Origin of the sequence: Bacteroides sp. NSJ-48 (assembly GCF_014287405.1) — a bacterium.
In the GTDB taxonomy this organism is placed as follows: Bacteria; Bacteroidota; Bacteroidia; order Bacteroidales; family Bacteroidaceae; genus Bacteroides; species Bacteroides stercoris.
Window position 1 is genome coordinate 56864 of the sequence record NZ_JACOOD010000011.1, and the last position, 57671, is coordinate 114534.

At 44.3% G+C, this 57671-nt stretch carries 51 protein-coding genes, 1 tRNA gene and 2 pseudogenes (2 of these 54 running past the window's edge); 30 read left to right on the forward strand and 24 right to left on the reverse strand.

All coding sequences use genetic code 11. The features are described 5' to 3' along the window. From H8S52_RS07285 to H8S52_RS07300, 4 genes are all read right to left on the reverse strand, one after another. On the reverse strand, positions 1 to 2181 hold the 5' portion of the coding sequence (locus tag H8S52_RS07285; protein ID WP_186909547.1) for a DEAD/DEAH box helicase. It extends 264 nt beyond the left edge of the window; the window shows 2181 of its 2445 coding nt (coding positions 1-2181); the start codon lies at positions 2179 to 2181; its stop codon lies off the left edge, out of view. A gap of 123 nt (positions 2182 to 2304) precedes the next feature. Next, complete coding sequence (locus H8S52_RS07290) at positions 2305 to 2526, reverse strand: DUF2795 domain-containing protein (protein ID WP_002558131.1); 222 nt, start codon at positions 2524 to 2526, stop codon at positions 2305 to 2307. Between the two features lie 71 nt (positions 2527 to 2597). After that, positions 2598 to 3161 carry a cob(I)yrinic acid a,c-diamide adenosyltransferase gene (locus H8S52_RS07295; protein ID WP_117984915.1) on the reverse strand — a complete coding sequence of 188 codons (564 nt, stop codon included), beginning with the start codon at positions 3159 to 3161 and terminating at the stop codon, positions 2598 to 2600. 35 nt (positions 3162 to 3196) lie between these two features. Continuing rightward, the gene (locus H8S52_RS07300; RefSeq protein ID WP_186909548.1) at positions 3197 to 3829 is read right to left on the reverse strand and encodes a hypothetical protein; all 633 of its coding nucleotides are present in this window, start codon (positions 3827 to 3829) and stop codon (positions 3197 to 3199) included. 80 nt (positions 3830 to 3909) lie between these two features. Here H8S52_RS07300 and H8S52_RS07305 point away from each other — a divergent pair, with 80 nt between their 5' ends. Continuing rightward, positions 3910 to 4074, forward strand: coding sequence for a hypothetical protein (locus H8S52_RS07305; RefSeq protein ID WP_255470011.1), 165 nt, complete (start codon positions 3910 to 3912; stop codon positions 4072 to 4074). Between the two features lie 109 nt (positions 4075 to 4183). On the opposite strand, the gene H8S52_RS07310 is transcribed toward H8S52_RS07305, so the two are convergent. Next, a complete protein-coding gene (locus H8S52_RS07310) occupies positions 4184 to 4528 on the reverse strand; it encodes a helix-turn-helix domain-containing protein (RefSeq protein WP_186909560.1) in 345 nt (114 codons plus the stop codon). Between the two features lie 216 nt (positions 4529 to 4744). Here H8S52_RS07310 and H8S52_RS07315 point away from each other — a divergent pair, with 216 nt between their 5' ends. Continuing rightward, positions 4745 to 5194 (forward strand): cupin domain-containing protein, encoded by a 450-nt coding sequence (locus H8S52_RS07315; RefSeq protein WP_186909549.1) that lies wholly within the window; start codon positions 4745 to 4747, stop codon positions 5192 to 5194. A 198-nt stretch (positions 5195 to 5392) separates the two neighbouring features. Here H8S52_RS07315 and H8S52_RS07320 read toward each other — a convergent pair whose 3' ends face one another. Beyond that, on the reverse strand, positions 5393 to 6202 hold the full coding sequence (locus H8S52_RS07320) for a Fic family protein (RefSeq protein WP_118939997.1): 810 nt from the start codon (positions 6200 to 6202) through the stop codon (positions 5393 to 5395). Positions 6203 to 6648: 446 nt separating this feature from the next. On the opposite strand from H8S52_RS07320, the gene H8S52_RS07325 reads away from it, so the two are divergent. Both H8S52_RS07325 and H8S52_RS07330 read left to right on the forward strand, forming a co-directional pair. Then, positions 6649 to 7872, forward strand: a complete 1224-nt coding sequence (locus tag H8S52_RS07325; RefSeq protein ID WP_186909550.1) for a site-specific integrase — start codon at positions 6649 to 6651, stop codon at positions 7870 to 7872. A gap of 25 nt (positions 7873 to 7897) precedes the next feature. Beyond that, positions 7898 to 9016 (forward strand): YhcG family protein, encoded by a 1119-nt coding sequence (locus tag H8S52_RS07330; protein ID WP_117984901.1) that lies wholly within the window; start codon positions 7898 to 7900, stop codon positions 9014 to 9016. A 214-nt stretch (positions 9017 to 9230) separates the two neighbouring features. Here the strand turns inward: H8S52_RS07330 and H8S52_RS07335 are convergent, their stop codons facing one another. Further along, positions 9231 to 9677: a MarR family winged helix-turn-helix transcriptional regulator gene (locus tag H8S52_RS07335; protein WP_117984898.1), complete on the reverse strand. Its 447-nt coding sequence runs from the start codon at positions 9675 to 9677 to the stop codon at positions 9231 to 9233. 99 nt (positions 9678 to 9776) lie between these two features. Here H8S52_RS07335 and H8S52_RS07340 point away from each other — a divergent pair, with 99 nt between their 5' ends. Further along, complete coding sequence (locus H8S52_RS07340; protein WP_034542334.1) at positions 9777 to 10493, forward strand: DUF169 domain-containing protein; 717 nt, start codon at positions 9777 to 9779, stop codon at positions 10491 to 10493. A gap of 155 nt (positions 10494 to 10648) precedes the next feature. On the opposite strand, the pseudogene H8S52_RS07350 reads toward H8S52_RS07340, so the two are convergent. Continuing rightward, a pseudogene (locus H8S52_RS07350) lies at positions 10649 to 10909 on the reverse strand (hypothetical protein); the annotation flags it as partial. Positions 10910 to 11245: 336 nt separating this feature from the next. On the opposite strand from H8S52_RS07350, the gene H8S52_RS07355 reads away from it, so the two are divergent. From H8S52_RS07355 to H8S52_RS07380, 6 genes are all read left to right on the forward strand, one after another. After that, positions 11246 to 12580, forward strand: coding sequence for a site-specific integrase (locus tag H8S52_RS07355; RefSeq protein ID WP_117682176.1), 1335 nt, complete (start codon positions 11246 to 11248; stop codon positions 12578 to 12580). Positions 12581 to 12587: 7 nt separating this feature from the next. Beyond that, entirely contained in the window at positions 12588 to 13529 is a 942-nt protein-coding gene (locus H8S52_RS07360; RefSeq protein ID WP_165859001.1) for a DUF6043 family protein, read from the forward strand. Positions 13530 to 13698: 169 nt separating this feature from the next. Then, positions 13699 to 14013: an AlpA family transcriptional regulator gene (locus H8S52_RS07365; RefSeq protein WP_004291341.1), complete on the forward strand. Its 315-nt coding sequence runs from the start codon at positions 13699 to 13701 to the stop codon at positions 14011 to 14013. A 4-nt stretch (positions 14014 to 14017) separates the two neighbouring features. Beyond that, positions 14018 to 15208 (forward strand): primase-helicase family protein, encoded by a 1191-nt coding sequence (locus H8S52_RS07370; protein WP_004291344.1) that lies wholly within the window; start codon positions 14018 to 14020, stop codon positions 15206 to 15208. Between the two features lie 232 nt (positions 15209 to 15440). Next, positions 15441 to 16397 carry a toprim domain-containing protein gene (locus H8S52_RS07375; RefSeq protein ID WP_117682177.1) on the forward strand — a complete coding sequence of 319 codons (957 nt, stop codon included), beginning with the start codon at positions 15441 to 15443 and terminating at the stop codon, positions 16395 to 16397. 210 nt (positions 16398 to 16607) lie between these two features. Beyond that, positions 16608 to 18011, forward strand: a complete 1404-nt coding sequence (locus tag H8S52_RS07380; protein ID WP_117682178.1) for a mobilization protein — start codon at positions 16608 to 16610, stop codon at positions 18009 to 18011. Positions 18012 to 18331: 320 nt separating this feature from the next. Here H8S52_RS07380 and H8S52_RS19945 read toward each other — a convergent pair whose 3' ends face one another. Then, positions 18332 to 19168 (reverse strand): hypothetical protein, encoded by an 837-nt coding sequence (locus tag H8S52_RS19945; protein WP_233519591.1) that lies wholly within the window; start codon positions 19166 to 19168, stop codon positions 18332 to 18334. A gap of 187 nt (positions 19169 to 19355) precedes the next feature. Here H8S52_RS19945 and H8S52_RS07390 point away from each other — a divergent pair, with 187 nt between their 5' ends. Continuing rightward, on the forward strand, positions 19356 to 20018 hold the full coding sequence (locus tag H8S52_RS07390; protein WP_117682179.1) for an Abi family protein: 663 nt from the start codon (positions 19356 to 19358) through the stop codon (positions 20016 to 20018). Between the two features lie 112 nt (positions 20019 to 20130). Here H8S52_RS07390 and H8S52_RS07395 read toward each other — a convergent pair. After that, a tRNA-Leu gene (locus H8S52_RS07395) sits at positions 20131 to 20214 on the reverse strand. A 156-nt stretch (positions 20215 to 20370) separates the two neighbouring features. Between H8S52_RS07395 and H8S52_RS07400 the strand changes: the two genes are divergently transcribed. Continuing rightward, positions 20371 to 21456 (forward strand): mannose-1-phosphate guanylyltransferase, encoded by a 1086-nt coding sequence (locus H8S52_RS07400; protein WP_016660816.1) that lies wholly within the window; start codon positions 20371 to 20373, stop codon positions 21454 to 21456. Positions 21457 to 21547: 91 nt separating this feature from the next. On the opposite strand, the gene H8S52_RS07405 is transcribed toward H8S52_RS07400, so the two are convergent. The 3 genes from H8S52_RS07405 to H8S52_RS07415 all read right to left on the reverse strand — a co-directional run bounded on the left by H8S52_RS07405 (position 21548) and on the right by H8S52_RS07415 (position 23799). Beyond that, positions 21548 to 21940, reverse strand: a complete 393-nt coding sequence (locus H8S52_RS07405; protein WP_117908083.1) for an HIT family protein — start codon at positions 21938 to 21940, stop codon at positions 21548 to 21550. Positions 21941 to 21991: 51 nt separating this feature from the next. Continuing rightward, entirely contained in the window at positions 21992 to 22456 is a 465-nt protein-coding gene (gene greA / locus H8S52_RS07410; RefSeq protein ID WP_005655299.1) for a transcription elongation factor GreA, read from the reverse strand. 191 nt (positions 22457 to 22647) lie between these two features. Continuing rightward, positions 22648 to 23799 (reverse strand): DUF4369 domain-containing protein, encoded by a 1152-nt coding sequence (locus tag H8S52_RS07415; protein ID WP_016660820.1) that lies wholly within the window; start codon positions 23797 to 23799, stop codon positions 22648 to 22650. 200 nt (positions 23800 to 23999) lie between these two features. Between H8S52_RS07415 and pnp the strand changes: the two genes are divergently transcribed. The 5 genes from pnp (at position 24000) to H8S52_RS07440 (ending at position 33195) form a co-directional block, all read left to right on the forward strand. Continuing rightward, entirely contained in the window at positions 24000 to 26150 is a 2151-nt protein-coding gene (gene pnp, locus H8S52_RS07420) for a polyribonucleotide nucleotidyltransferase (RefSeq protein WP_005655301.1), read from the forward strand. A 168-nt stretch (positions 26151 to 26318) separates the two neighbouring features. Next, positions 26319 to 26879 (forward strand): RNA polymerase sigma-70 factor, encoded by a 561-nt coding sequence (locus H8S52_RS07425; protein ID WP_016660821.1) that lies wholly within the window; start codon positions 26319 to 26321, stop codon positions 26877 to 26879. 121 nt (positions 26880 to 27000) lie between these two features. Then, on the forward strand, positions 27001 to 27933 hold the full coding sequence (locus tag H8S52_RS07430) for a FecR family protein (RefSeq protein ID WP_186909561.1): 933 nt from the start codon (positions 27001 to 27003) through the stop codon (positions 27931 to 27933). A gap of 185 nt (positions 27934 to 28118) precedes the next feature. Continuing rightward, positions 28119 to 31556: a TonB-dependent receptor gene (locus H8S52_RS07435; RefSeq protein WP_118939996.1), complete on the forward strand. Its 3438-nt coding sequence runs from the start codon at positions 28119 to 28121 to the stop codon at positions 31554 to 31556. A gap of 13 nt (positions 31557 to 31569) precedes the next feature. Beyond that, the gene (locus H8S52_RS07440) at positions 31570 to 33195 is read left to right on the forward strand and encodes a SusD/RagB family nutrient-binding outer membrane lipoprotein (RefSeq protein ID WP_118939995.1); all 1626 of its coding nucleotides are present in this window, start codon (positions 31570 to 31572) and stop codon (positions 33193 to 33195) included. 411 nt (positions 33196 to 33606) lie between these two features. On the opposite strand, the gene buk is transcribed toward H8S52_RS07440, so the two are convergent. After that, positions 33607 to 34668 (reverse strand): butyrate kinase, encoded by a 1062-nt coding sequence (buk, locus tag H8S52_RS07445; protein WP_117984887.1) that lies wholly within the window; start codon positions 34666 to 34668, stop codon positions 33607 to 33609. 15 nt (positions 34669 to 34683) lie between these two features. Continuing rightward, complete coding sequence (locus H8S52_RS07450) at positions 34684 to 35640, reverse strand: phosphate acyltransferase (protein WP_005655313.1); 957 nt, start codon at positions 35638 to 35640, stop codon at positions 34684 to 34686. Positions 35641 to 35995: 355 nt separating this feature from the next. On the opposite strand from H8S52_RS07450, the gene H8S52_RS07455 reads away from it, so the two are divergent. From H8S52_RS07455 to H8S52_RS07465, 3 genes are read left to right on the forward strand one after another with little or no spacing between them, the layout of a single operon-like run. Then, positions 35996 to 36934, forward strand: a complete 939-nt coding sequence (locus H8S52_RS07455) for an LD-carboxypeptidase (protein ID WP_186909551.1) — start codon at positions 35996 to 35998, stop codon at positions 36932 to 36934. After that, the gene (locus H8S52_RS07460) at positions 36931 to 37929 is read left to right on the forward strand and encodes a M28 family peptidase (protein ID WP_186909552.1); all 999 of its coding nucleotides are present in this window, start codon (positions 36931 to 36933) and stop codon (positions 37927 to 37929) included. Before H8S52_RS07455 ends, H8S52_RS07460 begins: the two co-directional genes overlap by 4 nt. Positions 37930 to 37949: 20 nt before the next feature. Further along, positions 37950 to 38378: a SufE family protein gene (locus H8S52_RS07465; protein WP_117907546.1), complete on the forward strand. Its 429-nt coding sequence runs from the start codon at positions 37950 to 37952 to the stop codon at positions 38376 to 38378. 108 nt (positions 38379 to 38486) lie between these two features. Here the strand turns inward: H8S52_RS07465 and H8S52_RS07470 are convergent, their stop codons facing one another. The 6 genes from H8S52_RS07470 to H8S52_RS07495 all read right to left on the reverse strand — a co-directional run bounded on the left by H8S52_RS07470 (position 38487) and on the right by H8S52_RS07495 (position 44772). Continuing rightward, the gene (locus H8S52_RS07470) at positions 38487 to 38699 is read right to left on the reverse strand and encodes a helix-turn-helix transcriptional regulator (RefSeq protein ID WP_005655323.1); all 213 of its coding nucleotides are present in this window, start codon (positions 38697 to 38699) and stop codon (positions 38487 to 38489) included. Positions 38700 to 38720: 21 nt separating this feature from the next. Further along, positions 38721 to 39389, reverse strand: coding sequence for a DUF2975 domain-containing protein (locus H8S52_RS07475; RefSeq protein ID WP_186909553.1), 669 nt, complete (start codon positions 39387 to 39389; stop codon positions 38721 to 38723). After that, positions 39386 to 40171 (reverse strand): CPBP family intramembrane glutamic endopeptidase, encoded by a 786-nt coding sequence (locus H8S52_RS07480; protein WP_186909554.1) that lies wholly within the window; start codon positions 40169 to 40171, stop codon positions 39386 to 39388. Before H8S52_RS07480 ends, H8S52_RS07475 begins: the two co-directional genes overlap by 4 nt. A gap of 352 nt (positions 40172 to 40523) precedes the next feature. Continuing rightward, a complete protein-coding gene (locus tag H8S52_RS07485) occupies positions 40524 to 41444 on the reverse strand; it encodes a bifunctional riboflavin kinase/FAD synthetase (protein WP_186909562.1) in 921 nt (306 codons plus the stop codon). A 21-nt stretch (positions 41445 to 41465) separates the two neighbouring features. Continuing rightward, entirely contained in the window at positions 41466 to 42083 is a 618-nt protein-coding gene (locus tag H8S52_RS07490) for an HAD family phosphatase (RefSeq protein WP_186909555.1), read from the reverse strand. Between the two features lie 4 nt (positions 42084 to 42087). Further along, positions 42088 to 44772, reverse strand: a complete 2685-nt coding sequence (locus tag H8S52_RS07495) for a calcium-translocating P-type ATPase, PMCA-type (protein WP_186909556.1) — start codon at positions 44770 to 44772, stop codon at positions 42088 to 42090. 242 nt (positions 44773 to 45014) lie between these two features. Between H8S52_RS07495 and rd the strand changes: the two genes are divergently transcribed. Beyond that, the gene (rd, locus tag H8S52_RS07500) at positions 45015 to 45176 is read left to right on the forward strand and encodes a rubredoxin (RefSeq protein WP_005655332.1); all 162 of its coding nucleotides are present in this window, start codon (positions 45015 to 45017) and stop codon (positions 45174 to 45176) included. On the opposite strand, the gene H8S52_RS07505 is transcribed toward rd, so the two are convergent. Further along, entirely contained in the window at positions 45173 to 46870 is a 1698-nt protein-coding gene (locus tag H8S52_RS07505; protein WP_005655333.1) for a Na/Pi cotransporter family protein, read from the reverse strand. The two genes, rd and H8S52_RS07505, sit on opposite strands and share 4 nt — an antisense overlap. Positions 46871 to 46953: 83 nt before the next feature. Here H8S52_RS07505 and H8S52_RS07510 point away from each other — a divergent pair, with 83 nt between their 5' ends. Both H8S52_RS07510 and H8S52_RS07515 read left to right on the forward strand, forming a co-directional pair. Continuing rightward, a complete protein-coding gene (locus H8S52_RS07510; protein ID WP_005655334.1) occupies positions 46954 to 48627 on the forward strand; it encodes a nucleoside kinase in 1674 nt (557 codons plus the stop codon). A 171-nt stretch (positions 48628 to 48798) separates the two neighbouring features. Next, entirely contained in the window at positions 48799 to 50304 is a 1506-nt protein-coding gene (locus H8S52_RS07515) for a HAMP domain-containing sensor histidine kinase (protein ID WP_186909557.1), read from the forward strand. A gap of 85 nt (positions 50305 to 50389) precedes the next feature. On the opposite strand, the gene H8S52_RS07520 is transcribed toward H8S52_RS07515, so the two are convergent. Then, positions 50390 to 51763, reverse strand: a complete 1374-nt coding sequence (locus H8S52_RS07520; protein WP_186909563.1) for an aminopeptidase P family protein — start codon at positions 51761 to 51763, stop codon at positions 50390 to 50392. A 225-nt stretch (positions 51764 to 51988) separates the two neighbouring features. Between H8S52_RS07520 and rpoN the strand changes: the two genes are divergently transcribed. The 5 genes from rpoN to H8S52_RS07545 all read left to right on the forward strand — a co-directional run bounded on the left by rpoN (position 51989) and on the right by H8S52_RS07545 (position 57167). Beyond that, positions 51989 to 53479, forward strand: coding sequence for an RNA polymerase factor sigma-54 (rpoN, locus tag H8S52_RS07525; protein WP_186909558.1), 1491 nt, complete (start codon positions 51989 to 51991; stop codon positions 53477 to 53479). 51 nt (positions 53480 to 53530) lie between these two features. Beyond that, positions 53531 to 54208: a hypothetical protein gene (locus H8S52_RS07530; protein ID WP_186909559.1), complete on the forward strand. Its 678-nt coding sequence runs from the start codon at positions 53531 to 53533 to the stop codon at positions 54206 to 54208. 32 nt (positions 54209 to 54240) lie between these two features. After that, the gene (gene gcvH, locus H8S52_RS07535) at positions 54241 to 54621 is read left to right on the forward strand and encodes a glycine cleavage system protein GcvH (RefSeq protein ID WP_005655342.1); all 381 of its coding nucleotides are present in this window, start codon (positions 54241 to 54243) and stop codon (positions 54619 to 54621) included. Between the two features lie 135 nt (positions 54622 to 54756). Next, positions 54757 to 55266: a 5-(carboxyamino)imidazole ribonucleotide mutase gene (gene purE / locus H8S52_RS07540; RefSeq protein ID WP_005655343.1), complete on the forward strand. Its 510-nt coding sequence runs from the start codon at positions 54757 to 54759 to the stop codon at positions 55264 to 55266. A 41-nt stretch (positions 55267 to 55307) separates the two neighbouring features. Beyond that, positions 55308 to 57167 carry a 4-hydroxy-3-methylbut-2-en-1-yl diphosphate synthase gene (locus H8S52_RS07545; RefSeq protein ID WP_016660838.1) on the forward strand — a complete coding sequence of 620 codons (1860 nt, stop codon included), beginning with the start codon at positions 55308 to 55310 and terminating at the stop codon, positions 57165 to 57167. Positions 57168 to 57290: 123 nt separating this feature from the next. Here H8S52_RS07545 and H8S52_RS07550 read toward each other — a convergent pair whose 3' ends face one another. Continuing rightward, on the reverse strand, positions 57291 to 57434 hold the full coding sequence (locus tag H8S52_RS07550; RefSeq protein WP_186909564.1) for a hypothetical protein: 144 nt from the start codon (positions 57432 to 57434) through the stop codon (positions 57291 to 57293). A 134-nt stretch (positions 57435 to 57568) separates the two neighbouring features. Between H8S52_RS07550 and H8S52_RS07555 the strand changes: the two are divergent. Next, positions 57569 to 57671, forward strand: a pseudogene (locus tag H8S52_RS07555) (DDE transposase); its annotated part runs 190 nt beyond the window's last position; the annotation flags it as partial.

Genomic DNA, 57671 nt, shown 5'->3' on the forward strand with positions numbered 1-57671 from the left:
GCTGAACGACAGGCAATCGAGCATGGAAAGAAGGTTGAGCAACATATTCAAATCGGAGAACGGAGTGCAATAGAACTGCAAGCGGTCGCCCCTGTTGCCTGCGATACGCTGGGCGAACAGCTTCTGATAACGGGACAGAAGCAGGTCGAAACCTTTGGTGACGGTAAACGAGAGTTCGTTCGAGTCTTTCTTCTTGACGCTGCTGATGTAACTTACGCTGCGCCCCTCCTCGGTGCGGCTTTCCAGCAACGAACCGATGAAACGTTTGGCCGACGGCACATCCATGCCGTGCTCGGCAAACACCGCACGCAACTCCTCTTCATCGAAACGGCCTTTCGACTTCAGCAAAGCTGTTTTCAGCATCGATACCAGGCTCTTGAACAAAGCATCCATGCGCTGGCGGATAACCGTTGCATCCTCTTTCAGCAACACCTCGTGCTTGCCCACCGAAACAGCACGTGAACCTTCCCACAACATGCCGCTGTTCAGTTTCTGCTTGAACTCCCTGTATCCCAACTCCGGAAAACGCTCTTCCCAAAGAGTGTCCAAACGGGCACGGTAGACTCCCTCTTCACCGTCCACCCCGGTAAGGTAGGCATGGAATTCGCGCGCAAAGGCATCGCCCGTCTTGTCCTGGATGTAACCCTCTGTCAACAGATTTTGCGGACTCACCTCCAGCAGACGTGTGCCGTAGCGTTGCTCCAAATCATCCTCCAGCCACAGCAGGGCCGTTTTGATAAGCTGCCCCAGCTCGGCCTCGTACTCCAGCTTATTCTTGGTACGCGGCAGCTTCACCACGAACTCAAAGTCGGATAGGGAAACAAGTATCTCTTCCTTCTTCCCTTTCATCCGATATACCTCCATGAGTTTCTTCAGGATAAGTTCCAGTTGGTCCTGCCCGATGTTGCCGGTCTGGTGCAGACGCTTCATGTAATAAAAGTCGCGTTCGTGATAATCGGTGGCGGCAATACCCTGCACATCCGCATCACGGGCGGCACGGCCTATTTCCTGAATGTAATCGACAAACGTGCTGGAAGGCGCCACGTGGTAAACACGGTCGATGTCGCTGATGTCCACTCCCATGCCGAAAGCTTTTGTAGCAACAATCATCCGCTTCGTGCCCTCTTTAAAGTCCCTGACGATGGCAGCCTTCTGCGCCTTGTCCTTCTTGCCGTAGTAGGAGGCCACCAGACGCCAGTCGGCAGGAGCCACCCAGGTCTTGATACGCATATCTATGCCACCGGCAAAAGGATAGTAAAGCAGTGCCTTATGCCCGTCGAGAAACTCTTCCACACGCCCGGATATGACGCGTTGCTTGCCTTTGTCATAAGTTTCTCCCTCTTCCAACGTGAGCCGGCGGATGTCAAAACCGATGTTCTTGCGCCTGACCGTACCTACATAAAGTATGCAAGGCTCCATTTGCAGGGAGCGGATGGTATCAAATACCATATCGTTGCCGCCTTTGGGGTTCCACACGGCAGTGGCGGTCAGGGCAAACAGGGGGAACGAATAACCGAGGTTCTGCTTCAATGCGCCCAAATAACGCCCCAGAAACCAATAGTCCACGCGGAACTCTTTGCCCCAGGTGGTTACCGTATGCGCCTCATCGACAACAACCATACCGATGCGGCGGTTGCCGATAAAATGTCTGATGTCGTAGGAGAGCAATAGCTCCGGCGAAAGATAGAACAAGTCGATTTCCCCCTCACGCACCGCCCGGTACACTTCCATCTTCTGCTCCGGCGAAAGGTCGGAAGACGCATATGCCACACGTTCATACCCTACGTCCTGCAAGCCTTCCACCTGGTCCACTATCAGCGCTTTCAAAGGAGAGACAACGATAGTTAGCAGGTTATATTCTTTCCCCAGATAGATGGCGGGAAGTTGGAATAAGAGAGACTTTCCCGCACCGGTCGGAGCAGTCAGCAGGATATTGTCGGGCTGTTCGCCGCCTTTGTACGCCTTTTCCGCTTCCCGGATTACATTTTCAACCAGTTGTCCCTGAGAGATACAGAGAGTATCCCTGTTTTTAAACAAATCATCGTAAATTTCGAGATTGCGGAACCCGTCGTAACCATAGGTCTCTTTCAGCAGTTCCGTTACACTTTGCCGGCACTCCCCGGGCAAGTGGCGTTCTTTCAATACGGGCAAGCGGTGTGCCTCTCCTGTTTGTGTCATCATTAATATAATGGGGGATTAAAAAGAAAAAAAGATAGTATCCCGGCCATAGTAAAGGCCTTCGTACTACCTCTTTCTATAATTTGTATATCCGTAAGCCGACGGATGAAATTCAATCAAAGCGCATCAATACTCCTCTTCGTTGAAGAAGAAATCTTCTTTGCTGGGATAATCAGGCCAAATATCTTCAATACTTTCATAAATCTCGCCTTCATCTTCCATTTCCTGCAGGTTCTCAATAACCTCAAGCGGAGCACCCGAACGCATGGCATAATCAATCAATTCGTCCTTAGTTGCCGGCCAAGGGGCATCTTCCAATTTAGATGCCAATTCCAATGTCCAATACATAGTTTCTAAGTATTAAAATTGTGAGTAGTAATTCCTTTCTTTATTTTTCGGCAAAAGTATAACAAAATATTTCACTTGCAACTATTATTCCAAAATATTTCTTCTTTTTTCTCGTCTTGGTTCATTTTACGCGAAAGAACGAACAAATAGTCAGATAGACGGTTTACATAGGCCAACAGCTCGGAAGAGATGTCCGTCTGTTCCGCCAAAGCAAGAATGCGACGTTCGGTACGGCGGCAAACGGTACGGCAGATATGACAAACGGCAGCTCCGCGACTCCCGCCCGGAAGAATAAAAGCTGAGAGAGGGGGAAGCTTGTCGTCCAGCCGGTCTATCTCGCGCTCTATCGCCTCCACCTGTTCCGGGGTGATGATACTCGCCTCCTTCAGCCGTGTCTTTTCACGATCCGTAGCAAGGTAAGAACCTATTGCAAACAATCTGTCCTGGACTTGCTGCAGGAACTGCCTGTCGGGCTCATCGGAAAGGAAAGTAATCAGAAACCCCAGATTGGAATTCAGTTCGTCCACCGTACCGTAGGCTTCGAGGCGGATGTGGGTTTTAGGAACACGCGTGCCTCCTACAAGGGAAGTGGTTCCTTTATCTCCGGTCTTTGTATATACAAGGCTTTTCTTCATAATGGTCTTTTTTCCTTTGAAACGCCTAAAGGTAATCAAAAGTTGATAATATAGTCTTGTTTTATCCTGGTTTTATCAAAGAAAATAATGCCGAGATCGTAAAGGTCGAAAGTGATGCCTGCCTTTTCGTGCCGACTGATACGCTTCCAAACGGCACGCATCCGGGAAGTATAACGGATACCTTCGATTACAAAGACGGACGTTTGCGCAGTGCGGTCGGCACAGATACGGAACACCTCTTCCACAAACTCCGGACGGCGGTAATCGTGCAGGTATAAAAAGTCGACAGACGCGCCACTCTCCAGAAACAGGTCGGACAGGTCGGCGGCAGCAGTGTAGTCCGCCCCCTCCTTCGCAGCTTTCAGATATAAGGAAGAGGCAGCCTGTATGCCTGCATCCACAATCGTAGCCGGCTGTGCATAATTTACCAGCCGGAACAGAAGCCGTTTCACCTTTAAGGACTCGTACCCCCATGCCCGGTCTTTCTGCGGCGTAAGCCTCTTCTGCTCGGAAGCCAGCTCCTTATACTTATAATAAGGAGTAGTTTCATAGATAACGTGCGTTATCAGGTTGAAGGCGAAAGGCGAGTGCACCCCGTAACCGCAACGGTGGCGGAATCGGTACAGCCAGATAAAAGGGCGCTTTAGCGCAAGTAACATACGGTTCATCACAAGTTAATTCTTTATTGTGTTGCAAAAATACGGAAAAACCGGAATTCCAACTGACAATCATTCTTAAAAACGGTAATGTGAAGAGCTTCAGGCAAGTATTGAGCTGCCCGCTCAATGCCAATGCCGAGCTGACATTAACGTTAAGTCCGGATGATATTTTCTCTGAAGAATCTTCCGGCGACTTTACCGTCGATGACTGGAACGAGAAAAACGAGAATATTGATATGCCGATAATAGAGTAGCCGAATGACATAAAGAGTCTTTCCGTACCGAACAGAGCCGCCGGTGTTACCATGAAATAACCTTTTGCCGTTCCGTTTCTTAACAACAATCCTATTCTATATATTCATTCTATGACAAGCTCTCGAACTTTTTTCTGTGCTCCATGATTGACTGCATATTATTTTGCGCCCATTCGGTTAACGATATAATGATAGGGACAAGGCTTTTTCCTGTTGCTGTCAACTCATACTCCACTCTTATCGGAACTTCCGGAAAAACGGTTCGTTTTACCAGTCCGTCAGCTTCCAATATCTGTAGCGTATTAGACAACACTTTGGTTGATATATCAGGAATTTGCCTCGCCAATTGATTGAAACGGGTTGAACCATTCTCATCCAGAATGACAACAACTAACAATGCCCACTTATTACCAAAACGTGCAACGACATTCCGAATAGGGCAAATCTCAATGATAGATTTTTTTTTCTTCTTTTTTCGTCATGACAATCTATTGTTTTTCTGCATAAGTAACCTCCGGGTAACTTTGATACATATTTGTAACTTCTTGTATTGCAAATAATTGATTCATATATTTACAGTATCAAAAAGAAAGTAATCATCCAATGCAAAGTTAGTTAATTTACGATACGTAATCAATAGAAGTAAGTATAAACATCAAAATTAAAAGCTATGAAACAGATTGAAAAAACAGCATCAGCGGCAAACTTCACTGCTATCAACTTGGGCAAGTTAAATGAATTAGGAGATTACCTGTTGGAACTTGCTCCTGAAATAAAAATTCCGGGAAAAGTATTTGGCGGGGCTGCACTTCAAGCCACAGGAAGCGAATTTTCATTCCAGTTATTCCAACCGGGAACAGAAACCGATTTTCTTCACACTCACAAAACACATGAAGAACTTTATTTCTTCCTTAGTGGAAACGGAGAATTTCAAGTAGACGGCCAAGTATTCCCTGTTTCGGAAGGAAGTGTGGTACGTGTAGCCCCTAAAGGTAAAAGGTCTGTCCGGAACAACGGCATAATCCCCCTTATTATGCATTGCATTCAATATAAGGCTGCAACATTCACACAAGAAGATACAACAGACGGAACTATATTAAACGAAATGGTAAGATGGTAACATTATGAAACAGGACTTGAAGAGGAATACTGAATCTGCTTAAAGAACAAGGATATACGATAGAGCCTGTTGAATAGAGAACTAAACCATACAAACGTTAATATCCAGATAAATTATTCTGAGAAATATTGTTGTTTCTCAGAATAATTTATCTGTAAAAATTTACCGAAGCTAATATAAAGGCAAGCCCTCATACCTCTAAAACATAAAACCAACCCCTTTCTTCTGCGAAGCTTTAAAACTTTCAATCTCCAAAGAAAGTGATTTCTTCAACTGTCCTGCCATAAAGTCCAAGAAAGGCTGGTTGGTTTCTTCATCCTGACACTGGCGCAGGGAAAGAATATATTCTTCTCTATCTTCTTTAAATATTTTGGTTGGGAAAAGGTGATAGCAAAATTGGAGGTAGTTCATCAGCAAGCGAGCTGTTCTGCCGTTGCCATCCACCCACGGATGTATGGTTACTAAATTAAGGTGGGCATTAAAACTCAATTCATATTGTTCCCGAAATATTCCCACTTTCTTTTGTTTCTCTTTAAGAATCGCACAAAGTTCATCCACCTTAGCAGGAACTTTCAAATAGTTCATATAAGAATATCCGCCAACGCCAGCCGTAACACCACATAGACGGAACTCTCCTTTAGAAGAATCAAAAGAACCGCCCATCACACTGTGAACGCTGCCAGTAGTACGCATCAGCATTGCATTCAACCTTTTCAGAAAAGCAGGAGTTATCGGTGCAAGGCTCTCTGATTCTGCTTTGGCAAGTTCATACGCTTGCTTCAAATCTTCATTCATCAGATGATGCACAAGCGGTTTCCCTTTCGCTGTTACTCCCTCGTCAAAGAGAAGCTGCGTATCAAGCTCGGTCAACGTTGAGCCTTCTATGGCTGTGGAATGGGTAATGAGAGAATAAAGGTAGTACTTATCATAGTCCACCGATTCACTGATACCAAGTTTTTGAAACTTCTGATACAACTGTTCTATCTCTTGCCAAACACCTTGTTCCATTACTTTTATTTAATAGGCTTTATTTCTTTTCAAAGGTAACTTATTTACTACGTTCAACCAAAGATAATAATGACTTACTGCTATATTTTTTGAAACCCAAAACGAAAATGTTTCAGCTATGTCTCAGTAGAAAAAAGGAAAAACCCTTGCAAACTTTTGATTTGCAATGGTTTATCTTTCTCTTTTCGTACCCAGACCCGGTACAAGCCATAGAAATCATAAGAAAACAAAAGAATTTATTTTCCTTATTATCAGCTATTTGCATATTTCCTATTTTCTCCATTTTTGCCCTATTTTGCCCGTTTTCTGTTATTCAGTACACTTTTAGTACACTTTGAAATCTCATTTTCTTTTGTACCTTTGCAATATCGGAAAACAAAAGAAAATCAACTATTTAGTGTAATTACCCGGTTACGGTACCTAAATCGGGATAAAACCTCTAAACAATGGCAAAGTTAGAAAATAAAACGAAAGAGAACCCCAAGTTGGAGCAAAATAAGCTCTCGGACGGTAGAATAAGCCTTTACTTAGAGTATTATTTAGGTAGAGAGGAAAAGCCCGTATTGGATGAAAACGGTAATCAGGTGTATTACGATAGTGGGAAAATGCAAGGCAAGCCCAAGTTTGCAGTAAAGCATAACAGGCGAAAAGAAAACCTTAGCCTGTATCTGATAGACAAACCCCGTACTCCTGCGGAACGACAACAGAACAAGGAAACTTTGGAACTCGCCATGCGCATACGTGCAGAGCGTGAACAGGAATTTAAAGAAAGCATGTTGGGTTACCGCTTAAAGAAAGACAGGGCTGTTAATTTCTTGGACTACTTTCAAGCCTATATCAACAGCTATACCAAGAAAGATATTCGCATGGTGCAAATTGCGCTTAGCCGCTTCAAAGACTTCTTGAAAGAGAAATACCCCATGAATGAATGTAGCATTAAACCGGAACTCATCACCAAAGAAATGATGGAACTGTTTGTAGCTTATCTGCAATCCCGAAGCGTTGGCGAAGGTGCTAAAAGCATATACCAGCGTTTCAAGAAAGTCATTCGCTATGCGATAGAGCATGATGTAATGCTGAAAGACCCTTGTAAAGATGTTACCTGCAAAGTAGATAGTCAGATGCTTCGGAAAGATGTGCTTTCGCCCGAAGAAATACAAAAGCTGATGGCGTGTCATTATGACAACGAAAACCCCACAATCAGACGAGCGTTTATCTTTTGTCTGTATTGCGGTCTGTGCTTCTGTGATGTAAAAGACCTTACCTATAGGAATGTGGATTACGCAAATCGGTTATTGAAGTTTGAACAAAGTAAAACAAAGGGACATTCTGCCAGCAGTGGTGTGGTTATTCCTTTAAATGACGGTCTATTGTCTATCATTGGTGAAGCTCCAGCAGATAAAAACTGTTTGATATTCGATTTGCCTACATACGAAAGCTGCTGCAAATCGGTCAAGCGTTGGGTAAAGAGAGCCGGAATAGACAAACATATAAGCTGGCATTGCGCCCGCCATTCTTTTGCCGTGAATATTCTGAACAATGGGGCAAATATCAAGACCGTAGCCAGCCTTTTAGGACATAGCGGATTGAAGCATACAGAGAAGTACACCCGTGCGGTAGATAAATTGAAAGAGGAAGCAATAAACAGCTTACCTGAACTAAAGTTTTAACCACAAAAGACTTATCTTTGTAACTATGGACTTTGAAGCATTAGTAAAACATATCAGTACGATACAGAACACGTTGCAGGCACAAGCCGCACACGCTGTAAACCTTGCACTTACTTCCCGTAACTGGCTTATGGGGTGCTATATCGTAGAGTTTGAGCAGAACGGAGAAGACCGTGCCGCATACGGTGAACAACTGTTGAAAAAGCTGGAACAACGGCTGAAAACAAAAGGTCTGAATGAACGTAGATTCCGTGAATTTAGGCGGCTGTACCTTGTTTATCCACAACTGAAAGAACAAGTATTACACTACATCATGGCAGGAAATGAAATTCGGCACACGCTGTCCGCCGAATTCACGGAACCAATTCGGCACTCAGTGTGTGCCGAATTACAAACATCAGAAATACAATATAATAAGTGGAGTATTCCTGCTGAAAGGTTGTTCAATAAATTACCTTATTCTCACTTAAAGTTCATCTCCAAAATCGAAAATCCGACAAAGCGTGCTTTCTATGAAATGGAAGCAATACGTGGCTGTTGGTCTGCAAGAGAACTGGAACGGCAAATATCATCTTTGTATTATGAACGTAGCGGACTCTCCAAAAACAAAGAAGCCCTCTCCGCTTTAGTCCAGCAACAAGCAACCCTATTACAACCTAAAGATGTTATCAACACCCCTGTTACTTTAGAGTTCTTAGGATTGAATGAACGAGCCTTAGTAACAGAAAACGACTTAGAGCAATCCATTCTTGACAACCTACAACACTTCCTGCTGGAAATGGGGCATGGATTCTGCTTTGAAGCCCGACAAAAACGTATTTTGATAGACGAAGATTATTTCTTTGCCGACCTTGTGTTCTATCACCGCATCTTGAAGTGCCACGTTATTGTGGAATTGAAGATAGACAAGTTCCGCCATGAGTATGCTTCACAACTCAATATGTATCTAAACTATTTCAAGGCGGAAGTGATGCAGCCGGATGATAATCCGCCTATCGGAATTCTGCTTTGCACAGAAAAGGGAGATACATTGGTTAAGTATGCCACTGCCGGATTAGACCCGAATATCTTCGTACAGAAGTACATGATAGAACTTCCAAGCGAGGAAGAAATAAAGGAGTTCATTGCTTCCTCAAATTACTAACCTATCATAAAAGTAATGCTGGCGAAAAGAAGAAAACTATTTTTTTTCGCCAGCCACATATAATTTGCTCTCAACAAGAATAAGTTTAGTCCGTTTTGGATGTATAGACAAAAGGATAAACTAAACTACATACTGCACAACAAGTCTAATTACAATTTTCCTCAAATTTTAATTGATTAATCAATCAAATTTTCCGTCAATTGACACGATAATTTTACTTGGTTGAGTTCAGATAATTGATGCAGTTCTTTTCAATCTTGTCCAAGATATGAAGAAATGTATCTTGTTCTTCTTGTGATATACCTTTTAATGAGATGTTTAGAGATAGCATTTGACATTTATTTATATGCGGCATAATTGTTTTGACCTTATCGGTGCAGTATAAAAGAACACTCCGTCCATCTTTATGATTTTTCCGCTTGATAATATATCCGTTTTTGGATAATTTTTCAACTATTCTCGTAACATTGGCAAAGTCTTTTTGCGACTGTGTGACTAAACCACCAATAGTCTGACCATCGTTTTCCCATAAATAGACTAAGATAACCCACTGTTCCGGTGTTATGTCCAGCCCCTCTTCTGATATGATTTGATATATTTGACGTTTGATTATACCCGAAAGTTTGGCTATTTTATGATTTACCATTTTATCTATATCCATATTATTTAGTTTGTTAAAAGCTGAAAAACATATTTGTCATAGCAAATAAATAACTATATTTGTCATGACAAATATAGAAATAATGTAATGAGTAACCAAATGGAAGTAAGTGTTTTTATAGAAAATATCCAAAAGGCTTTCGGAGAAAAGGTACAATTACCCTTTGCTTTTTGGTATTCTGATAAACAGATTAATGATGATTTGAAAAAAATCAACGGTTGTTTTTTTAAGGAGTTTGAAAAGTTGATTGGTGGTGAACCAATCTCTTTGAGTGCCGATAGAATCGGGTGTATGGGTGGTAAATTCTATACTGGTTTTTCGACCATGAATGAAAAGATGCCTATGTTTGTTTCAAGCAAAGAAAAATATAAGAAATCTTCAGAATTGGTTCTTGATTTCGTAGAAAAGGCAAATGTGCAGATGACGACAAGGCAGTATTTGAATATTTCACCCATTACTGAACTTGAAAACTTTAATAATGTAGTGGGGATTTTCTTTTTGGCTACCCCTGATATGCTTTCAGGACTTGCTTCATGGACATTTTACGATAACAATTCGGATGATGCAATTACTGCAAAATTTGGTTCGGGATGTTCTTCTATTTTTTCAGAAGCAGCATTGGAAAACAGCAAAAATGGGAAACGTACATTTATTGGACTGTTTGACCCCTCCGTGCGTCGCTATATCCATGAGAATATATTAAGTTTTACTATACCAATGTCACGCTTTCGGGAGATGTATTATACGATACAAGATAGCTGCTTGTCGAATACACCTGCATGGGGAAAAATTAGAGAACGCATTTGTCGGGAGTGAAGTGTATTACAAAGCATCCGATGTCCAAAAGTTCATTAAGAAAAGATTCAGCGTAACCACATTGCGAAAGTTTGAAACAAAGCACTGCACGAAGAAGAAATGAATTTGAAAAGCCGGGGCGATGAACATAGTTCACAACTCCGGCTTTGCTTCACTTATGGCTTACCCAACTTATCAGCTTCCTTTCTCAACTGTTCGGCTTGTTCATTAAGTAACCTTGCACGCTCCAATGCTTCCGCCTGTTTCTTGCTGCGATATTCAAAATCTATCACAGAATCGGTCAAAATTTGGATGAAATCGTTATCCCTTTGCCAATTGAATTTGGTTTCCAGCATATCAAGAACTTCTCCGTTTGCCCAACCCTGCATCAGCAAATAACGGTATTTCATATCATTGTCCTGTAACTGCTGCATCCGTGCTTAAATATAAAATCCCTCAGATTGTTACGTTGACCCAAAATCCGCTGACCCGAAAATGTGGGGAAAATTCAAGCAAAAGAAAAAGCTAAGTATTGAATTATCAAATACTTAGCTTTCTTTCTTGTACCCAGACCCGCATTTGAAATATATAAATTGGGAACAATCCTATTAAATAGAAAATCAAAGAAAAATAAAGCATTATACACTAATATTCAATATATTACAAACACACACTTAGTTAATCCTATTTAATCGGATTGAAATAAATTCGGGATGATTGGGAACAATTTGGGAACAATTTATATATTTGTACCGTTACTAAAAATCCCGATTATGAAAGCAACAGCCTTTATCCGAAAATCCGCAAGTAAAAACGACACCAATAGTGTAGCTACAATCTATTTCCGATTAAGAGATGGTAAAAAGGACATTAAAGCTGCCAGTGAGCTGACAATTAACCCAAATCACTGGAGTAGCGAGAAGCAAGGGTATAAAGACAGAGTAGCCCTTGTTCATGAAGAAAAGAAACTGGCACTGAACAACGAAGTACAGAACATCATCAACCTGATAAGTCAAGAGTACACACCGGAAGCTGACAGCGAATGGCTAAGCACACTCATAGACAAATATCATCATCCAAACAGATATAAAACAGAAGAAGAGATTGCAGCGGAAACCAAACCCACCTTGCTGGATTTGTTTGCCGAATTTCTTGTCAAGCATAAATTATCAGAAGTTCGCATCAAGAACTTTCGAGTAGTACAACGTGCGTTAGCACGTTATGAACTATATGTAAAGGCAACGAAGAGAGGACAAAAGGGCTTTATCCTTGACGTGGATTTGGTAACACCTGACACGCTTCGGGATATGTGGGATTTCTTTCAGAACGAATACCAGTACTATGAACTTTACCCGAGCATTTATGAAGCCATTCCCGAAAAGAGGACACCACAGCCCAGAAGCAAGAACACGCTGATAGACTGTTTTTCAAGAATACGTACATTCTTCCTGTGGTGCTTCGATAACAAGCGTACCACAAACAGACCTTTCGACAAATTCCCGATAGAAGAATGTACATACGGTACACCTTATTATATAACACTTGAAGAGAGAGATAGAATTTTCAATGCCGACCTTTCAGCTACCCCACAACTGGCAATACAGAGAGATATATTCATATTTCAGACACTGATAGGATGCAGAGTGAGCGACTTGTACCGAATGACCAAACTAAATGTGGTCAATGAAGCCATAGAGTATATTCCCAAGAAAACCAAAGAGGGGAATCCGGTTACGGTACGTGTTCCACTTAACGACAAAGCGAAAGAAATCCTTGAACGCTACAAAGAATATGAGGGGAAACTGTTGCCATTCATATCCGAACAAAAGTACAATGACGCCATAAAAAAGATATTCAAGTTGGCTGGAGTTGACCGCATCGTAACAATCTTAGATCCGTTGACGCACAACGAAATCAAACGACCAATTTATGAAGTGGCAAGTAGCCATCTGGCAAGACGTACATTTATCGGCAATATCTATAAAAAAGTGAAAGACCCGAACCTCGTTTCCGCACTGTCGGGACACAAGGAGGGAAGTAAAGCTTTCAGACGATACAGGGATATTGACGAAGAAATGAAGAAAGACCTTGTAAAACTATTAGATTGATACTTGTATGGGACAACAAGAATATGATAATTTCAAAAGACTGATAAAGGAATGGCTCGACAGCCATCCGGATGAATATGCCGATTTCGTAGAAGAAATGAACGACAAGAAGTTCAAAGGATTCTTCAATATTTTCAATACGGCTGTAAGGCTTGTTCCGAAATATAAAGAAGCAGCACGCAAGAGAATAGGTGATGATAGAAACCCTGATTTCGAGGAACTGGAAAATGTTCTTTTACAATCAGACCTTGCTGAGAAGATAGTAAATGAGTTTCATACCCCGAACAAGAGAAGCATTGTTCCTGCCATGCTTGCATGGCTCTATTACGGACGAAGCTATGAGTGCATGGTGGAACAGGGTGAGGAACTGACCAAAAGAAAGGATATTCCCACCTTATACAAATGGCTTGTTTCCGGCATGGTCAAATTCATTATCAGAAAAAGCATCGCCAATGGCATGAGAACCAAAGAGGATTGGCAAGTGTTCAGGAAGCAACAGAAAGCCATTGAGGAAAACTCTCTTGTGGAATGGGCAATAGAAGAAGATGAAGACATGGACGAGGAAGAAACAGATATGTTGCAGGAAGAACAGCCAAAGACCGCAGGACGCAAAGCCGACACACGCACGTTGCCAGAACTTCTGATAGAAAGGCATGACATACTGATTGAAAGAATTGGCACACGATTGAAAACCCATGCTACGGAAACAGATATAGCACGGCTGTTTATCGCACTGGTGGAATACCGCTTCATGCGGAAGTGTCCCATCAAGACTTTCAGAAATGCACTGCACGAGCAGTTCAAGGAACAAGAAATCGTCCACGAAAGAGGCATCCAGAAAGCATACAGAAATCTCACTTCTCCGTTTGGAAACAGCAAGAAACTGGTAAAAGACATTGGTGAAGACCATGAAGCCATCGAGGAATTGAAAGCCTATCTATCCAATTGAAGTTCGTTTAATTCGCTTTTCGTTTTTACGAATTTAACGAATTGAATATCATTGCTTTACGATTGATTTTCATTATATATTTGCGCCACTATCCTAATCGGGGTAGTGGCTTTTCGTTTATAATACTGCCGAAACGGGAAGTCTTACAACCGGCAGTTTCAAGAAGCCTATGACAGACATATTGGCAATTATCCAAAACGGAAACGGCAACATCAAGTTGGAAGTAACAGGAGAAGATTTGCTATTATTCTCCAACCAGTTAATCAGCCGTGCGAAGCATGAACTTTCTACCGCCATTGCGGAAGCAAGAAAGGAGAAGTATCTAACCAAAGAGGAAGTGAAAAAGATGTGTGGTGTTTGTGATACCACACTCTGGCACTGGTCTAAGAAAAACTATCTGAAGCCTGTAAAGGTTGGGAACAAGGTCAGATACCGACAATCCGACATTCAGAGAATCTTAGGTGAACACAACCCTTTAATCTAAGCCTATGAAGGAGGAAGAATATATGCGCGTAGGAACAACTTTGTACAAGGTGGTCAATCAGCCATGCGCCAATGGCGGTTATGAAAAGAAACGTGTCGTATGGAACAACAGCACATTACGGCAGGACTATGGAAAGAACTATCTTGCCACCGTCCCCAAGTATGACGGCTTTTGCACCGTTCCCAATCATCTGAACTACCAAAAGGAGATTGAGGGGTTTCTGAACCTTTACGAGCCGATAGAGCATAAACCGCAGCAGGGGGACTTCTCCCACATCCAATCCTTGATGCGGCACATCTTCGGAGAGCAATACGAGCTGGGCATGGATTATATGCAACTGCTGTATCTACAGCCGACACAGAAGTTGCCCATTGTCCTGCTCGTTTCAGAAGAACGCAACACTGGCAAAAGCACGTTCTTGAACTTCCTGAAAGCCGTGTTTGAGAACAACGTGACTTTCAACACCAACGAAGATTTCCGCAGCCAGTTCAATTCCGACTGGGCAGGAAAGCTGCTAATCGTTGTGGACGAAGTTTTGCTCAACCGCAGGGAAGACAGCGAACGGTTGAAAAACCTGAGCACCACTTTCACCTACAAGGTGGAAGCCAAAGGCAAAGACCGAACGGAGATTGCTTTCTTTGCCAAGTTCGTGCTATGTTCCAACAACGAATATCTGCCAATACTCATAGACGCAGGAGAAACACGCTACTGGGTGCGGAAGATAATGCCGTTACAGAGTGATGATACCAACTTTCTGCAAAAGCTAAAAGCGGAAATACCTGCATTTCTTTATTTCCTGACCCAAAGGGAACTATCCACGACACAGGAAAGCCGTATGTGGTTCAACCCAAGACTGACACATACCGCAGCCTTGCAGAAAATAATCCGAAGCAACCGCAACCGACTGGAAATAGAAATGACCGAGTTGTTGCTTGACATCATGTCGAACATGAACGTGGAAAGCGTATCATTCTGCCTGAACGACCTTGTAACCTTGCTACTCTATTCACAGGTCAAGGTTGAAAAGTATCAAGTGAGGAAAGTTGTGCAGGAAGTATGGAAACTTACTTCCGCACACAATTCGTTATCCTACACCGCTTATGAGTTCGCACCCCATCGTGAGTGCCACTATGAGCCGAAAAGGAAAACTGGTCGGTTTTATACGGTAACGAAAGAACAACTGACCGCTATCTAATTATTTTGATGAAATGATGAATAAGGGAAGTAATATATTGCCTTACAGATAGATATGTATTCATCAAACACTCATCAACAACGATTGCTGATGAAAAAAGAAAACATCATTTCTCTTTTGGCAAGCAATCTAATGAGAAAAAGATGAGCCGATATAACGCTGTTTAACAGTGTGTTAAATTCCCAATTCATCAAATCATCATTTTTTCATTCACCAACAAATCCGCAAGAAAATGACAATAGAAGAAGCTAAAAGCATACGAATAGCCGACTATCTATACAGCTTAGGTTATTCACCAGTAAAACAACAAGGTATCAACCTTTGGTACAAATCTCCGTTTAGGGAAGAGAGTGAAGCATCGTTCAAAGTGAATACCGAACGTGAACAATGGTATGACTTCGGTTTGGGAAAGGGCGGAAACATCATTGCACTGGCTGCACATCTGTACGCTACCGACCATATACCTTACATCTTGAAACGGATAGCAGAGCAGACACCGCACGTGCGCCCGGTATCTTTCTCTTTTGGCAAGCAAAGCTCTTCTGAGCCAAGCTTCCAACAGTTGGAGATTGTTCCGCTGTCATCTCCTGCCCTGCTTGCCTACTTACAAAGCAGAAGAATTAACATAGAACTGGCGAAAAGAGAATGTAGTGAAGCCCGTTTCACCCACAACGGCAAGCGGTACTTTGCCATCGCCTTTCTCAATGCTTCGGGTGGGTTTGAGGTTCGTAACCGCTATTTCAAGGGCTGCATCGCTCCAAAGGAAATCTCCCACATCAGACAGTCTGGGAAAGCGAGGAATACCTGTTATGTGTTCGAGGGATTTATGGACTACCTCTCCTTTCTGACATTGAGACAGGAGAGCTGCCCAAATTATCCGGAGTTGGACGGGCAGGACTACATCGTATTGAACTCCGTATCGAATGTAAACAAGGCTCTCTATCCGTTGGGCAATTACGAACGCATCCACTGCTTTTTCGACAACGACCATGCAGGCATGGAAGCCCTCCAACAAATCCGCAAGGAATACGGCAGAGACCGATACATCCGTGACGCTTCACAGACTTACAGCGGATGTAAGGACTTGAACGAATACTTACAGAAACAGGTTGAAAGAAAAAGGCAAGTCCAATCCGTCAAAGGAGTGAGCAGCCAGTCACCGAAAAAGAAAAACGGCTTTCGGTTATAGCCCACTATAACTACACGCTCCGCTTTCGTAGTTGTGGGCTCTCCCGAGGGGATTAGAGCTTTGCCCTAATAACCCACTCAGGGCGTTTCACCCCTGAGAACCCCGAGCAAAGAGTGACCCTCTCTTTGCAATCTCCGCTTATGGGTTACCCCTAAGAACCCCTCTGCGAAAGCGAGCAGAATAATCAATTGCAAACAAAGAAAAGAAGCTATGGCAACAAAATCAAGCATACATATCAAGCCTTGCAACATCGCATCGAGCGAGGCACACAACCGAAGAACTGCCGAGTATATGCGTAATATCGGGGAGTCCAGAATCTATGTCGTTCCCGAACTTTCCACCAACAACGAACAGTGGATAAATCCCGACTTCAGCACTCCCGAACTGCGAACTCATTATGACAATATCAAGCAAATGGTCAAGGAAAAGACCGGACGTGCCATGCAGGAAAAGGAAAGGGAACGCAAGGGAAAGAATGGAAAAATTATCAAGGTGGCGGGATGTTCACCCATCCGTGAAGGAGTATTGCTCATTAGACCGGATACCACACTGGCTGATGTACACAAATTCGGTGAAGAGTGTCAAAGGCGCTGGGGCATCACTCCACTACAAATTTTCCTGCACAAAGACGAAGGGCATTGGCTGAACGGTCAGCCGGAAGCGGAAGACAAAGAAAGCTTTCAAATTGAAGGCAGATGGTTCAAGCCGAACTATCATGCTCATATCGTATTCGACTGGATGAACCACGAAACTGGAAAGAGCCGAAAGCTCAATGATGAGGATATGGCAACCATGCAGACCTTGGCTTCCAATATACTTCTGATGGAACGTGGGCAGGCAAAAGCTGTCACTGGTAAGGAGCACTTGGAGCGAAACGATTTCATCATAAAAAAACAGAAAGCCGAACTGCAACGTATAGAGGAAACCAAACGACACAAGGAGCAACAGGTAAGCCTTGCCGAACAAGAACTCAAACAAGTAAAAGCAGAGATACGCACGGACAAACTCAAAAGTGCAGCTACCGATGTAGCCACTGCCATAACCAGTGGTGTAGGTTCTCTTTTCGGAAGTGGTAAATTAAAAGATTTGGAACACGCCAACGAAAGTTTACGCTATGAAATTTCCAAGCGTGACAAAAGCATTGATGACTTAAAAGTTCAGATGCAACAAATACAGGAGCAGCATGGCAGACAAATTCGTAATCTTCAAGGAATACATAATCAAGAACTTGAAGCCAAAGACAAGGAAATTTCACGATTGAGTACCATTCTCGAAAAAGCATTCTGCTGGTTCCCATTGCTCAAAGAAATGCTGAGAATGGAAAAATTATGTTATGTCATTGGCTTTACCAAGGGGATGGTTGATTCTCTTTTATACAAAAGGGAAGCAATCAGGTGCAGCGGAAAAATCTATTCCGAAGAACATAAACGAAGATTTGAAATCAAGAACGATATTTTCAAGATAGAGAAGAGTTCGGTTGATGAAAATAAATTAGTGCTAACTATAAACAGGCAGCCGATAGGTGAATGGTTCAAAGAGCAATGGGAAAAATTAAGGCATGGTTTGCGACAATCAGCAGAAGAACCAAGAAAAAATAGAGGATTCAAATTATAACCAACAATAAGCAAAAAAGTGTAATTCAATGATGAATTACACTTTAATTCCCTATATTTACAAATCATTTAAAAAGTTAAGGCACATAAATCAACCACAATGGGCAAAAAATAAAAAATATATTAATTAGTCTAAGCATTTCGATGCTATCTTCTTCTTGTTCAACTATATTAGAAATAATAACAGGAAACAGAAAATGTGCATATCCTAATTGTACAGAACGAACAAGCAGTAACTCTGCTTATTGCCCATATCATAAACCTTACTAACTAAAACAACACCTCACCTATGTTTGTATTATCATATCAAAAAAATGACACCTATTTCAAAACCCCCTCAGGTATTTGAGGAAACTGTGTTATTTCTCCATGCAACAAATAGTTTGTGCCATCTTCTTGCATTTTCATGAAGGTAACAATACTTTCTGAACGCAAACTATGAGTTTTTGCCAACTCATCCCAATCAACTCCCAAAAACTTATTGATGGCGGTATAAGTCAATGCAGAAGAACCTATTAAATTGAATTTATGTTCCTTTGCAGGCACATTTTCATCAGTCAGAATATCATTCTCATCCGTCTTATACGTTAATGTTAAATATGGCAATGTTTCATACGATAGATTTGGATCACTATTTTTTTCTACTGAAAATGAATAAGAACCCTTGGTAATAAAATCGCTATATACTTCATGCTTTATATAATTATATGTAAAGAAATAACAATCCTTAGCTTCATTATTTATCAAATACATAATCGTTCCATTAGGCAAAGACGGGTGTTTACTCTCATCTACACTATAAACCAAATAGCTGTCTGTAACCTTTACAGATATTCTTTCCGTTTCATTTGTAACATCATCCTTAACTATCAGATTTATATTTCCCTTTTCAAGTCCTGTAATACGGAGTACAGCAGTAACTCCATCATTTCCTAAAGTAATACATGATACAGAAACAATCTCTTTGTCTTCAGTAGTAACACTCAGAATACCACTACCGTTTGTAATAGGAATATCATTCCATCCCATTAACATTACCTCATAAGATTTTTTATCCAAATGAAAAGGTAAAACTTCTAGCTTTTCTTCGTTGCAACTTGTCATACCAAGCACACTTAGTATAATGACAATAAAAATAATATTATTTACTATCCTCATAAACAAACATCTAATTAACTTATAATCAAATTGTTTTAAAATCAAAAACGTATAATAGAACCCACATAAAAAAAACAATAACCCTGAAGTTTGCTTGTTCAGCAGGGACAACAGGGTCTTACGTTTGCAAATATAGCTATTAATTTCTATTTTTGCAAGAAAAGTCTTGTTTTTAAACTTATACCAAATGAAATATGACGAATGTTTGCAGGTACTATCCCCGGCAAGATTAAATAAATACGCACAAGCAAGTGGTAATGAAAAAGCCAAAACCTTGCGCCTATACCAATATAACATCAAGTTGAGCCAACGTTTTTATGGAGTTATCGGTATGTTTGAGATAATGCTACGCAATGCCATAAACGCTCACTACAAACAATATTTCAATGATGATAATTGGATAATCAACCAAGCAAGACCCAATGGATTACTTGAACAGGAAGCTTCCGAAATAGTACGCATACAGCGCACTTATACCAATATGGGAGTGTACAATAACGATAAGATGGTAGCTTCCTTTACATTTGGCTTCTGGACTTATCTGTTTACAAGACGCAATTACCGCATAGGAGGAAAAACACTTCTTCAAATATTCCCCAACAAAGCGCATGGTTTAAAGCAAACAGACATCTACAAACAACTGACTGCCATCCGTGAATTTCGTAACAGAATAGCACATCATGAACCTATCTGCTTCAACGCTACACGTGCGATAGATACAAAATATGCCAAAGAGCATTATGAGTTAATACGAACCTATATAGAATATATGGGATTTGATTCGGATTCTGTATTGCGAATGGTAGAAAAGCCCGATTCTATACTAAAAGTAATAGATGGCATGAAGTAAATGCCCCATCTTTGGTGGGATACATAAGGATGATTGGGAACAATTTGGGAACATCTCCGATAAAAAGAAAAAGCTAAGTATCGAACTATCAATCACTTAGCTTTTATCTTTGTACCCAGACCCGGGGTCGAACCGGGATGGAAGTGAATCCACTGGTGTTTGAGACCAGCGCGTCTACCGATTCCGCCATCTGGGCATGTTGATTTCTCAAATGCGGTGCAAAGATACAGCTTTTTTTGAAAACTACAATACTTTCCTTAAAAAAAGGCGAAAAAAACGAGAAAATATTCTCCAAGCATTCCACGTTTATAAAATATACAGTACTTTAGCAGAAACTTTTAAAACATTTAATATGATAACCAATAAGGATAATTTCTGTGTAATCATGGGTGGCGGTATCGGTAGCCGTTTCTGGCCTTTCAGCCGCAAAACTCTTCCGAAACAATTTCTGGATTTTTTCGGCACAGGGCGTTCATTATTGCAACAAACATTCGATCGGTTCAAGCAAGTAATCCCTACAGAAAACATACTGGTTGTAACCAATGACCTATATGCCGACTTGGTGAAAGAACAGCTTCCCGAATTAAACTCCGAACAGATTTTATTAGAACCTACACGCAGAAACACTGCCCCGTGCATTGCATGGGCTGCTTACCATATCCGCGCATTAAACCCCAATGCAAATATCGTAGTAGCTCCTTCGGATCATCTTATTCTAAAAGAAAGCGAATTTCTTTCAGCCATAGAGAAAGGGCTGGCATTCGTTGCAAAATCTGATAAGCTTCTAACTCTTGGCATTAAGCCTAACCGCCCGGAAACAGGATATGGTTATATACAGGTAGCCGAACATATAGACAGCAGCTTCTATAAAGTAAAAACCTTTACAGAGAAACCCGAATTGGAATTAGCCAAAGTCTTTGTAGAAAGCGGAGAGTTTTATTGGAATGCCGGCCTCTTCATGTGGAATGTAAACAGTATCATCAAAGCCGGTGAATTGCTTTTACCGGAATTGGCCACTAAATTGGCAGCCGGAAAAGATGTATACGGAACGCCGGAAGAAAAGAAATTCATAGATGAGAACTTTCCTGCATGCCCTAACGTATCCATCGACTTCGGTATTATGGAAAAAGCAGACAATGTATATGTATCATTGGGCGACTTCGGATGGTCTGATTTAGGGACATGGGGTTCCCTGTACGATCTTTCTCAAAAAGACGAATCGGAGAATGTCACTCTGAAATGCAGGTCTTTATTATACAATAGTAAAAACAATATTGTCGTACTTCCGCAAAACAAACTTGCTGTTATTGACGGATTGGAAGGATACCTCATTGCCGAATCCGACAATGTCCTGCTGATTTGTAAAAAAGATGAAGAGCATTCCATACGTAAGTATGTGAATGATGCTCAAATCAAACTGGGAGAGGACTATATATAAATAGTTTTTTCTACGACAGAAAAGTAAAATAAAATCGGCAGTTGCTACTTCCAACTGCCGATTTTTTTATAATGGGAGGAAATAAAATCTTTTAGAGCTCCATGGTGATAGCTTTGGCTATCGCCTTAAATTCTTCATCCGTCAATTTCAGCTTTGGATTGGAAAAAAGCATATCCTTTTCATTCTGCATAGGAATCAAATGAATATGTGCATGAGGAACTTCCAAACCTAAAACTGCTTCACCCACTTTCCTACAAGGAAAAGCCTTGCCAATAGCCAATGCCACTTTCTTTGCAAAAACATGCATCGCAGCCAAATCCTCATCACTTAAATCGAAGATATAGTCCACTTCCTGTTTAGGAATGACCAGCGTATGCCCTTTCGCCAATGGATTAATATCAAGAAATGCAAAGAACTTATCATTCTCCGCCACTTTGTAGCAAGGTATTTCACCTGCGATAATTTTGCTGAATATTGTTGCCATAATTTTACTTATATAAAATAAGGCAAGCCCGCATGCAGACCTGCCCCTCCTCTAAAATGATATGTTCACTACTTCCAGATTGATGATACCCTGCGGTACTTTAATCTCAGCAACATCACCCACTTTCTTGCCAAGCAAACCTTGTGCAATCGGAGTATTTACAGAAATCTTTCCCTCTTTCAGGTTAGCTTCACTTTCAGAAACAATGGTATAAGTCATCTTCATACCATTTTTCACATTTTTCAGTTCCACTTTATTCAATATCTGTACACTGTCGGTTTTCAATTTAGATTCATCAATAATCTTTGCATCGGCAATAACCTGTTTCAGCTTATTGATTTTCATTTCAAGAAGACCTTGAGCTTCTTTTGCAGCATCATATTCTGCATTTTCCGACAAGTCACCTTTATCGCGTGCCTCAGCGATAGCTGCCACAATCTTCGGGCGTTCTATCGTTTCCAACTGTTTCAAATCGGCCAACAACTTATTGTAGCCTTCTTCTGACATATAAGCCATAGTTTTTCCTCCTTATTATTTATAATGTTTTTTAATGGTACTATAAACAAAAAAGAATTCCAACATGGTCAGCATGCTGGAACCCTCTTCCTATTTTTTCCTTTGCAAAGATAGACTTTTAAATAATGCGTGTCAAGCAAAAAGCAGTGCTTTGTAACATATTTAAATGAAATCTTCTAATTTATAACATGTTACAGCAAGGCTTTCACCGCCGCATCCAAATCTTTAATTGTTTCGCCACGAGCACTCAACTCGCTCTTTTTATTGATTAGGAAGACAGCAGGAAGCGACTGTACATTATAAGCGGCAGCTATGCTGGAATATACCCCATTGGCGTCACGTACACATATCCACGGCAGGTTATCGGCTGTTGTTTTCCAATAGTGCTCATCAGCATCCAAAGAAACCTGATAAATCTCCAAGCCCTGACCGGCATACTTGTCGTATAAATCACGCAGCATATAATTATGTGTAGGAGAAACCGCACTCTGATAGATTGTGAAATCCAAAATAACAGCTTTCCCCTTCAAATCACTCAGTTTGTGCACATTGCCTTTCATGTCGCGCAAGTTAATATCAATGATGCCTGTTTCCGACACAGCCTCCGTAGGAAGTTCCACGACCTTCTGCTGCGGGGCACGGGTATTCTTCATTCCCTTTATTACTATATTATAAAGATTCTTCGAACGGTCAGCATGCGGATAATAATTGTTCAGGCTGGTTGCCACTGCTGCAAAGCACTTCACATCATCTTTATTATTCAACGGATCGAATATGAGATAATTATTTAATTTCTGAAATAAAGCAAAATAAGCAGCCGCCGTATTAGGAGCAGCAAAAATATAATTAATCTTCACTTCATCCTTATAGTCCTTCATCAGTGCAGCCAGACTATCCTCAAACACATCCGTACCGATTTTATGGGCTTGCATACTTTGAATCAACGCATTCACATTGGTTTGAAGCTGCATTTGCTTCAACGTAAGTTCCTTTATCTTCACACTGTTTGCCGAGCCTTCTACTGTATAAGCCGTAGAAAAATCCGTATACGGTGCATTAAACCGAACTGTTTCCGCTGAATCTATGGAAAAATTGATAACCTTATCATCTACCCGCAAACGATAAAACTCCGGTGATACAGGACATGCCTGCTTAAAAGCAAACGCACCGTCACTTTTCAACTTAACGGAATCCAAAGGAACAATACCTTCTAAAGCCGAAGCTTCCAGATAAAGCATTTTGCCGTCAGCACCGGATATTTCACCTTCCACTTTAAATTCCGGTCTGGAATTACATGCGCTTAACCCCAAAACAGCCAATGCTACAAAAAGAATCTTTTTCATATTTCGTGTATTTTTCTAAAAAGAACGTGCAAATATACTCCTTTTCACGGTTAGTCAAAGCATTTTTCCACTTCTTACACTTATAAAAGTGCAAAAAACAACTAAATACAAACTTTTTATCTCATTCCCACCGTATTACACGAATAAAATATGTATCTTTGCAAGCATTTTGAAAGAAAAATAGATATAAAACATTTTTTATGATTAACCCAATTGTTAAGACGATCGAGCTTCCTGATGGCAGAACCATCACGCTCGAAACGGGAAAGCTGGCAAAACAGGCAGACGGTTCTGTAATGCTTCGTATGGGTAACACCATGCTGTTAGCTACTGTTTGTGCCGCCAAGGACGCAGTTCCCGGAACAGATTTCATGCCGTTACAGGTAGAGTACAAAGAAAAATTCTCCGCTTTCGGACGTTTCCCCGGAGGTTTTACAAAACGCGAAGGACGTGCTTCTGATTATGAAATTCTTACCTGCCGCCTCGTTGACCGTGCTCTCCGCCCTTTATTCCCCGACAATTTCCACGCAGAGGTATATGTAAACATCATCCTCTTCTCAGCAGACGGCGTTGACATGCCGGACGCACTGGCAGGACTTGCAGCTTCTGCCGCCCTCGCTGTTTCAGATATTCCTTTCAACGGACCGATTTCCGAAGTGCGCGTAGCACGTATCAACGGCGAATTCGTTATCAATCCTACCTTTGAGCAATTGGAAAAGGCTGACATGGATCTGATGGTAGGCGCCACTTATGAAAACATCATGATGGTGGAAGGTGAAATGGATGAAGTTTCCGAAAGAGACTTGCTGGAAGCCATGAAGGCTGCTCACGAAGCAATCAAGATACAATGTAAAGCTCAGATGGAACTGGCAGAAGAAGTCGGTTCTACCGTAAAACGCGAATACTGCCACGAAGTAAACGATGAAGAACTCCGCAAGGCTGTTCACGATGCTTGCTATGACAAGGCTTATGCAATTGCAGCTTCCGGCAACAAGAATAAGCACGAGCGTATGGATGCTTTCGATGCCATCCGCGAAGAATTCAAGGCACAATTCAGCGAAGAAGAACTGGAAGAAAAAGCTCCGCTTATCGACCGCTACTACCACGATGTTGAGAAAGAGGCCATGCGTCGTTCCATCCTGGACGAAGGCAAGCGTCTCGACGGACGTAAGACTACCGAAATCCGCCCTATCTGGTGCGAAATCGGTTATCTGCCCGGCCCTCACGGCTCCGCTATCTTCACACGTGGTGAAACCCAGTCTTTGTCTACCGTTACTTTAGGTACAAAATTGGACGAAAAAATTATCGACGACGTTCTGGAACATGGAAAAGAACGTTTCTTACTGCACTACAACTTCCCGCCGTTCTCTACGGGTGAAGCCAAGGCACAACGTGGTGTAGGTCGTCGCGAAATCGGTCACGGTCACCTTGCATGGCGTGCATTGAAAGGACAAATCCCTGCCGATTATCCGTATGTAGTGCGTGTAGTATCCGATATTCTCGAATCAAACGGTTCATCTTCCATGGCTACCGTATGTGCCGGTACGCTGGCGCTGATGGATGCCGGTGTAAAAATCAAGAAGCCCGTATCCGGTATTGCAATGGGATTGATTAAGAATGCAGGCGAAGAAAAATACGCCGTATTGTCCGACATCCTCGGCGATGAGGACCACCTCGGCGATATGGACTTCAAGGTAACCGGTACAAAGGACGGTATCACTGCTACCCAGATGGATATCAAAGTAGACGGTCTGTCTTATGAAATCCTTGAAAAAGCATTGTTACAGGCTAAAGAAGGCCGCGAATACATTCTGAGTAAAATCACCGAATGTATCGCTGAACCGCATGCCGACCTGAAACCGCATGCTCCACGCATCGAAACCATGACTATTCCTAAAGAATTCATCGGTGCAGTAATCGGCCCGGGCGGAAAGATTATCCAAGGTATGCAGGAAGAAACTGGTGCAACAATCACTATCGAAGAAATAGACAATATCGGTAGAATTGAAATTGCCGGAACCAACAAGAAGTCTATCGACGATGCAATGCGTATCATCAAAGGTATCGTGGCAGTACCGGAAGTAGGTGAAGTCTACAAAGGTAAAGTACGTTCTATCATGCCTTACGGTGCATTCGTTGAATTCTTACCGGGCAAAGACGGTTTGCTCCATATTTCTGAAATCGACTGGAAGCGTCTGGAAACAGTAGAAGAAGCCGGAATCAAGGAAGGTGACGAGATTGATGTGAAGTTGCTTGATATTGATCCTAAGACCGGTAAGTTCAAACTGTCTCGCAAAGTATTGCTTCCGAAACCGGAAAGACAGGAAAGGCCGGAAAAGAAAGACAAATAATCCCTATCAATAAATAGGATATATGAGCCCGACAGTGATCTGCCGGGCTTTTTTTCACTCCCCACCCATGGAAATCAAAAAAACAACAGGTATTGTTTGCATATTACGAAAAGATTATGTTGCTTTGTGATACGAAACCTTAAATCATACGAAAAAACTCCAATTTGAATGTCCGACTCCATTAAATTACATACGATGGACCTTTTCTCGCGTTTTTTCCAGGAGAACCAAGAAAAGTTCCTGACTTTTGCTTATTCCTACCTCAGAGATAAAGCGGAAGCGGAAGACGTATTAATGGAATCCATGATTGCCCTATGGGAAAACCGGAATCGTTGGGAAGAAGGAAGCAATCTGCATGCCTTACTGTTGACCATAATCAAAAACAAGTCACTCAATCTGTTAGAGCACAAAAAAATACGCCTGCAAGCAGAAGAGAATATAAACAGCCATAACCAACGGGAGCTCAACTTGCGTATATCCACCTTAAAAGCCTGCGAACCCGAGCAGATATTCGACAACGAAATACAGCACATCGTTCACAAGGCCTTAGAGCAAATGCCGCAACAAAGCCGGACTATTTTCATGCTGAGCCGTTACCAGAATCTCCCCAACAAACAAATTGCAGAACAATTGCATATTTCACTGAAAACCGTAGAAGCGCATATCACCAAAGCCCTCCGCATACTGCGATTGGAGTTGAAAGATTACCTGGCTTCCATACTCCTCTGAGCAATAAAAGTATTTTTCCAGAAAAAAGTTTCCTTTTTTGATAGGGTTGTCCACACTTTGCCGGTTATATATACAGAAAGGCGATAAAGTCCCTCTCTTTAACCAAGCAACTCTATTTATGATGAATCAGGAATTACTATACAAATATTTTAAAGGAACGGCATCCATTGAAGAAGAGAAACAGATTCTGGACTGGGTCGAAGCTTCTGAAGAAAACCGGGAAGCCTACCTGAAAGAACGTATGCTGTTCGACGTATCCCTGTTTTCCACAAAACAAGACAATAAGAAGAAAACAATACGATTCATGCCGACGCTCCGCTGGGCGGCGCGTATTGCAGCGGCAGTCATCATTGCCGTATCCGGTTACTACATGACCACAAATTATATATATAATAAGGATGCACAGCCTCAAACCATTACTGTCCCTGCCGGACAACGTGCCCAAATAACGCTTGCCGACGGTACACGCGTATGGCTCAATGCTCAATCCACGCTTACGTATGCTTCCGACTTCGGTCGCAATGACCGTAACGTCGAGTTAGACGGTGAAGCATATTTTGAAGTTGCCAAAAACAAAAAATTACCGTTCTATGTACATACGGAAATGCACAAGGTAAGAGTAGTCGGAACCAGCTTTAACGTCTGCGCATACAAAGGCAGCAAAGAGTTTGAAACAACATTGGTGGAGGGTATCGTAGACATCTACCCAAGCTGTAACGACCAAGTGATTACCCGCCTTCAAAAGGATGAGTTTTTTGCCAATTATGACGGACGCTGCAAGAAAACCATCCTCCCCTCGTACGAATATCTCCGCTGGAAAGAGGGATTATACTGTTTTGATGATGTACCCTTCAGCGGCATCCTGGACAAACTCGAAAAATACTACAACGTAAAGATAACCGTCACCAGCCTCAGACTGCTGACCCACGAAGGCCTGACCGGCAAATTCAGAGAGCAGGATGGCATAGAACACATCTTGAGAGCCATCTCCAAAGAGCACCCGTTCAAGTTCCGCATCAATGAAAACAAAGATTCGATAATCATATATGAATAAATAAAACCTTTAAATTTAGTACTAACCCCTTAAAATCGAACAGCATGAAACCATAAAGCAACAGTCCTAAGAATTACTTCCCTTTTTTGATAAAAAAAGATCGGAAAGTACCCCCATACTTTCCGATCCGAAACAGTCAAAAATCGACCTTAATCAATTTATTAACTTAACACAGTGACAAAGATATGAGAAAAATTTCTTTGAATGGACTTTTTTGTCCAAAAAGTTTTGAAATTAAGCAATTATTGCGTACTATGAAGATCACACTATTCCTTCTTCTGTTTGTAACATTCCAAGCATATTGCGGGAATAGCTACTCTCAGAACGCCAAAGTAAGTATCCCCGATTCTCAGCTGAGAGTAGGGCAAATACTTTCCCAAATTGAATCCCAGACAGACTATCTGTTTGTATACAACAAAAAGAGTGTCGACGTACGGCGCACTGTTAATGTAGATGCAAAAAACAAAGCCGTAGCCGAACTTTTGGACGAGATATTTGCCGGAACAAACATCAGATATGTAATGGAAGGAAAAAATATAGTCCTGACCAAAAGAGGTGAAAGCATCGAAAACGTAGCCGGAACACAACAGGAAAGAGTCACCGTAAAGGGTGTCGTTACCGATTCCAAGGGCGAACCGATTATCGGTGCAAATGTGTTGGAAAAGGGTACGACCAACGGTATCATCACCAACCTGGACGGAGAGTTCACCCTCAACGCACCTGCCAATGCCACTTTAGTCATTTCCTACATAGGCTATGAACCTATAAACGTTACGCTCAACGGCCGTACATCGCTCAAAATCCAAATGAAAGAAGAAGCGCTGGCATTGGAAACCGTTGTCGTAACAGCTATGGGCATCAAGAAAAAAGAGGCCTCTCTCACCTACTCTACCCAACAGGTGGGCGGCGATGAACTGACCCGCGCCAAAGACCCTAATATGATTAACGCCCTTGCCGGTAAGACAGCAGGCGTATCCATCACCCGTAACTCCTCCGGTCTGGGCGGCTCAGCCAAAGTATCCATCCGCGGTATCCGTTCCGCCAATGCCGATGGAAACAACCAACCGTTATATGTTATCGACGGTGTGCCTATGCTGAACAACGTAGCCGAGCAGGCATTCTCCGCCATGGGCGGTAACAACGATGCCGGCAACCGTGACTCGGGCGACGGTATCTCCAACTTGAATCCGGACGACATTGAAAGCATGAGCATACTGAAAGGTGCTTCCGCAGCAGCTCTCTATGGCTCACAAGCCGCCAACGGCGTAATCCTGATTACCACCAAGAAGGGTAAAGCCGGTATGCAACGTATCGTATTCAACTCCAACCTGACCATAGACCATGCCATTTGCCTGCCCGAATTCCAAGACAAATACGGTGCAAGCGGAGCTACAAGCTGGGGTACGGTTCCGGAAAATGCAAACTCCACACCCATCAAAGCTTACGACAACGTGGGCGACTATTTCAGCAACGGAGTTACTGCAACCAATTCACTATCCATCATGGCGGGTAAAGAGAAAATGCAGACCTACTTCTCTTATGCCAACACCACCGCCAAAGGTATTGTCGATGTGAACAAGCTGCAAAAGCATAATATCACTTTCCGTGAAACAGCCTCTTTGTTCAACGACCGCCTCACATTGGATGCCAATGTAAACCTGATGACCCAGAAAATCAAGAATCGCCCTACCTCCGGCGGCTACTACATGAACCCGCTGGTAGGTTTGTATACCTTCCCGCGCGGTGAAGACCTCAGTGTCTATCGCGATAACAACGGATTCGAAAAATACGATGAAAACAGATCCATGCCATTGCAGAACTGGTATACGGACATCAGCGGTTTCAGTCAGAACCCCTATTGGCTGACGAACAGAGTTACCAGTAACGACAAGCGTTTCCGTACCTTAGCTTCCTTAAGCGCCAACTTGAAGATAAACGACTGGTTCAGCGTTCAGGCACGCGGTAATGTAGACTATATCAATGACAATTACGAGCAGAAAATGTATGCCGGAACAACGGCCGATGTAGCCCACCAGAACGGCCGCTATATCAAAATGAACCGTCAGGACTTCATGGTTTACGGTGATTTTATGGCCATGTTCAACAAAACATGGAACGACTGGAGCCTGAATGCCGCCATAGGCAGCAGTATCAATACCACCAAAGTCAACTCCTTAAGTCTCGACTCCGGTAAATCCGGCTTGTACAAGGCTAATGTGTTCACAGTTCCCAACATGAACCTCAGCGGTGCAGGTACTTCATACATTGATGAAACAGCCAACCAAAGACGTACTATCCAGTCTGCATTCGCAACCGCACAGCTCGGTTGGAAAGAGAGTATCTATCTGGATGTAACCGCACGTAACGACTGGTCTTCCACACTTGCCAACACCAAAAGCGAGAACTCCGGCTTTTTCTATCCGTCGGTAGGTCTCTCATGGATTCTCAACAAAACTCTCAACCTGCCCGAATGGATAAGCTTCGGCAAGGTTCGCGCTTCCTGGGCACAAGTCGGCAACGACCTTCCCATCGGCATCACCAGTCCGGCACAGACCATCACGGCAGGCGGCGTAGTGAAACCCATCGACTACTACTTTGCAGAAGATTTGAAACCGGAAATCAGCAACTCCATCGAAGTAGGTACTGAGTGGAAGTTCTTCAACAGCCGTCTGGATTTCGACTTCACATTCTACCGCACGGATACCAAAAACCAACTGATCCGCGTAAACACCACCGCCGAACAACGTCCTTACCGTTGGATAAATGCAGGTAAGATACGCAATACGGGTGTTGAAATCACCTTAGGCGCTACGCCGCTGATGAACGATAATTTCCGCTGGAAAACCCAGTTCAACTTTGCTACCAACAAGAACAAGATTGTATCCTTGGGCGGCACACCCAACTTCCAATACGCTTCGGGCAATGTAAGCATGCCCTATAAAATGATGGTTGTAGAAGGCGGTTCGCTGGGCGACATCTACGGCAACGTATTTGTACGCGATGCAAACGGTAAAATCCTGCTGGAACCGGCAACAGACAAAGACGGTAACCCCAACGCAAAAGCCGGCCTGCCTCAGGTTACAACCGACAAAGCCGCCAAGATAGGCAACTTCAATCCCGACTGGACACTGGGCTGGAGCAATACCGTGACATACAAAGGTTTCTCGCTTTACTTCCTGATTGACGCACGCGTAGGCGGCGACGTAATTTCGCTGACACAAGCCGGACTGGACTATGCCGGTGTGAGCAAGGCAACCGGTGATGCCCGCAACGCAGGCTACTATATGCTGGAAGGACAAAAGATTAATGATGTACAGAAATTCTATCAAATGGTAGGCGACCGCGGCAACGGGACCACGGAATTCTACCGCTATGACGGAACAAACATCCGCTTGCGCGAAGTATCCTTGGGTTACTCCTTCCCGCAGCAAATGCTTGAAAAGACCGGATTCATCAAAGGAATAGACTTGTCGCTGGTGGCACGCAACCTGTTCTTCATCTACAAAGATGCACCGTTCGATCCGGATGCCACAATGTCGGTAGGCAATGACAACCAAGGTTTGGACACCTTCGGTATGCCTTCAACAAGAAACATAGGATTCAACATTAAATTTACTTTCTAAATACCCGAACGATATGAATAAGATAAAATATACAACCGCATTGCTCCTCGGCGGTCTCCTGAGTTTTTCATCCTGTACCGACAACTTTGCCGACTTCAACAGTACCGACGGAGCTTATACAGAAGAATTACAGAAATACGATAACCAGACCAACCTCGTACCTTTCGCCACCATTCAAAAGGGTATCATCTACCAGACCGGAGTGGACGGTACGGACTGGCAATACCAGGTCATACAAAACTTAGTGGCGGACATGTTCTGCGGATACTTCCACGACATGAACGGTTCGTTCAATGCCAACAACTCCACCTATAATCTGAACAACGGCTGGACAAGCGCCATGTGGATATACACCTACGGATACGTCATGCCTTCCATCGCCGATGCGGAAGCGCTGAATACAGAAAAGGAATGGCCTCTTTACCATGCCATTACCAAGATTCTGAAAGTAGCTACCCTTCATCGTGTGAGCGACTATTACGGCCCTATCCTTTACGACGGATTCGGAACAGCCGACCAGAAACCGCAGTCACAGGAAGAAGTCTACAAGCGTTTCTTTGAAGACCTGGAAACAGCCGTGAACATACTGAAAGATTATAAAGGCGGCGTATCCTTTGAAAGCGCCGACTTCATGATGCCGGAAGGCAAACGCACTCCCGCACAATGGCTGAAATTCGCCAACTCTCTCCGCTTGCGTCTGGCCATGCGTGTATCTAACGTAGCTCCCGAACTTGCCGAAAAACAAGCCAAAGCAGCTTTGGATGCTGCCAACGGCGGTGTACTGGAAACAGCCAACGAAACGGTAGGCGAATACGGCATCCGCAACCCGCTGGGTGGTGTTGCCAGCTGGAGCGAAGTGTATATGAACGCAAGCTTGGAGTCTTTCCTGAAAGGCTACAACGATCCTCGCCTTAAATCCTACTTCAACCCGGCACAAGACGGCAGAGACAAAGACGGCAACATTAATAGAGAAGTTGCCGGAGTAAAACAACTGAGCAGCATTGAAGATGAATACAAAGGTGTCCGTCAAGGCACAGGCGTAGCCGACAACCGCTACTCCACACACTCGCAGACTACCATTACGACCGCCAGTAAAATCATTGTCATGAGTGCGGCCGAGGTATGGTTCCTGCGCGCAGAAGCAGCCTTACGATATAACACCGGCGATGATGTGGAAAACTGTTATAAACAAGGTGTCACCGTATCCTTTGCACAATGGGATGCCAATGGCGTCAGCGATTATCTGGAAAGTGACAATATCCCGGCTGCCTACGTAGATGTATTCGATGCTAAATTCAATGCGGATGCACCTTCGACAATCACTCCGAAATGGGACAATACAGCCGATAAGGAAGAAAAACTGGAGAGAATCATCACCCAGAAATGGCTGGCCCTCTATCCGGAAGGTTGTGAAGCATGGGCGGAACAACGCCGTACCGGTTATCCGCGGCTCATCAAGGTTGCGGTGAACAACAGCGGCAATACCATCAGTACCGACGATATGATTCGCCGTGTATTCTTCAACCAAGATTACAAGACGGATAATAAAGCATTGTATGACGCCTTAGTCAGCAAGCTGGGCGGTGCAGACAACGGCGGTACACGTCTTTGGTGGGATACCGGACGGAATAACTTCTAAAAGAGACAAAGGCATATTTTTTAATTAGTGATGTTTTCTCCGTATTAGTTATTACGGGAAAAAGATTGCAAGGAGCAAAGTCGGGGGGCTTTGCTCCTTCTTTTCATATATAAGAGACCGAAGCGGTTCCTCTTTTTTATAAAGCATAAACAGATTATCTTATAGTAGTGCCCGGACAGCTGCAAGGAGTTGTCTGCCTAAAGACCGGGAGTTATTCGGATAAGTCCGCAGGTTTTGGGGTGTACCAGCGGCTGGTACGGCGTGTACCAATAAGTGGTACGGCAGCTACCAAAGGTTGGTACTCCATGTACCTTAGGTTGGTACGGCAAGTACCACTGCTTGGTACAAGACATACCAAAGGACAGTACAAACCTGGTACATATATCTTATTGATTATAAGCGCTATGATACTTATTTATATTCCCGTATCGGAAGCTCCCCCCTCAATGCTCCAAGCGCATTCAGCGCCAATGCTTCCATTTCATCCTCGCCCGGATAAACATGAACCTGTGCAAGGAACGAAATGCGCTCCTTCAGACGGGAAATGATATAATCGGAATGTGCCATGCCGCCCGTCAGCAGAATGGCATCTATCTTACCGTACAACACAACGGAAGCCGCACCGATGCTTTTGGCTATCTGGTAAATCATGGCATCCAATACCAATCCGGCATGCTTGTCCCCTTCCTCTATCCGGCGGACAATGGCAGGCACATCGGTCGTGCCCAAATGGGCTGTCAGCCCGGCACGGCCGGAGATACGCTTTTTAAGTTCGTCTTTTGTGTAGCGACCGGAACAGCAAAGGTCTATCAACTGCCCGGCAGGAAGCGTACCGGCACGTTCCGGCGAGAACGGGCCTTCACCGTCGAGCGCATTATTTACGTCGACAGCCTTGCCATGATGATGGACGCCGACGGAGATGCCGCCACCCAAGTGGCAGACAATCAAATCCAGCTCTTCGTAGCGCGTATGATGCTCGGCGGCATAGCGACGGGCAATGGCGCGCTGGTTCAGCGCATGCCAGATAGTGATGCGGGGCATAAGGGGAGAACCGGTGATGCGGGCTATCTCATCCAGCTCGTCCACAACACCGGGATCGGCAATGAATGCACGGCAGCCCGGAAGCAACGCGGCCAGTTCGGAAGCTATGAGGCATCCCAAATTGCAGGCATGGGTGCGCATGGCATGAAGAATATCGTCCAGCATGGCGTCATTCACCTCATATACGCCGCCCGGTATGGGCTTCAGCAGTCCGCCGCGCCCCACTATGGCGTCAAACTCAAAAGGTATATTATTAGCTTCCAATTCTTTCTGTACCAGATTCTTGCGGAATTCAAACTGGTCGATGATATGAGAAAAGGAAGACAGTTCGTCTACCGTGTGACGGATGCTTCGTACCAAGCGGGGTACTTCGTTCTCGTATACGGCAATTTTTGTCGAAGTGGAACCGGGGTTGATGACGAGTAGCTTCATCGATGTATTTATTATTTACGATTTACAATTTGATAGTTGCGAAATATCATTCGCAGTTTCCGAGCCGCAACTGGTGAGGCATGCCATAGCAATGCTGTAATACTTGGACAAGCCGGAATCGCTGCGCGAAGGTAGCACAACAGGGCATATAGGTCCTTGAAGCAACCCCGCCATATCGGCATGAGAGAAAAGGGAGACAGCCTTATAGAAAGCATTGCCCGATTCGATATTCGGGAAAATCAAGACATCGGCCTCGCCGTTGATGGGAGATACAATGCCTTTGATGTCGCCGCTCGTCTTTTCACAGGAAGTCTTTACATCCAACGGGCCGTCGATGATGACATTTCCAAACTCGCCTGCCTCGGCAAGTTCCACAATATTGACATAATCCAACGAATGGGGGAACTTGGCGCTCACCTTTTCCGTACAATGGATAAGTGCGATACGCGGCTGTTCGATACCAAAATGGCGGCAGGTATGGATGGCATACCAAATCATCTCTATGCGCTGCTGCAAGGTGGGCCGGGGGATGACTGCGGCATCCGAAAAGAACAGCAGTTTATCATAGGTGGGAATCTGCATGACAGCCAGATGTGTCAGAATCTTTCCTTTGGGCAGCAGTCCCTTTTCCTTGTCGAGAATGGCATGAAGCAGATTATCCGTATTGATAATACCCTTCATCAGAATATCCGCACCGCCCTCACGCACGATGCGCACCGCTTCGCGCGCCGCTTCATCCTTATCTTCAATATGCAACGTCTGCACATATTCGGGATATTTCTTTAAAGTAGGATATTTCTCCAAGATGGCCGAATCGCCGATCATCAGAAATTCGGCAATGCCTTCGTCCAAAGCACGGGCTATGGCATATTCAGTATTGGGGTCATTGGCACAGACTACGGCAATGCGTTTCCTTTTATTTAAGGTCTTGAGATGAGAAGTTAATTGATCAAAGTTCCGAATAGGTTCCATAACGTTAGATTTTTAGCAAATATCTAAAAAAATGTCGAGAAAAAGAACGGTATACTTCATTTTATTTCTATGTTTTATATCATTTTGACAGGTTCAATACGGAGAGCACAGAGTTTCACGGAGTTTTCAGGACAAAAAACATATTTCTTTATCACATTTTTCAGACAGAAGAACAAAAGAACATATTCCGCTTTGTCTTTTTGTTCTTTTGATAAAAAAACATGCCATGTCGCAAGACTGAACAAGCCGTGATTTGCCGCAATACCCCTTAAAGAAATAAAAAAAACTCCGTGAAACACTGTGCCCTCTGTGGTGAATTATGTACTTTTGTCACAAATACAGAGAGATATACAATATGAACAGCCTTATTTTTCCGCCATACGTGCACGAGGGCGACCGGGCGATAATCCTCTCCCCCTCCAGCAAGATTGACAAGTCCTTCCTGAAAGGAGCCAAAAAACGGCTGAAGTCATGGGGACTGGAGGTGATCATCGCCAAACATGCAGGCAGTGCGCACGGCACTTACGCCGGAAGCATACAGCAGCGGTTGAAAGACCTGCAGGAAGCCATGGACGATGAGAAAGCCAAAGTTATCCTTTGCAGCCGCGGCGGATACGGTGCTGTGCATCTGGTGGGGCAGCTCGACTTCACCCGGTTTCGCCAGCATCCCAAATGGCTTATCGGCTTCAGCGACATCACCGCCCTGCACAACGTGTTTCAGCAAAACGGCTTCGCTTCGCTGCACGCTCCCATGGCACGGCATCTCACCGTGGAGCCGGAAGATGATCTTTGCTGCCAGGCATTGAAAGACATCCTGTTCGGCAATAAACTGCAGGAAGAAACCTCGTTCAGCTATACCTGCCCGGCACACAAGCTCAACCGCAAAGGCGAGGGAACGGGTATCCTTCGGGGCGGAAACCTGGCGGTGCTTTACGGGCTGCGCGGCACGCCTTATGACATTCCGGCAGAAGGTACGGTGCTCTTCATCGAAGACATAGGCGAGCGTCCCCATGCCGTGGAGCGTATGATGTACAATCTGAAACTGGGCGGCGTACTCGAAAAGCTATCCGGACTGATTATCGGGCAGTTTACCGAATACGAAGAGAACATGTCGTTAGGCAAAGAGCTGTACGGCGCATTGGCCGATTTGGTAAAAGAATACGATTATCCTATATGCTTCGGATTTCCGGTGGGACACGTTACGATGAACGTACCGATGATTAACGGTGCGGAGGTTACGCTGGAAGTTGGGAAAAAAGAAGTGAAACTAACATTTAACACCCACAAAGAATGAAACGGAATTATACAATTATCCCACTGTCACTGCTGTTGCTCATAGCGATGGTAGCGTGCAGCAATAAAAGCAAAGGCAATACCGACAGTGAGGGAAAACAACCTAAGAGCACGGTCAGCGTACCCCAATTCGATGCAGACAGCGCTTATCGGTATGTCAAGGAGCAAGTAGACTTCGGTCCCCGCGTACCCAATACTGCGGCACACAAAGCCTGTGGAGAATATCTTGCAAAGAAGCTGGAACAATTCGGCGCCACTGTATACAACCAGCAAGTGGATTTAACCGCCTATGACGGCACCCTCCTAAAAGCCCGCAACATCATCGGCAGCTACAAGCCCGAAACGAAGAAACGCATCGTGCTGCTCTCGCATTGGGACAGCCGTCCATGGGCAGATGCCGACTCTGACGAGAAAAACCGTCACACACCCATTCTCGGCGCCAACGACGGTGCGAGCGGGGTAGGCGTATTGCTCGAAATAGCCCGCCAACTGGACAAACAGCAACCCGAACTGGGCATCGACATCGTACTGGTAGATGCCGAAGATTACGGCCCTCACCAATCCTATACAGGCAACCATAAGGAAGAGTATTGGGCACTCGGTTCGCAGTACTGGGCACAGAATCCCCATGTGCAAGGATATAATGCGCGTTTCGGCATCCTTCTTGATATGGTAGGCGCCAAAGACGCCACTTTCTTCTACGAAGGATACTCCGAAGAGTTTGCCAAGGGCATCAACCGGAAAGTATGGAATGCGGCCAATAACCTGGGCTACGGACGTTATTTCGTAAAAGAAAAAGGGAATATCGTAACCGACGACCACCTTTTTGTGTTCCGGAACGCACGCATCCCTACCATCGACATCATTCAATACAGCGAGGAAACCGGATTCTACGAAAACTGGCATACCTTGAAAGATGATATGGACGGCATCGACCGCAACACTCTGAAGGCGGTAGGCCAGACGGTCATGGAAGTTATCTACAATGAAAAATAAATACCAAAGATAAAATTATTATGAGTATCAACGAAGTACAAGATGAAGTAATCGCCGAGTTCAATGATTTCGACGACTGGATGGACCGCTATCAGCTCCTCATCGATTTAGGAAATGAACAGGAACCGCTTGATGACAAATACAAAACAGAACAGAATCTGATTGAAGGCTGTCAAAGCCGTGTGTGGCTGCAGGCGGACGAGGAAAACGGCCGAATCGTTTTCCAAGCCGAAAGCGATGCTTTAATTGTAAAAGGCATTATCTCGCTGCTTATCAAAGTGCTGTCCGGACATACTCCGGACGAGATTCTGAATGCGGACCTTTACTTTATAGACAAGATAGGATTAAAGGAGCATCTTTCTCCTACACGCAGCAACGGATTGCTCTCGATGGTGAAACAGATGCGGATGTATGCGCTGGCATTCAAGGCAAAAAGCGCTAATAATTGAGCGGACTGTTGCTGTTTCGGACAGAAGAACAAAAGAACACATTATTATATAGAATAGTCATAAGAGTATGTGTTCTTTTGTTCTTCTGTCCATACATATACCATCGGTTTACTTTTCTTCTCCCTCCACATACTCCAGTATATCTCCCGGCTGGCAATCCAGTACCTTGCAAATAGCTTCCAGTGTGGAGAAACGGACAGCCTTTGCCTTACCGGTCTTCAGAATAGAAAGATTCGCCGGCGTAATGTCAATCTTCTCCGCCAGTTCTCCCAAAGATATTTTTCTTCGGGCCATCATAATGTCAAGGTTTACTATAATCATTTTCTTTTTCCCAATATTCGGTTAAATAGTCAAGTCCTGTTCTTCTTTCATCTTCAATCCTATTGCGAATACCTCGGCCACAATCAATGTAGAAATTCCTAATACCAAAGTGGTTGTATTCACCGTATCCGAAAGATGCAACTCGTAACCATGAACGGAAAAAACATTGCCTACACTCCTAAAAGTAAGATATGCCGGAAGAAGCGCCGTACAGAAACTGATAATCAATGCCGCCCCTAACAGGCGCAAGCGGTGGACGTTCTTCCAGTTGAAGATATCGGACTTGTTGATAGAAATCACCAAGCGGACAAACAGCACAATACTCCAGACACATATAACTATATGGAGAAAATTCAACAAAGTAAAAGCAGCCTGCTCCCAAGTTGTGGATTCCGTATCGACACTGACCATCATCGAGTTGAAAGAGACCGGTACATATTCACCGCTCCTTTCATTATAAATGGAATCTTGGAAAAGACCGTTATCGCCCAAACCGGAAAGGTGCTCCGGCAACAGGCTGATGTACTTCATGTTCATCAGTTTTTTTTGGCTTGCCTCGGAAGCATTACCGTCAATCCCGGCTTCCACACCGGCTTTTACCCCTACGATAAAATAGTAGCCGGTCTCAAAAACCGAATAGCTCAACACGAGCACTACAATCACACAAAGAATATTCAGTCGTCTTTTCATATTTTAAAAGTTGTATCAGTTGCCGGTAACCGATAAGAATTCATTACTTTACAAGAGACGGCAAACAACACTGCCGCTACTGCCAGACAGCTCCAATAGACCGGTTCTCCAAGCAAATCGGATGTATATTTCACATCGGGATAATGCAAACTGAGGAATACCGACAGGCTGTTGTTCAGAATATGTATTAAAATTCCAGGAACCAGACTGCCCGTTTTATAATAGAGCCAGGCAAACAAGCCCCCCGATAATACAGCACCTGCCACCTGTGCCGGGTTAATATGGAAAATTCCGAAAACAAGAGCGGAAAGGATAATAGCCTTCACCGGACTGTACCTTTGCAGCAATACTTTCGTAATCGCTCCCCGAAACAACATCTCTTCCAAGACAGGCCCTAACACCGAGATACAGATAATGCCCAACCAACCCGATTGCAACACATCGAATGTAGCTCCCATCCAATCTGGCAGGAAAGACAGTCTGGACATCACAAAGTCTATCAGGAAAATAGTAGAAAGGCCTATAATGATACTCCATCCCAAATAAGCAACCGACACCGGAGACCATATCCGCCCGTCATCTTTCAAATAGCCCTTCTTCCACAAATAGCCGCCCATACCGACAAATCCCAGCAACATACTCGGAGCCAAAGCTATAACGCTTGCAGCATCTATCGTACCACTGATTGCATACGAATAAAGCATGGCAAAAGGCATCACCAACAATGCAGCCAAAATCTGCATTACAAAATAAATCAAAACCAATTTTATCGCTGTTTTCATCGTTCTCTTCTTTTTTAAAAGCGTGTAAAGATACACATTTTCCTGCAAACCCGTCAAGCCGCCGCAGCAACTCCCATTAACAACATCATCACCATAGAAAGTGACAGTACCAGCAATGTAATACTCATAAAAGCTCTCTTCATAACCGTAGACTTTTTATAATCAGCACTTATTCTTATCTACCTATTCTGTTTCTCAATAAGAATTTATCGTTTTTCGATATGCAAATAAAAGAGCTTTTTCTGAAAAGACAAAGAGAAACAGCATATTTTTATCGAAAAACAATAAAAAAGATATGTTTTTCAATAAATATACAAGAAAGGGCTCAATAATGAAAACCTGAAAAGCAGTGTTATGAAAGGATGGCAGTGATTTCAGCCTCGTCCTTATGGAGCTGTGCTATCAGTTCGTCTATGGAATCGAACTTCAGTTCCGGACGAGTGCGACAAACGAAGGCCAATCGCATGGGTTGATTGTAAATATCAGCATCAAAATTAAAGATATGCACCTCAATGCTACGGTCTATGCCATTATTCAATGTCGGGCGGTAGCCGATACTCAACATCCCCGCATGCTTTTCCCCGCCAAGGAAAACATAAACGGCATACACCCCGTCAGCCGGAACCAGTTTTTCACAATCGCCGATGCGCAGATTAGCAGTTGGAAAACCTATCTTACGTCCAACGCGGTAACCGTTCACAACCGTACCGTCCAAAAAAAATTGATAGCCCAAGCAGTTTGCCGCCTCCGAAACATTTCCTTGCAGTAAAAGGCGGCGGATAGCTGAAGAACTGACCGTCATTGCATCGGTGTAATAAGCCTGTGCCAATAGCACTTCTATTCCCAACTCCTGTCCATAACGCACATAATCCTCAAATCCTTCGCTCCGATTATGCCCGAAACGGTGGTCGTAACCTATCACTAAAACCTGCACCCGGTAATCTTGCTTTAATATAGCCATAAATTGTTTGGCCGACAGGCACGCCAAATCAAGTGTAAAGTCGAGCATGATGCAATAATCTATCCCGGTACCGGCAAGCAGAGACACTTTCTCATCGCAAGTAGTAAGCAGCTCAGGGCGAAAATCGGGTTGCATCACTTTGCGGGGATGAACCGGAAAAGTAATTACCGATGAAGCAAGCCCACGTTCAGCCGCAACTTTACACACCTGTTCTATCAGGAACCGATGTCCCCGATGCACTCCGTCAAAAAAGCCGATAGTGGCTACATTAGGCAGGAGTTCATTACCAGATGTTCCGGTACATAGTTGCATACTCACCTCATGCGGTTTGGTTCATTTAAATAAATGGCTCCAGTCTTCACCGGCTTTCGGAACATAAGTGGAAATACCTAATGACCGGGCAGTCATACAATTGGCTTCCGAATCATCGATAAAGAAAGTTTCTTTCGGATCCAGCCCCGCATCATCCAGCACTTTGCGGAAGATTTCTTCATCGGGCTTCGCCATCTTCATTTCATAAGAAAGAAAAATATGTTCGAAATAATCTTCTACGCGGAATGTCTTATAGGGAAAAGCATGTTCGCAGGACCATTTCCAATGGATTTCGTTGGTATTGCTCAACAGATATACCACATAGTCCTTACGCAGGGCCAGCAATAAATCCAGTTTATAGGTCGGTATGCTCACCAAAAAGCTGTTCCATGCAGCATCAATCCGGGCATCGTCAATGTCTTTTCCTATCTTTTCCCGTATCACATTCCGAAAATCGGCACTGGAAATAAGGCCTCTCTCATATTGCTGGAAAAAATCCTGCTGGTGATATAGGTCGAGGGTGTGTTCTACATCCGGCAACCCCAATTCTCTAAAGTTCTCCAAACAACGTTGGCGGTCTAAATCAATCAGCACACCGCCAAAGTCTACTATAAGGTTTTTAATTCCTTTTCTTTTCATTATCTCATTTTTGCATTAGACGTCGGACAAGGCGAATACCTTCGCCCACCCATAATACCAAAGAAGTAGAAGCAATGATTATCATCCATGTCGTAAAATCAAGCGGCTCCGTACGGAATACAGCCCCACCGAACTGTACGATGACAAACTGACCGCCCAGAATGGCAAGTACCACCAACTCCATGCCGTAAGATTTGGATATTCCCTTAAAAGCGGAGTCCGATGTTCCAAACACTCTCGCATTGAACAGATTCCAGAATTGCAGCATAACGAAGAAAGTGAAGAAGATTGTAAGGCGTTGTACCGTCATACCGCCTTCTTCATTGTTAAACCGGAACAACATGCCCATAAGCAATGCCAGGAAAACCACTCCCATGCCAAGTATATAATTCCGCATGGATTTGGTTATAATGAAATCCGTACTTTTGCGGGGTTTCTCTTTCATGACACTCTCACTGGGCGGGATAGACGCCAAGGCCAAAGCGGCAAAGGTATCCATAATCAGGTTCACCCACAGCATCTGCGTTACGGTCAACGGCAATTCAGTACCCACCAATGAACCCAACAGCACAATGAACAGTGCCACGAAGTTAATCGTCAACTGGAATACGATGAAGCGCTGGATATTCTTATACAATGAACGCCCCCACATCACGGCCGTACCGATACTGTTGAAAGAGTCGTCCAACAGCGTGATGTCACTTGCTTCTTTCGCCACAGATGTTCCCGTTCCCATAGACAACCCCACCTGTGCATGGTTCAAGGCCGGAGCATCATTGGTTCCGTCACCCGTCACGGCTACCACCGCGCCTTTCTGTTGCAGTAGCTGAACAAGACGTTGCTTATCGGTAGGACGGGCACGCGACATAATCTTCAAGTCCAGCACCCGGTCGAGCGCCTCTTCGTCCGTCAGTTCGGCAAAGGCAGCACCCGTGATACGGTTACGTTCCGTATCTTCCGGTTTCCACAAACCTATCTGCCGCGCAATTTCGGTTGCCGTACCCGGCGTATCTCCCGTTACTATCTTTACGCCGATACCTGCCGACTGACATTTTGCAACTGCCGCAGGCACATCCGGACGTATAGGGTCACTGATGGCCACAACGCCGAGGAAAGACAAATCGTTTTCTGCAACCAATGCCACACAGTCGGCCGGTTCCGTATCGTCTACTACCTTATAGGCAAAACCAAGCGTACGCATCGCCATGTTCTGATAGTTCAGCAACTGAGTCTCTACCGTAGAACGATATTCTACCGCATCCACCCGCTTGCCATCCAGAAGCACATCCTTACATTTGCCCAATACAATTTCGGGAGCACCCTTTACATAAAGTATTTTCTTCCCAATCAGAGGAGAGTGTACCAATGTTGCCATAAACTTCCGTTCGGTAGAGAAAGTCAACTGGTCAAGCACCTTCACGCCCTCTCTCAACTCCAGATAATTACGCTGCTGGCTATTGAGCCACAACAATAAAGCTACCTCCGTAGGATTACCCACGCCTTTGGGCTTCTCTTCCGGAGTCGTTTCCTCCAGAAAAGCTGTAGAATTGGCACTGATACCTTCCATTACCAATTTACTCAAATCATCTTCTCCTATTTCCTTTCCGTCCTTCAATCCGTAGAAATTCGGTTCATACACCTGCATCAGGTTTTGTGTCAGCGTACCCGTCTTGTCCGTACAGATAACGGTAATTGCCCCCATTGTTTCGCAGGCGTGCATCTTCCGCACCAGATTATTGGTGGAAAGCATGCGGCGCATATTCAGTGCCAGACTGAGTGTCACACTCATGGGCAGGCCTTCGGGAACGGCAACGACAATCAAGGTTACTGCCATCATAAAGTACTGCAAAGTAGCTTTCAAAGCAGGCAGCCATTGTTCAAAAGTATGGAATGAGGCAAAATCATAAACCAGGACAACATCCTTTATAAAGAAGATAGCGAATGCAAGACCGGCTACCGAAAAGCCGATTTTCCCTATGAGGTTGGCAAGTTTTGTAAGCTGGATATTCAACGGAGTAGGCTCGGTCGTTTGCTCGGTACTCTGGCGGGCAACTTTTCCGATCTCCGTGGCGTCACCCACAAACTCTACACGCATAACTCCGTGTCCGTCGACCACTGTTGTACCGCGCATCACACGATTGGAAGCATAAGTGGCTTCTTCATCAAAATCCGCCTCTACAGTAGTTTTGGTCACAACAGGCTCACCCGTAAGATTAGATTCATTTATCTGTAAAGAAACGGCTTCCAGCAATTCACCGTCTGCGGGAATTTCCTCACCGGTTTCCAATATAACAATATCTCCTACCACCACATCCTTACGGGGAACCTCCTGTACGTGTCCGTTACGAATCACCTTTACCAAAGTTTCCTCGTTCACTGCATTCAGTAAATCAAACTTTTTATTGGCGTCGTATTCAAAAAAGAAACCAATGCCCGTAGCCAGTAAAATAGCAGCTATGATACCGATTGTTTCGGCATATTCGTTCTCCACTATGGAAATAATCAAAGAGAAGAAAGCGGCCACCAGCAATACTCTTACTACGGGGTCTTCAAACTTTTCCAGATAAAGTTTCCACAAAGACGGGCGCTTCGGAGGCGTCAACAGGTTTACACCATGCTCGGTACGGCTCTTCCGTACTTCATCGTCAGTAAGTCCGACGTGATACAAATCATCCTTTGTTGCAGTCATGCAATTCGTTAGGTTTAAATTGAATTGCAAAAATACAACAATAATTTGTATAGAGAATGTTATTAAATCTTTTTATAGGTTTTACAAATCCGGCCTTTTTCCTTTCTATGAACATCTGCCAGCCACTTCCATAGAAACTTACTTCAAGAGCCTACTAACAAAAACATCTTTTTCTGCCCGAACGGAAAACAAAAAGGGAAATCCAATTGTTCTTAAAGAAGAAATTTAAATACAAGACAATTATGGAAAAGTACATCTGCACTATTTGCGAATATGTTTATGACCCGGAATTAGGAGATCCGGAAAACGGAATAGAACCGGGAACATCCTTTGAGGACCTCCCTGCCGATTGGGTTTGCCCCCTGTGCGGAGTAGGCAAAGATGAATTTGAGAAAGCGTCCTAAGACGCTTTCTTTTCTTTTATATCGCTGCTGGCTTCTACTACATTGACAACGTAATCGCCCAACTTTTCACATTCGGCAATGATATCCATATAGTAGACTCCCATCTGGTAATCATATTCCTTGTTATTGACATCAAGGATATTCTGATTCTTCAACTGGTTGCGGTAATTGTTGATTTCATTCTCGATATTAAACGACTTGTTCACATCAATGCCTTGATGATCCGAACGTTCCACCACCACAATCATCTGCCCGAGAGCATCATCGGTCAGCTTCATCATGAAATGGATATGCTCATATTGCTTTTCTGTGAACTCCTGATTGGTCTGACGCTTGCGATTGATGGTACGTGCCAGATTATAACAACTGTCACCGATACTTTCTATCTCCGTCACTTCGCGCAGCATGGCCCGGATTTGCAGCTTACTTTCAGAACTTAACCGTCCTTCCGACACCTGATTCAGATAATTGGCAATCTCCAGTTCCATGCTGTCGCTGATATTTTCGTACTTTTCTATCCGACTGAACAGCTTATTGAAATCGTCATCTTTCTCGGTATGCAACAGGTCGCGTACCATACCGAACATACGATGCGTACGTTCGGCAAACAGATGAATCTCCTTGCTTGCCTGCAGAATGGAAAGCTCCGCCGTAGAAAGCATACCGCCCGTAATAAAGCGCAGACGGTATTCCTCGTCCTGTTCCTTCTGCGGAATAATAGCGCAGACCGTACGCTCTATAAACTTCACGAACCATATCAATATCAACACATTGCAGATATTGAAACAAGTATGGAAAGCCGACAGCTTAAAGGAAACGGCAACGGCAGGATCTTTGGTTCCCATTATATTTTCCACAAACCATGATACTCCCTGCGTAAAAGGAACAAACAGGCATAACACCCATATAACGCCGAACACATTGAATACCAGATGCGCCAATGCAGCCCTCCTGGCCTGCGTATTACCGGTAAGCGCCGCAAGATTGGCTGTTATGGTTGTTCCTATATTCTCACCCAGAACAAGTGCCGCTCCCAGTTCGAAGCTAATCCAACCATTCGCACACATGATAAGCGTAATCGCCATCGTTGCAGCAGAGGCCTGCACAATCATGGTCAGTACCGTTCCTATAAGCACAAAAAGCAGTACGGATATATACCCCATATCGGTATAGTCCTGCACAAAAGCCAGCATTTCCGGATTCTGGCTCAAATCGGGTGCATTGTTCTTCAAATAAGAAAGCCCCATAAACAGGAAAGAGAAACCGAAAATAAATTCACCGATGGATTTGCGATTACTTTTTTGAGAGAAGAGGAGAGGAATGCCAAAGGCTAAGAGAGGAAGGGCAAAAGCAGCTATGTCGACTTTAAAACCTAATGCTGAAATAATCCAGGCAGTAACAGTAGTACCGATATTGGCCCCCATAATAACACCTATAGATTGTGACAGGGTCAGCAACCCGGCGTTGACAAAACTCACTACCATAACCGTAGTTGCAGAAGAGGACTGGATAAGCGCTGTTATAAGCACACCTGTCAGAACGCCGGTCACCCGGTTGGTCGTCATAGCGGTTAAAATCTTCCGCAAGCGGTCGCCGGCGAATTTTTGAAGTCCCTCACTCATAATTTTCATTCCGTAGAGGAACAATGCCAATGAGCCAAGCAGCTTTAAAAAATCATAAAAAGAATATTCCATCTTTAATTAGTTAAAGTGTTTCATTGTACCATTTGTTATAATGTCCTATATTTAGCGTATTAATAATCTCAAAAAAAGACACCATGAAACATATGTTACAAATTTGTTGCAAAAATAATAATATTTATAAAGAATTCCCTATAGGGAGCTCACTTTTGGATATTTATTACGGTTTTAATCTTAATTTCCCCTATCAAGTGGTCAGCGCCAAAGTAAATAACCGTTCCGAAGGGCTGAATTTCCGGGTATATAATAATAAAGATGTGGAATTTCTGGATGTACGGGATTCCTCCGGCATGCGTACGTATGTCCGCTCACTTTGTTTTATCCTATATAAGGCTGTCAGCGAATTGTTCCCGGAAGGGAAGCTGTTTGTAGAGCATCCCGTATCCAAGGGCTATTTCTGCAATCTCCGCATCGGACGTCCTATTGAGCTGGAAGACGTGTCGGCAATCAAGAAGCGGATGCAGGAAATCATAGCCGAGGACATCCCTTTCCGCCGTACCGAATGCCATACCACCGAAGCCGTACGGGTATTCAGCGAACGGGGAATGAACGATAAGGTAAAGCTGTTGGAAACCTCCGGCTCTATATACACCTATTATTATACATTGGGAGATACGGTAGATTACTATTATGGTAATCTGTTGCCCAGCACAGGTTTTATCAAGCTGTTCGACATCGTAAAATATTATGACGGTCTGCTGCTGCGTATCCCCAACAAAGAAAACCCGACCGTACTGGAAGAAGTGGTAAAACAGGAAAAGATGCTTGATGTATTCAAGGAACATCTGCATTGGAACTACATCATGGGGCTAAGCAATGTAGGCGACTTCAATCTGGCATGTGAAGCCGGACATGCAACCGACCTCATTAACGTAGCAGAAGCCCTTCAGGAGAAAAAGATTGCTCAGATTGCCGATGAAATCTATCACCGGGGAGAGAACGGCGACCGCGTAAAGCTCGTATTGATCTCCGGCCCTTCTTCGTCCGGAAAAACAACTTTCAGCAAACGGCTTTCGGTGCAACTGATGACCAACGGCCTGCGCCCCTACCCCATTTCTCTGGACAATTATTTTGTAGACAGGGAAGACACCCCGCTGGACGAAAACGGCAATTATGACTACGAATCTCTCTACGCCCTCGACCTTGAGCTGTTCAACAATCAATTGCAAGCTTTGCTACGGGGAGAAGAAGTGGAACTTCCCCGATTCAACTTCACATTGGGCAAAAAAGAATACAAGGGAGACAAACTGCGCATTGACGAGCACACCATTCTTATATTGGAAGGAATCCATGCCCTGAATCCGGAGCTCACTCCGCAGATTCCTGCCGAAAACAAATACAAAATTTATGTATCTGCACTGACCACCATCTCACTGGACGATCACAACTGGATTCCTACTACGGACAACCGCCTGTTGCGCCGCATCATCCGCGACTTCAACTATCGGGGATATTCAGCACAAGAAACCATTTCGCGCTGGCCTAGCGTACGTGCCGGTGAAGACAAATGGATATTCCCCTACCAGGAAAATGCCGATGTCATGTTCAATTCCGCCCTCTTGTTTGAATTTGCCGTACTGCGTTGCCATGCAGAACCTATCCTTACCAGCGTACCGCGCAACTGTCCGGAATACGCCGAGGCCTACCGGCTTATGAAGTTCATCAAATACTTCACTCCGGTACAAGATAAGGAAATTCCGCCGACATCCCTACTCAGGGAGTTCTTAGGCGGCAGTAGTTTCAAATACTAACCCGACACCCAAACAATCTCTTTGTCCGGAACCGGCAAACAGCTTCGGTCCGGACAAAAATTCCTGCCATACCAAACATTCTGTTAATTCTGACAGGGAATTACAAACATCCGCATACAACAGACTAAGAAAACTTTAACTTTGTAGGCAAACAAAACAAATCCGGTTATAATGAAAAAAAGCATTCCCATATTTCTTGCGGTTCTCCTTTGCCTGTGTACCCAAACATTTGCACAAAACCGCGCTGATGAACTGATGAAACAGGCACAGGAAAATCTGGCAAAGAAAGAATACATCAAGGCACGCTATCTCTTTTTACAGGCTTACAATGCCTTCGCCACGCAAGAAAACTATGCCCAGGCTGTAAAATGCGGTGTAAATGCCAGCGCCCTCTATCACCGGGAGAATTATTATAAAGAAGCATTCGAACTGCTGCGCAATGCCGAACTGCTGGTGAGAACCGGCGAACAAAAACTCAAAAAGGACTTTCCTGATTTACGTTTCCGCATCAACAAAGAACGTCTGCAAATGTACATCAGCCTCAAAAACCCCACCCGTGCCAAAGAACAGTTAAACAGACTGGAAGAAACAGCCAAAGCTGCCCAAAATGACTCTCTAAGCAACGACTTTCTGTATACCCAAGCCAGCTATTACTACACTTTCGGCATGAATTCGCAGGGAGATACAGCTTTCAAGAAACTGATAGAACAGTATAAGCAACAAAAGAGCTACGCCAAAGCGGATGAATGCTATCAAAATCTCATAAACATTGCCCTTCGGGCAAACGATACAGAATTAATGGCGCGTACTTACGACAAATACATTACCTGGACAGATTCTGTTAAAGCACTCACTGCACAGAAAGAATTGAATGCATTGAAAAAGAAATATAATGAAAGTCTGACTATCATTCAGGAAAAAGACGACTCTCTTTCCTCCAAACAGCATATCATCACCGGTCTTTGCGTCCTGGCAGCCATTTTAGCGGCAGCATTAGTGGCAGGAGCCATCATATTACTACGCTTCATCCTACTGACACGCAAACAAAAGAAAGCAATCGGCATTGCCAACGAACACAATGAACTGAAGACCGAATTCATCCAAAATATCTCCGCCCAAATGGAGCCTACACTGGCCACTCTCGACCCGAAGCTGCCCGGCGTACAGGCATTGCGTACTTTCTCTGCTCACATACAAGAGCTGTCCGAACTGGAAAACAGCCTATCAGAACCGTATGAAATGCAAGAAGAGAATATTTCGGCCTTCTGTGAAAACGTTATGAACAAAATACGCGGCAAAGTACAGGAAAATGTATCCCTCATTGTCAATGCTCCCAAACTGAACATAAAGATTAATCCGGAACACCTGGAACGCATCTTACTGCATTTGCTTGAAAACGCGGCCGAATACACCCCCGCCGGCGGAAAAATAGGGCTGGACTTCAAAAAACGCGGCGCTCATACACATCAGTTCATCATAAGCGATACAGGCTGCGGCATCGCCGAAGAACAGCGCGAAAACATATTCAAGCCTTTCACCGAAGTAAAAGACCTGACGCAGGGCGATGGTCTGGGATTACCCATCTGCGCGCTGATTGCCGCCAAAATGGATGGCAGCCTTACATTGGACAGTAGCTATGCGAAAGGCACACGGTTTGTATTGGAGCTACACACTTAAAAAAATGAGAATTAAAAAATTGAGAGTTGAAAATGAGTGCCGCCATTATGCTGCACGGTAATTTTCAACTCTCAGTTATCTTTAACTATCTCAACGCTTCCACTTCTTCCGGTGTCAGCGGAATCTTTTTGCCTAAACGGCGTGCACCGGTTTCCGTTATCAGATAGTCTTCTTCATTGCGGATACCTCCGAAGTTGCGGTATTCTTCCACTTTATCATAATTGATAAAGTCTTTAAACTTCTTCTCTCCTTTCCAAAGGTCTATCAGTTCGGGGATAAAGTAAATGCCCGGCTCAACGGTATGTACAAAACCCGGTTCCAGAGGAATGGCAAGACGCTGGCTCTTACGACCGAACTGCGTACTCTTAGGCTGACCGTTGTAACCGACCCAAATCTCGCCGAGGTTTTCCATATCATGCACATCCAGCCCCATCATATGCCCCAAACCATGAGGATAGAACAAGGCATGTGCGCCTTCGCGTACAGCATCTTCGGCATTGCCTTTCATCAAACCGAGTTCTTTCATTCCCTCTACCATTACGCGGGCGGAAAGGTCGTAAACATCCATATAAGGAATACCCGGACGAAGCGCTTTGACAGCCTCCAGATGCATTGCATTCTGAATTTCATAAACAGCCCGCTGACGAGGGGTAAACGTTTTATCGGCAGGAACGGTAGAGGACATATCGCCCGCATAACCCGACTCTACTTCCGCACCGGCATCAATCAGGAATAAATCTCCCGGCTTCACCTTATTGCCATGATAATGATTGTGCAAAGTCTGTCCGTTGACAGTGGCAATCGTTGCAAAAGAAAGCTCGCAATTATTGGATTCGGCCACCCGGTTCATTTCTGCTACGACTTCGTATTCGTACATACCCGGACGAAGTACTTTCATAGCCGTAATGTGCATATCAGCCGTCACATTACATGCCTTTTCTATCTCTTCTACTTCTTCGGCAGACTTATAACTGCGTTGTGCCACAATTGCACGGATAAATGGAACAGAACCTTCCTGGCGTGCAGGCGGAATGCCCAACCACTCCATCAGTTTCAATTTATGCTCCGCCCTGTAGGGAGGCAGGTAATGCACTGTCTGTCCCTTGCGCACTGCTTTATGCAGATAGTTCATGATTTCGGCAGAAGGCATTACTTCCGTTATGCCCACACGCCCGCTTTTCTCTTTCAGGGTAGGCTGCGTTCCCATCCATACGATATGGTCAATCGTAAGTTCATCGCCAAATATAATCTCCTTGTCCTCATCAATATCGATAATCACCGACAAACCGGCAAACGACAAACCGAAATAATACAAGAAGGTAGAATCCTGACGATAACGGAAAGTATTGTCCTCATAATGCAGTCCTTGTTCGTCATTACCCAAAAACAGCAACACTCCTGAGCCTATATTTTTCTTCAACAGGGCCCGACGCTGTATATACGTTTCTTTAGCAAACATAATGTTCATAGTTTTAGTTGTTATACCACAAAGATAAAGAGAATATTTGAAAGGATAAGGAAAATCAGGAAATACTGACTTACAACCCAACAAGAAAAAACAACCGAACCGCAGCTTTCTTGTTAAATATAACAGAAGAAGATTTTTCGTTCCCGAACTATTCACTATTTTTGCAAAAAGTGCGAAGATAAAACTTATCTTTGCAGCGGATAAATAATGTAACTTATGGCACAAGGCTCCCGACAGATACAAACCCAAGCGCAGCAGCAGATACAGACGCTGTCACCACAACAGATTCTGGTAGTAAAGCTGTTGGAACTTCCGGCAATAGAGCTGGAAGACCGCGTACGTGCCGAACTTCTGGAAAATCCGGCACTGGAAGAGGGAAAAGATGATACATCCGGTGATGAATATTCCAATACCCCCGATGCAGACTCCAATGCAGAAGATGGTGGAGATACCGATTACGATTCTCTGAGCGACTATCTCAACGAGGATGACATACCCGACTATAAATTACAGGAAAACAACCACAGCAAGGGAGAACAAGCCGAAGAGATACCTTTCTCCGATACGACTTCCTTCTATGAAACCCTGAAAGAACAACTGGGTGAGCGCAACCTTACCGAACACCAGCGTGAACTGGCCGAATATCTCATCGGCTCATTGGACGACGACGGGCTGCTGCGCAAATCACTGGACAGTATCAGCGATGAGCTTGCCATTTATGCCGGCATCGAAGCCACTACCGGAGAACTGGAAGAAGCATTGAGAATCATTCAGGATTTCGACCCTGCCGGATTGGGAGCCCGCAACTTGCAGGAATGCCTTCTCATCCAGATACGGCGCAAGATAGAACAGCAGCACTTCACTCCCAATCCGATCCTTTATATTGAAGAAGCAATCATTTCCGAATGCTACGAGGATTTCACCCGTAAGCATTGGGACAAAATACAACAGAAACTCAGACTGGAAGAAGATGCTTTCCAGCAAGCCATAAAAGAAATCTGCAAACTGAATCCGCGTCCGGGAGCGTCTTTGGGTGAAACTATCGGCAAGAACCTGCAACAAATCGTACCCGATTTTATTGTGGATACCTATGACGACGGCACTATCAACCTGTCGCTCAACAACCGGAATGTTCCCGAACTGCGCATGAGCCGCGATTTCACCGAAATGGTAGAGGAACACACCAAGAACAAGGCAAACCAGTCCAAGGAATCCAAAGAGGCCATGATGTTCCTGAAACAGAAAATGGATGCAGCTCAGGGATTTATCGATGCCGTCAAGCAACGGCAGAATACCCTGATGACTACCATGCAGGCCATCATCGACCTGCAACGTCCTTTCTTTCTCGACGGTGACGAGTCATTGCTTCGCCCCATGATATTGAAAGACGTTGCCGAGCGCACAGGACTCGACATCTCAACCATCTCCCGCGTCAGCAACAGCAAATATGTACAGACCAACTACGGCATCTACCCGCTGAAGTTCTTCTTTAACGATGGATATGTTACGGAAGACGGCGAAGAAATGTCAGTCCGGGAGATACGGAAAATACTCAAGGAATGCATCGACAACGAGGACAGGAAGAAACCCTATACCGATGACGAGCTGACCGAGATATTGAAAGAGAAAGGATACCCCATTGCCCGCCGCACCGTAGCCAAATACCGCCAGCAATTAAACATTCCGGTAGCAAGGCTGAGGAAATAGAAACGGCACAAGGCAATCCAAACGGTAGAGTGATAATGCAAAAATAAAAAAATGGCAATAGAACAACATATTATAGCAGATAAAAACCTTATCAGGACAGCCAGGGTAATTTCGATGATATTTACACCATTCTCCATACCTTTCATGGCATTTCTGATTCTGTTCGTATTCTCATACCTGCGAATCATGCCCCTGCAATACAAGTTGATTGTATTGGGCGTGGTATATTGTTTTACAATCCTTATGCCCACACTGACCATTTTCCTCTTTCGCAAAATCAACGGATTCACTCCTGAGGATTTAACGGAACGGAAACGGAGATATGTGCCTTTCATCCTGACCATCACTTCCTATGTGTTCTGCCTGCTCATGATGCACCGGCTGAACATCCCCTGGTATATGACAGGAATTATCTTTGCCTCTCTTATCGTGATGATTATCTGTGTCATTGTCAACCTGAAATGGAAGCTCAGCGAACACATGGCGGGAGCCGGTGCCATAATAGGTGGGCTGGTTGCTTTCAGTGCCCTGTTCGGATACAATCCGGTGGGCTGGCTGTGTATATTCATTCTCGTAGCAGGCGTATTGGGCACGGCACGGATTATCCTGCAACACCATACGCTCGGTGAGGTAATGGGCGGATTTGCCGTAGGACTGATTTGTACCTTGCTGGTACTTCATCCGCTCAGCAAACTGTTACTCCGTCTATTCAGCATATTCTTATTTTAAATATCAAATATTAACTCTTAAAACTAACGATTATGAATTTTCCTAATGATGTAAAGTACACGAAAGAACATGAATGGATTCGTCTCGAAGGAGATGTAGCTTATGTAGGAATTACCGATTACGCCCAAGAACAATTGGGAGATATCGTATTTGTCGACATCCAAACCGTAGGCGAAACATTGGCAGCCGATGAAGTATTCGGCACCATCGAAGTAGTAAAAACCATTTCCGACCTTTTCCTGCCCGTTGCCGGAGAAGTGCTGGAACAAAACGAAGCATTGGAAGAGCAGCCCGAACTGGTTAACAAAGACCCGTATGGCGAAGGCTGGCTCATCAAAATCAAACCCGCTGCCGATGCTGATTTCGGCAGACTGCTGGATGCAGAAGCATACAAAGCACTGATTAATAATTAGCGTTTAGTGATTAGTGTTTAGTAATTAGGAGTAATGATTAGCAGTAATAATTTGTTTTAAAATCTTTTCTCATCAATCCCTAATCACTAAACACTAATCACTAAACGCTAATCACTAACCACTAATTTAAATAATATGTCTCCAATTGTTAGTATCATCATGGGCAGTACTTCCGACCTTCCTGTCATGGAAAAGGCCGCACAGTTGCTCAACGATTTGCATGTACCGTTCGAAATGAACGCCCTCTCCGCCCACCGTACTCCGGAAGCCGTAGAAGAATTTGCCAAAGGGGCACGTAAACGCGGAATTAAAGTTATTATCGCGGCAGCCGGCATGGCAGCAGCCCTGCCCGGCGTTATTGCAGCCAATACCACACTGCCTGTAATCGGCGTGCCCATAAAAGGCTCCGTACTCGATGGAGTGGATGCGCTTTATTCCATCATTCAGATGCCTCCGGGCATCCCTGTGGCCACCGTAGCCATCAACGGAGCAATGAACGCAGCTATTCTTGCCGTACAAATGCTCGCATTGAGCGACAAGGAACTGGCAGAAGCCTTTACTGCTTATAAAGAAGGTCTGAAAAAGAAAATCGTGAAAGCAAACGAAGACCTGAAAGAAGTTAAATACGAGTATAAAACAAACTGAAAGAAGTGATTGATAATCACTGACCATTAATCACTAATAACGTGGATATATTCAATTATTCCCGACGGGAAACATCAGAAGTGAATATCGGAGCCACCCCTATGGGCGGCTCCAATCCTATCCGCATACAAAGTATGACAAACACTTCCACGCAAGATACCGATGCGTGTGTAGCACAGGCCAAACGTATTGTGGATGCCGGTGGAGAATACGTACGTCTTACCACTCAAGGTGTCAAAGAAGCAGAAAACCTGATGAATATCAACGCAGCCTTACGTCAGGACGGCTACATGACCCCATTGGTGGCCGATGTGCATTTCAACCCGAAAGTAGCAGATGTGGCAGCGCAGTATGCGGAAAAAGTCCGTATCAACCCGGGCAACTACGTAGACTCCGCACGTACTTTCAAGCATCTGGAGTATACCGATGAAGAATATGCACAGGAACTCCGGAAGATACGCGACCGTTTCGTCCCGTTTCTGAATATCTGCAAGGCCAATCACACGGCTATCCGTATCGGTGTGAACCACGGCTCGTTATCCGACCGTATCATGTCGCGCTATGGAGACACTCCCGAAGGCATGGTAGAATCGTGCATGGAGTTTCTGAGAATCTGCGTTGCGGAGCAATTCATGGACGTAGTCATTTCCATCAAAGCATCCAATACGGTAATCATGGTGAAAACCGTACGTTTGCTTGCCCACATCATGGAGAAAGAAGGGATGCACTTCCCCTTGCACCTCGGTGTGACGGAAGCCGGTGACGGTGAGGACGGACGCATCAAATCGGCCTTAGGCATAGGTGCTTTGCTGGCAGACGGGTTGGGCGATACCATCCGCGTATCTTTAAGTGAAGCTCCCGAAGCAGAAATTCCTGTTGCCCGGAAATTGGCGGACTATATTGTACAACGCCGTAACCACCCTTACATACCGGGTGCTGTAGCTCCCGAATTCCAGTACTTGTCTCCTGAACGCAGAGCCACGACAGCCGTGCGCAATATAGGCGGAGAAAACCTTCCCGTTGTCGTTGCCGCACGCTTGGACGGCAATATGGATTTCAATCCGCAGTTTATGCCCGACTATGTATACGTGGGCCGTCAATTGCCCGAATCTCCCACCGAAGGCATACAATACATTATCGATGCCGACCTTTGGGAAGGACAAGCCAACACATGGCCTGCATTTAAAGGCGAACAGCTGCCGTTTATCAGCGGATGCAGCGCATCACTGAAATTTCTGTTTATCACCTATATGGGATTGAACGACGAAGTAATTGCCGGACTGAAATACCACCCGGAAGTGGTACTTGTCGCACAAAGCAACCATCCCAACAGACTGGGTGAATACCGTGCATTGGCGCACCAACTGATGAATGAAGGATTAAAGAATCCACTTGTCTTCTTCCAGCATTACGCTGAGACTGAAACTGAAAATCTGCAAATCAAATCGGCTGCTGATATGGGAGCACTCATCATCGACGGGCTCTGCGACGGTATTTTCCTTTTCAACCAAACCGGCAAGGAAAGCGATAAGGCAATAGACGACAAGGTTATAGACACCACGGCTTTTGGTATCCTGCAGGCAGGACGCATCCGTACCAGCAAAACCGAATACATATCCTGTCCGGGGTGCGGCCGTACGCTCTACGACCTCGAAAGCACCATTGCCCGCATCAAGCAAGCTACATCACACCTGAAAGGACTCAAAATCGGAATCATGGGTTGCATAGTCAACGGTCCCGGTGAAATGGCCGATGCCGATTACGGATATGTAGGTGCAGGACGGGGCAAAATCAGCCTATATAAGAAAAAGGAGTGTATCGAAAAGAATATCCCCGAAGAGGAAGCCGTAGAAAAGCTGATTGAACTTATCAGAAAGAACGGAGATTATACCGAGCGGTAGGTTTCTTATCCTTCACCACAAAAAAAGCGCAGAGCCTCACAGAGTTTTCTTTTGTTCCGGATGCGGGTAATGCTTACCGGATTCCCAAAAGCTGTGAGACCCTGTGTTTTTTTGTGATGAATCCTAATATCTGAAACTCAAAAATACACGGAAGGATTTTGACTTCATCTTCCACTTGTCACTTTCAATTACATCCTCAAAGTCCGGAGCATCATAATCCATACCTTCCTCATCAAAAGAAAGTCCGTTATAAGTAGGGACATTCATTAAATATTACAAAATTAGCCAACTAATTCATACACAAATTATTGCGAATTAGTTGGCTTTTTTGTATCTTTAGGTATTCCCCCGAAAACAAGGTTTGACGGCCAAAACGGGGGAAATACCCAAACTAATAAGATATGGCAAAGATACACAATATTTCAGAAATTCACCCTACTTTGGGTTTTACAGAATTTGATATTCTGGAAAAATACCGCAAGAGTTTTAATGAGAGTGAGCTTG

Coding starts and splice junctions, on each gene's coding strand:
- buk (WP_117984887.1), bottom strand. CDS start 34,668: ATGAAGCTACTCGTCATCAACCCCGGTTCCACTTCGACAAAAATTGCC.
- H8S52_RS07430 (WP_186909561.1), top strand. CDS start 27,001: ATGAATCAGGAATTACTATACAAATATTTTAAAGGAACGGCATCCATT.
- H8S52_RS19945 (WP_233519591.1), bottom strand. CDS start 19,168: ATGAGGATAGTAAATAATATTATTTTTATTGTCATTATACTAAGTGTG.
- H8S52_RS07340 (WP_034542334.1), top strand. CDS start 9,777: ATGGAAGTAAGTGTTTTTATAGAAAATATCCAAAAGGCTTTCGGAGAA.
- H8S52_RS07490 (WP_186909555.1), bottom strand. CDS start 42,083: ATGAAAAGAAAAGGAATTAAAAACCTTATAGTAGACTTTGGCGGTGTG.
- H8S52_RS07415 (WP_016660820.1), bottom strand. CDS start 23,799: ATGAAAAAGATTCTTTTTGTAGCATTGGCTGTTTTGGGGTTAAGCGCA.
- H8S52_RS07470 (WP_005655323.1), bottom strand. CDS start 38,699: ATGATTATAGTAAACCTTGACATTATGATGGCCCGAAGAAAAATATCT.
- H8S52_RS07330 (WP_117984901.1), top strand. CDS start 7,898: ATGGACTTTGAAGCATTAGTAAAACATATCAGTACGATACAGAACACG.
- H8S52_RS07325 (WP_186909550.1), top strand. CDS start 6,649: ATGGCAAAGTTAGAAAATAAAACGAAAGAGAACCCCAAGTTGGAGCAA.
- H8S52_RS07370 (WP_004291344.1), top strand. CDS start 14,018: ATGAAGGAGGAAGAATATATGCGCGTAGGAACAACTTTGTACAAGGTG.
- rd (WP_005655332.1), top strand. CDS start 45,015: ATGGAAAAGTACATCTGCACTATTTGCGAATATGTTTATGACCCGGAA.
- H8S52_RS07355 (WP_117682176.1), top strand. CDS start 11,246: ATGAAAGCAACAGCCTTTATCCGAAAATCCGCAAGTAAAAACGACACC.
- H8S52_RS07520 (WP_186909563.1), bottom strand. CDS start 51,763: ATGTTTGCTAAAGAAACGTATATACAGCGTCGGGCCCTGTTGAAGAAA.
- rpoN (WP_186909558.1), top strand. CDS start 51,989: ATGGCACAAGGCTCCCGACAGATACAAACCCAAGCGCAGCAGCAGATA.
- H8S52_RS07300 (WP_186909548.1), bottom strand. CDS start 3,829: ATGAACCGTATGTTACTTGCGCTAAAGCGCCCTTTTATCTGGCTGTAC.
- H8S52_RS07485 (WP_186909562.1), bottom strand. CDS start 41,444: ATGCAACTATGTACCGGAACATCTGGTAATGAACTCCTGCCTAATGTA.
- greA (WP_005655299.1), bottom strand. CDS start 22,456: ATGGCTTATATGTCAGAAGAAGGCTACAATAAGTTGTTGGCCGATTTG.
- H8S52_RS07390 (WP_117682179.1), top strand. CDS start 19,356: ATGAAATATGACGAATGTTTGCAGGTACTATCCCCGGCAAGATTAAAT.
- H8S52_RS07515 (WP_186909557.1), top strand. CDS start 48,799: ATGAAAAAAAGCATTCCCATATTTCTTGCGGTTCTCCTTTGCCTGTGT.
- H8S52_RS07400 (WP_016660816.1), top strand. CDS start 20,371: ATGATAACCAATAAGGATAATTTCTGTGTAATCATGGGTGGCGGTATC.
- H8S52_RS07425 (WP_016660821.1), top strand. CDS start 26,319: ATGTCCGACTCCATTAAATTACATACGATGGACCTTTTCTCGCGTTTT.
- H8S52_RS07550 (WP_186909564.1), bottom strand. CDS start 57,434: ATGAATGTCCCTACTTATAACGGACTTTCTTTTGATGAGGAAGGTATG.
- H8S52_RS07460 (WP_186909552.1), top strand. CDS start 36,931: ATGAAACGGAATTATACAATTATCCCACTGTCACTGCTGTTGCTCATA.
- H8S52_RS07495 (WP_186909556.1), bottom strand. CDS start 44,772: ATGACTGCAACAAAGGATGATTTGTATCACGTCGGACTTACTGACGAT.
- H8S52_RS07465 (WP_117907546.1), top strand. CDS start 37,950: ATGAGTATCAACGAAGTACAAGATGAAGTAATCGCCGAGTTCAATGAT.
- H8S52_RS07290 (WP_002558131.1), bottom strand. CDS start 2,526: ATGTATTGGACATTGGAATTGGCATCTAAATTGGAAGATGCCCCTTGG.
- pnp (WP_005655301.1), top strand. CDS start 24,000: ATGATTAACCCAATTGTTAAGACGATCGAGCTTCCTGATGGCAGAACC.
- H8S52_RS07335 (WP_117984898.1), bottom strand. CDS start 9,677: ATGGATATAGATAAAATGGTAAATCATAAAATAGCCAAACTTTCGGGT.
- H8S52_RS07505 (WP_005655333.1), bottom strand. CDS start 46,870: ATGGAATATTCTTTTTATGATTTTTTAAAGCTGCTTGGCTCATTGGCA.
- H8S52_RS07315 (WP_186909549.1), top strand. CDS start 4,745: ATGAAACAGATTGAAAAAACAGCATCAGCGGCAAACTTCACTGCTATC.
- purE (WP_005655343.1), top strand. CDS start 54,757: ATGTCTCCAATTGTTAGTATCATCATGGGCAGTACTTCCGACCTTCCT.
- H8S52_RS07435 (WP_118939996.1), top strand. CDS start 28,119: ATGAGAAAAATTTCTTTGAATGGACTTTTTTGTCCAAAAAGTTTTGAA.
- H8S52_RS07320 (WP_118939997.1), bottom strand. CDS start 6,202: ATGGAACAAGGTGTTTGGCAAGAGATAGAACAGTTGTATCAGAAGTTT.
- H8S52_RS07510 (WP_005655334.1), top strand. CDS start 46,954: ATGAAACATATGTTACAAATTTGTTGCAAAAATAATAATATTTATAAA.
- H8S52_RS07480 (WP_186909554.1), bottom strand. CDS start 40,171: ATGAAAACAGCGATAAAATTGGTTTTGATTTATTTTGTAATGCAGATT.
- H8S52_RS07360 (WP_165859001.1), top strand. CDS start 12,588: ATGGGACAACAAGAATATGATAATTTCAAAAGACTGATAAAGGAATGG.
- H8S52_RS07295 (WP_117984915.1), bottom strand. CDS start 3,161: ATGAAGAAAAGCCTTGTATATACAAAGACCGGAGATAAAGGAACCACT.
- H8S52_RS07405 (WP_117908083.1), bottom strand. CDS start 21,940: ATGGCAACAATATTCAGCAAAATTATCGCAGGTGAAATACCTTGCTAC.
- H8S52_RS07380 (WP_117682178.1), top strand. CDS start 16,608: ATGGCAACAAAATCAAGCATACATATCAAGCCTTGCAACATCGCATCG.
- gcvH (WP_005655342.1), top strand. CDS start 54,241: ATGAATTTTCCTAATGATGTAAAGTACACGAAAGAACATGAATGGATT.
- H8S52_RS07440 (WP_118939995.1), top strand. CDS start 31,570: ATGAATAAGATAAAATATACAACCGCATTGCTCCTCGGCGGTCTCCTG.
- H8S52_RS07475 (WP_186909553.1), bottom strand. CDS start 39,389: ATGAAAAGACGACTGAATATTCTTTGTGTGATTGTAGTGCTCGTGTTG.
- H8S52_RS07450 (WP_005655313.1), bottom strand. CDS start 35,640: ATGGAACCTATTCGGAACTTTGATCAATTAACTTCTCATCTCAAGACC.
- H8S52_RS07375 (WP_117682177.1), top strand. CDS start 15,441: ATGACAATAGAAGAAGCTAAAAGCATACGAATAGCCGACTATCTATAC.
- H8S52_RS07365 (WP_004291341.1), top strand. CDS start 13,699: ATGACAGACATATTGGCAATTATCCAAAACGGAAACGGCAACATCAAG.
- H8S52_RS07530 (WP_186909559.1), top strand. CDS start 53,531: ATGGCAATAGAACAACATATTATAGCAGATAAAAACCTTATCAGGACA.
- H8S52_RS07455 (WP_186909551.1), top strand. CDS start 35,996: ATGAACAGCCTTATTTTTCCGCCATACGTGCACGAGGGCGACCGGGCG.